Annotated in this window: 44 protein-coding genes (2 of these 44 running past the window's edge); 32 read left to right on the top strand and 12 right to left on the bottom strand. The window is 57.1% G+C overall.

Annotated elements, in window-relative coordinates; genetic code table 11:
* A protein-coding gene (locus GVO84_RS16575; protein WP_159514692.1) for a PTS transporter subunit EIIC crosses the window boundary here: on the bottom strand, positions 1-1,533 show its 5' portion. Its footprint begins 12 nt before the window's first position; the window shows 1,533 of its 1,545 coding nt (coding positions 1-1,533); it begins with the start codon at positions 1,531-1,533; its stop codon lies beyond the left edge, outside the window.
* A gap of 286 nt (positions 1,534-1,819) precedes the next feature.
* Between GVO84_RS16575 and GVO84_RS16570 the strand changes: the two genes are divergently transcribed.
* The 13 genes from GVO84_RS16570 (at position 1,820) to GVO84_RS16510 (ending at position 21,447) form a co-directional block, all read left to right on the top strand.
* A complete protein-coding gene (locus GVO84_RS16570; RefSeq protein ID WP_159514691.1) occupies positions 1,820-6,772 on the top strand; it encodes an alpha-2-macroglobulin family protein in 4,953 nt (1,650 codons plus the stop codon).
* 1 nt (position 6,773) lies between these two features.
* Positions 6,774-9,098: a peptidoglycan glycosyltransferase PbpC gene (gene pbpC / locus GVO84_RS16565; RefSeq protein WP_159514690.1), complete on the top strand. Its 2,325-nt coding sequence runs from the start codon at positions 6,774-6,776 to the stop codon at positions 9,096-9,098.
* Between the two features lie 156 nt (positions 9,099-9,254).
* Positions 9,255-9,686: a nucleoside-diphosphate kinase gene (ndk, locus tag GVO84_RS16560; RefSeq protein WP_003860625.1), complete on the top strand. Its 432-nt coding sequence runs from the start codon at positions 9,255-9,257 to the stop codon at positions 9,684-9,686.
* A gap of 169 nt (positions 9,687-9,855) precedes the next feature.
* Complete coding sequence (locus tag GVO84_RS16555) at positions 9,856-11,022, top strand: bifunctional tRNA (adenosine(37)-C2)-methyltransferase TrmG/ribosomal RNA large subunit methyltransferase RlmN (RefSeq protein WP_014171168.1); 1,167 nt, start codon at positions 9,856-9,858, stop codon at positions 11,020-11,022.
* Between the two features lie 293 nt (positions 11,023-11,315).
* On the top strand, positions 11,316-12,329 hold the full coding sequence (rodZ, locus tag GVO84_RS16550) for a cytoskeleton protein RodZ (RefSeq protein ID WP_159514689.1): 1,014 nt from the start codon (positions 11,316-11,318) through the stop codon (positions 12,327-12,329).
* Between the two features lie 26 nt (positions 12,330-12,355).
* Positions 12,356-13,474 (top strand): flavodoxin-dependent (E)-4-hydroxy-3-methylbut-2-enyl-diphosphate synthase, encoded by a 1,119-nt coding sequence (gene ispG, locus GVO84_RS16545; RefSeq protein ID WP_023308814.1) that lies wholly within the window; start codon positions 12,356-12,358, stop codon positions 13,472-13,474.
* 80 nt (positions 13,475-13,554) lie between these two features.
* Entirely contained in the window at positions 13,555-14,829 is a 1,275-nt protein-coding gene (hisS, locus tag GVO84_RS16540) for a histidine--tRNA ligase (protein ID WP_032622984.1), read from the top strand.
* Positions 14,830-14,842: 13 nt separating this feature from the next.
* Positions 14,843-15,463: a YfgM family protein gene (locus GVO84_RS16535; protein ID WP_121425149.1), complete on the top strand. Its 621-nt coding sequence runs from the start codon at positions 14,843-14,845 to the stop codon at positions 15,461-15,463.
* Between the two features lie 10 nt (positions 15,464-15,473).
* Complete coding sequence (gene bamB / locus GVO84_RS16530; protein ID WP_032659420.1) at positions 15,474-16,652, top strand: outer membrane protein assembly factor BamB; 1,179 nt, start codon at positions 15,474-15,476, stop codon at positions 16,650-16,652.
* A 112-nt stretch (positions 16,653-16,764) separates the two neighbouring features.
* The gene (gene der, locus GVO84_RS16525; protein ID WP_023308811.1) at positions 16,765-18,237 is read left to right on the top strand and encodes a ribosome biogenesis GTPase Der; all 1,473 of its coding nucleotides are present in this window, start codon (positions 16,765-16,767) and stop codon (positions 18,235-18,237) included.
* 300 nt (positions 18,238-18,537) lie between these two features.
* A complete protein-coding gene (locus GVO84_RS16520; RefSeq protein ID WP_032659418.1) occupies positions 18,538-20,082 on the top strand; it encodes a peptide MFS transporter in 1,545 nt (514 codons plus the stop codon).
* Positions 20,083-20,140: 58 nt separating this feature from the next.
* Entirely contained in the window at positions 20,141-21,175 is a 1,035-nt protein-coding gene (locus tag GVO84_RS16515) for a Gfo/Idh/MocA family oxidoreductase (RefSeq protein ID WP_159514688.1), read from the top strand.
* A gap of 50 nt (positions 21,176-21,225) precedes the next feature.
* The gene (locus GVO84_RS16510) at positions 21,226-21,447 is read left to right on the top strand and encodes a zinc ribbon domain-containing protein (protein ID WP_023294288.1); all 222 of its coding nucleotides are present in this window, start codon (positions 21,226-21,228) and stop codon (positions 21,445-21,447) included.
* Here GVO84_RS16510 and GVO84_RS16505 read toward each other — a convergent pair.
* From GVO84_RS16505 to xseA, 3 genes are read right to left on the bottom strand one after another with little or no spacing between them, the layout of a single operon-like run.
* Complete coding sequence (locus tag GVO84_RS16505) at positions 21,444-21,794, bottom strand: protealysin inhibitor emfourin (RefSeq protein ID WP_006811517.1); 351 nt, start codon at positions 21,792-21,794, stop codon at positions 21,444-21,446. The two genes, GVO84_RS16510 and GVO84_RS16505, sit on opposite strands and share 4 nt — an antisense overlap.
* Positions 21,795-22,814 carry a M4 family metallopeptidase gene (locus GVO84_RS16500; protein WP_159514687.1) on the bottom strand — a complete coding sequence of 340 codons (1,020 nt, stop codon included), beginning with the start codon at positions 22,812-22,814 and terminating at the stop codon, positions 21,795-21,797.
* Between the two features lie 58 nt (positions 22,815-22,872).
* Positions 22,873-24,246, bottom strand: a complete 1,374-nt coding sequence (xseA, locus tag GVO84_RS16495; protein ID WP_159514686.1) for an exodeoxyribonuclease VII large subunit — start codon at positions 24,244-24,246, stop codon at positions 22,873-22,875.
* 159 nt (positions 24,247-24,405) lie between these two features.
* On the opposite strand from xseA, the gene guaB reads away from it, so the two are divergent.
* Both guaB and guaA read left to right on the top strand, forming a co-directional pair.
* Positions 24,406-25,872, top strand: a complete 1,467-nt coding sequence (gene guaB, locus GVO84_RS16490; RefSeq protein ID WP_029741666.1) for an IMP dehydrogenase — start codon at positions 24,406-24,408, stop codon at positions 25,870-25,872.
* 67 nt (positions 25,873-25,939) lie between these two features.
* On the top strand, positions 25,940-27,517 hold the full coding sequence (gene guaA, locus GVO84_RS16485) for a glutamine-hydrolyzing GMP synthase (protein WP_063427885.1): 1,578 nt from the start codon (positions 25,940-25,942) through the stop codon (positions 27,515-27,517).
* Positions 27,518-27,663: 146 nt separating this feature from the next.
* Here guaA and GVO84_RS16480 read toward each other — a convergent pair whose 3' ends face one another.
* Complete coding sequence (locus GVO84_RS16480; RefSeq protein WP_032648750.1) at positions 27,664-27,882, bottom strand: DUF7661 family protein; 219 nt, start codon at positions 27,880-27,882, stop codon at positions 27,664-27,666.
* Between the two features lie 380 nt (positions 27,883-28,262).
* On the opposite strand from GVO84_RS16480, the gene GVO84_RS16475 reads away from it, so the two are divergent.
* From GVO84_RS16475 to GVO84_RS16455, 5 genes are all read left to right on the top strand, one after another.
* On the top strand, positions 28,263-29,471 hold the full coding sequence (locus GVO84_RS16475) for a hypothetical protein (RefSeq protein WP_159514685.1): 1,209 nt from the start codon (positions 28,263-28,265) through the stop codon (positions 29,469-29,471).
* Between the two features lies 1 nt (position 29,472).
* On the top strand, positions 29,473-31,632 hold the full coding sequence (locus tag GVO84_RS16470) for a hypothetical protein (RefSeq protein WP_159514684.1): 2,160 nt from the start codon (positions 29,473-29,475) through the stop codon (positions 31,630-31,632).
* Positions 31,633-32,418: 786 nt separating this feature from the next.
* Complete coding sequence (locus GVO84_RS16465; protein WP_236545868.1) at positions 32,419-32,754, top strand: YcgJ family protein; 336 nt, start codon at positions 32,419-32,421, stop codon at positions 32,752-32,754.
* A 217-nt stretch (positions 32,755-32,971) separates the two neighbouring features.
* On the top strand, positions 32,972-34,168 hold the full coding sequence (locus GVO84_RS16460; protein ID WP_159514683.1) for an NAD(P)/FAD-dependent oxidoreductase: 1,197 nt from the start codon (positions 32,972-32,974) through the stop codon (positions 34,166-34,168).
* Positions 34,168-34,548, top strand: coding sequence for a DUF1641 domain-containing protein (locus GVO84_RS16455; protein WP_159514682.1), 381 nt, complete (start codon positions 34,168-34,170; stop codon positions 34,546-34,548). The genes GVO84_RS16460 and GVO84_RS16455 overlap by 1 nt, the downstream gene beginning before the upstream one ends.
* 72 nt (positions 34,549-34,620) lie before the next feature.
* On the opposite strand, the gene GVO84_RS16450 is transcribed toward GVO84_RS16455, so the two are convergent.
* On the bottom strand, positions 34,621-35,454 hold the full coding sequence (locus GVO84_RS16450) for a MurR/RpiR family transcriptional regulator (RefSeq protein ID WP_023338648.1): 834 nt from the start codon (positions 35,452-35,454) through the stop codon (positions 34,621-34,623).
* A gap of 292 nt (positions 35,455-35,746) precedes the next feature.
* Between GVO84_RS16450 and GVO84_RS16445 the strand changes: the two genes are divergently transcribed.
* The 10 genes from GVO84_RS16445 to iolB all read left to right on the top strand — a co-directional run bounded on the left by GVO84_RS16445 (position 35,747) and on the right by iolB (position 48,868).
* Positions 35,747-37,252 carry a CoA-acylating methylmalonate-semialdehyde dehydrogenase gene (locus GVO84_RS16445; RefSeq protein ID WP_159514681.1) on the top strand — a complete coding sequence of 502 codons (1,506 nt, stop codon included), beginning with the start codon at positions 35,747-35,749 and terminating at the stop codon, positions 37,250-37,252.
* Positions 37,253-37,263: 11 nt separating this feature from the next.
* Complete coding sequence (iolD, locus tag GVO84_RS16440; protein WP_159514680.1) at positions 37,264-39,189, top strand: 3D-(3,5/4)-trihydroxycyclohexane-1,2-dione acylhydrolase (decyclizing); 1,926 nt, start codon at positions 37,264-37,266, stop codon at positions 39,187-39,189.
* A gap of 300 nt (positions 39,190-39,489) precedes the next feature.
* Complete coding sequence (gene iolG, locus GVO84_RS16435) at positions 39,490-40,476, top strand: inositol 2-dehydrogenase (RefSeq protein WP_159514679.1); 987 nt, start codon at positions 39,490-39,492, stop codon at positions 40,474-40,476.
* Between the two features lie 31 nt (positions 40,477-40,507).
* Positions 40,508-41,437, top strand: coding sequence for a substrate-binding domain-containing protein (locus GVO84_RS16430; RefSeq protein ID WP_159514678.1), 930 nt, complete (start codon positions 40,508-40,510; stop codon positions 41,435-41,437).
* A 48-nt stretch (positions 41,438-41,485) separates the two neighbouring features.
* Entirely contained in the window at positions 41,486-43,033 is a 1,548-nt protein-coding gene (locus tag GVO84_RS16425; RefSeq protein ID WP_159514677.1) for a sugar ABC transporter ATP-binding protein, read from the top strand.
* Positions 43,034-43,044: 11 nt separating this feature from the next.
* Complete coding sequence (locus tag GVO84_RS16420; RefSeq protein ID WP_028014045.1) at positions 43,045-44,073, top strand: ABC transporter permease; 1,029 nt, start codon at positions 43,045-43,047, stop codon at positions 44,071-44,073.
* An 8-nt stretch (positions 44,074-44,081) separates the two neighbouring features.
* Positions 44,082-45,215, top strand: coding sequence for a Gfo/Idh/MocA family protein (locus tag GVO84_RS16415; RefSeq protein ID WP_159514676.1), 1,134 nt, complete (start codon positions 44,082-44,084; stop codon positions 45,213-45,215).
* Positions 45,216-45,227: 12 nt separating this feature from the next.
* On the top strand, positions 45,228-47,132 hold the full coding sequence (locus GVO84_RS16410; protein WP_159514675.1) for a bifunctional 5-dehydro-2-deoxygluconokinase/5-dehydro-2-deoxyphosphogluconate aldolase: 1,905 nt from the start codon (positions 45,228-45,230) through the stop codon (positions 47,130-47,132).
* An 11-nt stretch (positions 47,133-47,143) separates the two neighbouring features.
* Positions 47,144-48,034 (top strand): myo-inosose-2 dehydratase, encoded by an 891-nt coding sequence (iolE, locus tag GVO84_RS16405; RefSeq protein WP_121425164.1) that lies wholly within the window; start codon positions 47,144-47,146, stop codon positions 48,032-48,034.
* Between the two features lie 9 nt (positions 48,035-48,043).
* A complete protein-coding gene (gene iolB / locus GVO84_RS16400; RefSeq protein WP_159514674.1) occupies positions 48,044-48,868 on the top strand; it encodes a 5-deoxy-glucuronate isomerase in 825 nt (274 codons plus the stop codon).
* 89 nt (positions 48,869-48,957) lie between these two features.
* Here the strand turns inward: iolB and GVO84_RS16395 are convergent, their stop codons facing one another.
* Genes GVO84_RS16395 through GVO84_RS16385 form a run of 3 tightly spaced genes read right to left on the bottom strand, consistent with a single transcriptional unit; the run spans position 48,958 to position 51,461 of the window.
* Positions 48,958-49,701, bottom strand: coding sequence for an alpha/beta fold hydrolase (locus tag GVO84_RS16395; RefSeq protein WP_159514673.1), 744 nt, complete (start codon positions 49,699-49,701; stop codon positions 48,958-48,960).
* A gap of 11 nt (positions 49,702-49,712) precedes the next feature.
* On the bottom strand, positions 49,713-50,180 hold the full coding sequence (locus tag GVO84_RS16390; RefSeq protein ID WP_159514672.1) for a DUF6130 family protein: 468 nt from the start codon (positions 50,178-50,180) through the stop codon (positions 49,713-49,715).
* A gap of 51 nt (positions 50,181-50,231) precedes the next feature.
* Complete coding sequence (locus GVO84_RS16385) at positions 50,232-51,461, bottom strand: MFS transporter (protein WP_159514671.1); 1,230 nt, start codon at positions 51,459-51,461, stop codon at positions 50,232-50,234.
* Between the two features lie 97 nt (positions 51,462-51,558).
* Here GVO84_RS16385 and GVO84_RS16380 point away from each other — a divergent pair, with 97 nt between their 5' ends.
* The gene (locus GVO84_RS16380) at positions 51,559-52,449 is read left to right on the top strand and encodes a LysR family transcriptional regulator (RefSeq protein ID WP_159514670.1); all 891 of its coding nucleotides are present in this window, start codon (positions 51,559-51,561) and stop codon (positions 52,447-52,449) included.
* Here GVO84_RS16380 and GVO84_RS16375 read toward each other — a convergent pair.
* Positions 52,446-52,634 (bottom strand): YfgG family protein, encoded by a 189-nt coding sequence (locus GVO84_RS16375; RefSeq protein ID WP_029739958.1) that lies wholly within the window; start codon positions 52,632-52,634, stop codon positions 52,446-52,448. The genes GVO84_RS16380 and GVO84_RS16375 overlap by 4 nt on opposite strands.
* A 352-nt stretch (positions 52,635-52,986) precedes the next feature.
* Here GVO84_RS16375 and GVO84_RS16370 point away from each other — a divergent pair, with 352 nt between their 5' ends.
* Positions 52,987-55,227 carry an EAL domain-containing protein gene (locus GVO84_RS16370; protein ID WP_159514669.1) on the top strand — a complete coding sequence of 747 codons (2,241 nt, stop codon included), beginning with the start codon at positions 52,987-52,989 and terminating at the stop codon, positions 55,225-55,227.
* 4 nt (positions 55,228-55,231) lie between these two features.
* Here GVO84_RS16370 and ppx read toward each other — a convergent pair whose 3' ends face one another.
* Positions 55,232-56,770, bottom strand: coding sequence for an exopolyphosphatase (gene ppx, locus GVO84_RS16365; RefSeq protein ID WP_121425173.1), 1,539 nt, complete (start codon positions 56,768-56,770; stop codon positions 55,232-55,234).
* A 3-nt stretch (positions 56,771-56,773) separates the two neighbouring features.
* On the bottom strand, positions 56,774-57,671 hold the final stretch of the coding sequence (gene ppk1, locus GVO84_RS16360; RefSeq protein ID WP_121425174.1) for a polyphosphate kinase 1. 1,163 nt of this gene lie beyond the right edge of the window; the window shows 898 of its 2,061 coding nt (coding positions 1,164-2,061); its start codon lies off the right edge, out of view — the gene reads right to left on this strand; it ends in the stop codon at positions 56,774-56,776.

Genomic DNA, 57,671 nt, shown 5'->3' with positions numbered 1-57,671 from the left:
CTCAACGGCTTCTCGCATTTTTTTGACGTGCAGCCCGTAGACCACCTGAACGTTGTTACCTTGTTTGATAATCCCTTTCGCGCCGGTCGCCTTCAGGCGCGGCTCGTCGATGATGTCGACGTCCTTCACCGTGACGCGTAAGCGGGTGTAGCAGTTATCCACCACTTCAATGTTTTCCCGGCCGCCCAGCCCCACCACGATGGATTCGCCCAGCCCGTCGTTATTGCCTTTGGCCTGGTACTCCTGCTTGCTGTAGAGGCGCGTCTCCTTATCGTCATCCTCACGGCCTGGCGTCTTCATGTTGAAGCGCAGGATCAGGAAGCGGAACACCACGAAGTAGAGGGCAAACATGATCAGCCCGACCACGATGTACATCGGCCAGTTGGACTTCTCCGTGCCGAGCGGCAGGTTGTAGAGGATGAAGTCGATAATCCCGTTGGCGCCGATGGCGTGAACGCCCAGCAGCGAGAACAGCATCATGCCGATGCCGGTCAGCACCGCGTGCACCACGAAGAGCAACGGGGCGACGAACAGGAAGGAGAACTCAATCGGCTCGGTCACGCCGACCAGCAGCGAGGTCAGCGCCGCCGGGATCAGAATGGCTTTCGCAATGGCTTTACGCTCCGGCTTTGCGGTCATATACATCGCCAGCGCGGCGGCAGGCAGGCCGAACATCTTGCTGATGCCGCGCGCGTCCCACACTACAGTGCTGCTGAGCTGCTTCACGTCCGGGCAGGCCATCTCGGCGAAGTAGATATTGCGCGCGCCCTGATAGGTTGCCCCGCACACCTCCTGCGTGCCGCCCAGCTCGGTATAAAGGAACGGCGTATAAACCAGATGGTGCAGGCCGGTGGGGACCAGAATGCGTTCCAGGAAACCGTAGATTGCCACGCCAAACGGCCCGGAGCCTTTGATGGCCAGCGCCAGGGCGCTAATGCCGTGCTGGGCAAACGGCCACAGTTCACTCATCACCACGCCGAGCAGCATGGAGACGGGGAGCATGACGATGGCGACAAAACAGTGGCCGGAGTAAATCGCCATCGCGCCGTTAAACTGTACGCCGGAGTATTTGTTGTACAGATAGCCGGAAAGCGCCCCGGTGAGGATCCCGGCGAAAACGCCCATCTCCAGCACCTGCACGCCCAGCACCATGGTTTGTCCGGCCGCTTTCATCTGGGCAGCTGGCGCCAGCGCGCCCTGCAGCTGCAGCGTGACGTTCATGGCGTTGATAAACACCACGAAGGTCACCAGACCAATCAACGCGGCATAGCCTTTATCACGCGTCGCCAGACCAATCGGGATCCCGACGGCAAACACCAGCGCCAGGTTTACCAGCACCGATACGGCAGATTTCGCGATAAGCTGACCAGTATGCTGAATCAGGGGATGGCCAAGAAACGGCAGGTATTCAGCGAGATTACCGTTACCCAGCACGTTACCAAAGGCGATAAACAGACCGACGATCGGTAAGATAAGTACCGGTCCGTACAATGATTTTCCGAAATTTTGTAGGGCGTTCACGGCTCGTTTCATGGCTTTCTCTCTTTTTGAACCGCGCACTCGGGGTGCGTCATGGTCATAAAACTAGCAGTCTTCAGGCGTGCTTATCCAGCTATCTTCTTGTTTTAAAAACAAATGACGTGAAAGGTAACATGTGACGTTATGTGCTGTGATCGCGGTTCCATCACGGCGTAGCGGCGTGATGTCATTCTGCGAGGCGCTTTCCAGATTCTAAAATTGGACTTTTTGAATTAATCAAACTTGCGGATAATACTTATCCGGACGACGACCAACAGGCTCCATGGGCCAGGGACAAAGGATGAAACCGTTTCGCTTAGCCGCGCTCTCTCTTGCGCTGCTTACCACGTTTACGCTTGTCGGCTGTGATAACAGCGACGACAAATCTCAGGCTGCGGCTCCCGCGGCATCCACCGCATCAACACCGAAAGCCGCGGAAAAGCCCAATGCTGAAACGCTGGCTAAGCTGGCCGCTCAAAGTCAGGGAAAAGCGCTGACGCTGCTGGATACCTCAGAAGTTCAGCTCGACGGTGCCGCCACGCTGGTGCTGACCTTTTCTGTTCCGCTGAATCCCGAACAGGATTTCGCGAAAACAGTGCACGTCGTGGATAAGAAAAGCGGCAAGGTTGACGGGGCGTGGGAACTTGCGCCTAACCTGAAAGAGCTTCGCCTGCGCCATCTGGAGCCTAACCGCAATCTGGTCGTCACCGTTGAACGTGACCTGCAGGCGCTGAACAAGGCGACGTTTGGCATTGATTATGAAAAGGCCCTGACCACCCGGGATATTGAACCCACCGTTGGTTTTGCCAGCCGCGGCTCGCTGCTGCCGGGCAAAGTGGTGGAAGGTCTGCCGGTGATGGCGCTCAACGTCAACAATGTTGATGTCAACTTTTACCGCGTGAAGCCTGAATCGCTGGCTTCCCTTGTCAGCCAGTGGGAGTACCGTAACTCGCTGACCAACTGGGAGTCCGATAACCTGCTGAAGATGGCGGAGCTGGTTTACACCGGTCGATTCGATCTTAATCCGGCGCGCAATACGCGCGAAAAATTGCTGTTGCCCCTGAAGGATATTAAACCGCTCCAGCAGTCTGGCGTTTATATCGCGGTCATGAACCAGGCAGGGCACTACAACTACAGCAACGCCGCGACGCTCTTTACCTTAAGCGATATTGGACTGTCCGCTCACCGTTATCACAATCGCCTGGACATCTTCACCCAGAGCCTGGAAAACGGTGCCGCGCAGTCCGGCGTGACCGTGACGCTGCTGAATGACAAAGGCCAGACTCTCGCCGAGGCAAATAGCGACGCCGACGGTCATGCGAAGCTTGAAACGGACAAAGAAGCCGCGCTGATTCTGGCGAGCAAAGACGGCCAGACCACGCTGCTTGATCTTAAGCTTCCGGCGCTGGATCTGGCGGAGTTCGATATTGCCGGTAGCCCCGGCTACAGCAAGCAGTTCTTTATGTTTGGCCCACGCGATCTCTATCGTCCGGGTGAAACGGTGATCCTCAACGGCTTACTGCGCGACAGTGACGGTAAGCCGCTTCCGGATCAGCCCGTGAAGCTTGACGTGCTGCGCCCGGATGGACAGGTCGCGCGTACGATTGTCGTCAAGCCAGAGAACGGGCTCTATCGCTTTAACTATCCGCTGGACAGCGGGGCGCAGACCGGTATGTGGCATATCCGCGCCAACACGGGCGATAACCTACAGCGCCTGTGGGACTTCCACGTCGAAGACTTCATGCCAGAGCGTATGGCGCTCAACCTGAGCGGACAAAAAACGCCGGTTTCACCGCAGGATAACGTGGACTTTAACGTGGTGGGCTATTACCTGTATGGCGCCCCGGCCAACGGTAATTCTCTGCAGGGCCAGCTTTTCCTGCGTCCGCTGCGTGACGCGGTGGCTGCGCTGCCGGGCTTCCAGTTTGGCGATATCGCCGAGGAGAACCTGAGCCGCAGTCTGGATGAAGTTCAGCTTACGCTTGATGAGCAGGGGCGTGGACAGGTTTCTACCGAAAGCCAGTGGAAAGAGGTGCATTCTCCGCTGCAGCTGATCCTGCAGGCCAGCCTGCTGGAGTCCGGCGGCCGTCCGGTGACGCGTCGCGCTGAGCAGGCCATCTGGCCAGCGGCTGAGCTGCCGGGTATTCGCCCGCAGTTCGCCAGCAAGGCCGTTTACGACTACCGCACCGATACCACCGTCAACCAGCCGATTGTTGACGAGAACGGCAACGCCAGCTTCGATATCGTTTACGCCGATGCCAGCGGTGCGAAAAAAGCGGTGTCCGGTTTACAGGTTCGCCTGATCCGCGAGCGCCGCGACTACTTCTGGAACTGGTCTGAGAGCGAAGGCTGGCAGTCTCAGTTCGATCAGAAAGACCTGATTGAAGGCGAGCAGGAGCTGACCCTCAAGGCCGACGAGACGGGTAAAGTCACCTTCCCGGTGGAGTGGGGCTCATATCGTCTGGAGGTTAAAGCGCCTGATGAGATGGTCAGCAGCGTGCGCTTCTGGGCGGGCTATAGCTGGCAGGATAACAGCGACGGCACCGGGGCCGCGCGCCCAGACCGCGTGACGTTGAAGCTGGATAAGCCAGCCTATCAGCCTGGCGATACCATCAACCTGCACATTGCGGCGCCGGCAGCAGGTAAGGGCTATGCGATGATCGAGTCCAGCGAAGGGCCGCTGTGGTGGAAAGAGATCGACGTACCGGCAAACGGGCTCGATCTCGCTATTCCGGTCGACAAGGCCTGGAAACGTCACGATCTCTACCTGAGCACGCTGGTAGTACGTCCTGGGGATAAATCCAAATCAGCCACGCCGAAGCGCGCGGTCGGCCTGCTGCATCTGCCGATGGGCGACGAAAATCGCCGCCTGAATATTGCGCTCGATAATCCGCAGAAGATGCGTCCAAACCAGACGCTCTCGGTGAAGGTGAAAGCCAGCGTGAAAGAGGGGGCCGTGCCGCAGAAAGTGAACGTCCTGGTCTCGGCGGTGGACAGCGGCGTGCTGAACATCACCGATTACGTTACGCCCGATCCGTGGCAGGCTTTCTTCGGCCAGAAGCGCTACGGTGCGGATATCTACGATATCTACGGCCAGGTCATTGAAGGGCAGGGCCGCCTGGCCGCGCTGCGCTTTGGTGGTGACGGCGATGAGCTAAAGCGCGGCGGCAAACCGCCGGTGAACCACGTCACCATTATTGCCCAGCAGGCACAGCCGGTGACGCTGGATGCCAACGGAGAAGGCACGATTACGCTGCCGATTGGTGATTTCAACGGCGAGCTGCGTCTGATGGCGCAGGCCTGGACAGAGGACGATTTTGGCAGCAGTGAAAGCAAGGTTGTGGTGGCCGCGCCGGTCATTACCGAGCTTAATACGCCGCGCTTCCTGGCAAGCGGAGATACCTCGCGGCTGACGCTGGATATCACCAACCTGACCGACAAGCCGCAAACGCTGAACGTCGCCCTGACCGCGACAGGCAAACTGTCGCTGGAAGGCGGGCAGCCGCAGCCGGTTCAACTGTCTCCTGGCGCGCGCAGCACCCTGTTTATTCCGGTGCGTGCGCTGGAAGGTTATGGTGACGGTGAGGTGACCGCGCAGGTGACCGGTCTGCAGCTTCCGGGCGAAACTTTCGCACCGCAGCAGAAGAGCTGGAAAATCGGCGTGCGTCCGGCGTTCCCGGCGCAGACGGTGAATACCGGTGCCATGCTGAACCCCGGCGAGTCCTGGACCGCACCGGCGCAGCACAGCAACGGTTTCTCTCCTGCCACCTTGCAGGGGCAGCTGCTGCTGAGCGGTAAACCACCGCTCAACCTGGCGCGCTATATTCGCGAGCTGCAGGCGTATCCTTATGGCTGCCTGGAGCAGACCACCAGTGGCCTGTTCCCGTCGCTCTACACCAACGCGGCGCAGCTTGCTGCACTTGGCATCAAGGGCGACACGGATGATAAACGCCGCGCAGCGATTGATATTGGCATCTCCCGTCTGCTGCAGATGCAGCGTGAAGACGGTGGTTTTGCGCTGTGGGATAAAAACGGTCCGGAAGAGTACTGGCTGACGGCCTACGTGACCGACTTCCTGGTGCGCGCGGGCGAGCAGGGTTACAGCGTACCTGCCGATGCAGTGAATAACGCCAATAGCCGTCTGCTGCGCTATCTGCAGGATCCGGGCATGATGTCCATTCGCTACAGTGACGATACTCAGGCCAGCAAGTTCGCCGTGCAGGCCTATGCCGCGCTGGTGCTGGCGCGTCAGCAGAAAGCGCCGCTGGGCGCGCTGCGTGAAATCTGGGATCGCCACGGGCAGGCGGCTTCCGGGCTGCCGCTGATGCAGCTGGGCATGGCGCTCAAACTGATGGGCGATGCGCCGCGCAGCCAGCAGGCGCTGGATCTGGCGCTCAAAACCCCGCGCAACGACAGCAAAACCTGGATGGCCGATTACGGCAGCACGCTTCGCGATAACGCGCTGATGCTCTCTCTTCTTGAGGAGTACAAGCTGCTGCCGGATGCGCAAAATACGCTGCTGAATGCCCTGTCTGAAGAGGCCTTCAGCCAGCGCTGGCTGTCAACGCAGGAGAGCAATGCGCTGTTCCTGGCAGGACGTTCGCTGCAAACCTTGTCCGGTACATGGCAGGCGAAAACGTCTCTGTCTGAGACCGCATCAGGCGGCGATAAGTCACAGGTACAAAACGTGAGCGGCGACCAGCTTGGCGCGCTGCAGGTCACCAATACCGGGACGACGCCGCTGTGGTTACGCCTGGACAGCACCGGCTATCCGGAATATGCCCCTCAGCCGAGCTCGAACGTGCTGCAGGTTGAACGTCATATTCTGGCAACCGACGGCAGCAGTAAATCGCTCTCTTCCCTGAAGAGCGGTGAACTGGTGCTGGTGTGGCTGGACGTTAAAGCCAGCCAGAACGTGCCGGATGCGCTGGTGGTGGATCTCCTCCCTGCGGGTCTGGAGCTGGAAAACCAGAATCTGGCCAGCAGCAGCGCCAGTCTGCAGGACAGCAGCAGTGAGGTACAGAACCTGCTCAGCCAGATGCAGCAGGCGGATATTCAGCACATGGAGTTCCGCGACGACCGCTTTGTGGCTGCCGTGCCGGTAAACGAAGGTCAGCCGGTCACGCTGGTTTATCTGGCCCGCGCCGTGACGCCGGGAACCTACCAGGTGCCGGTGCCGATGGTGGAGTCTATGTACGTTCCGCAGTGGCGGGCAACGGGTGCGGCCAGCGGCCCGCTGATTGTTGTTCCGTAATATGCAAATGGCACGTCTGACACGCTCCCGCTGGCTATGGCTGGCGGGAGCGCTTCTCATTTTATGGGGGCTGATCGTTGCCGCCGACCGCCTGTGGCCGTTGCCTCTGAGAGAGGTTAACCCCGCCCGGGTGGTGGTGGACGAGAAGGGCACGCCGCTGTGGCGCTTTGCGGACAGCGACGGTATCTGGCGCTACCCGGTTACCATTGAAGAGGTCTCTCCCCGCTATCTTGAGGCGCTGATCCAGTACGAAGATCGCTGGTTCTGGGACCATCCTGGCGTAAACCCGCTCTCTGTTCTGCGCGCCGCCTGGCAGGATCTCAGCTCTGGCAAAGTCGTCTCTGGCGGTAGTACGCTCACCATGCAGGTGGCACGCCTGCTGGACCCGCATCCGCGCACCTTTGGCGGCAAAGTTCGTCAGCTCTGGCGGGCGATGCAGCTGGAGTGGCACCTCTCTAAACGCGACATCCTGACGCTCTATCTCAACCGTGCCCCCTTTGGCGGCACGCTGCAGGGCGTCGGAGCTGCAAGCTGGACCTATCTCGGCAAACCGCCGTCGCAGCTCAGCTATTCCGAAGCGGCGCTGTTGGCGGTACTGCCGCAGGCACCCAGCCGCTTACGTCCGGACCGCTGGCCTGAACGGGCCGAAGCGGCGCGCAATAAAGTGCTCGACCGCATGGTCACGCAGGGCGTCTGGTCCGCGAAGCAGGTCAAAGAATCGCGGGAAGAATCGGTATGGCTGGCGCCCCGACAGATGCCGCAGCTGGCACCGCTCTTTGCGCGCATGATGCTCGGCAAAAGTCGCGACACTAAAATAGTCACCACGCTGGATGCCGGGCTACAGCGGCAGCTGGAAGAGCTGGCGATGAACTGGAAGTCCCGACTTCCTGCACGCAGTTCGCTGGCGATGATCGTCGTGGATCACACCGATATGAAAGTGCGCGGCTGGGTCGGATCGGTGGATATTAACGATGACAGTCGTTTCAGCCATGTGGACATGGTCAACGCGATCCGATCCCCGGGATCGGTGTTAAAGCCCTTTATCTACGGTATGGCGCTGGACGATGGCCTGATCCATCCCGCCTCGCTGCTCCAGGACGTTCCCAGAAAAACCGGTGATTATCGCCCGGGGAATTTTGACAGCGGGTTCCACGGACCGGTCAGCATGAGTGAAGCCCTGGTGCGCTCCCTCAACCTGCCCGCGGTACAGGTACTGGAAGCCTACGGGCCTAAACGGTTTGCCGGGATGCTGAGTAACGCGGGCTTGCCGCTGATCCTGCCCGCGGGGGCGCAGCCGAATCTTTCTCTGATCCTCGGCGGGGCAGGCGCGCGGCTGGCCGATATCGCCGCGGCCTACAGCGCCTTTGCCCGACACGGTAAGGCGGGGAGGCTGCGGTTACAGCCGGGCGATCCGCTGACTGAACGTCCGCTGTTATCGTCAGGCTCGGCGTGGATTATTCGCCGTATTCTGGCGAACGAGGCGCAGCCGCTCCCGGATAATGCGCTGCCGCAAATCGCGCCTCTGGCGTGGAAAACCGGCACCAGCTACGGCTACCGCGATGCCTGGGCCATCGGTCTGAATGCCCGTTACGTGATTGGCATCTGGACCGGACGACCGGACGGCACGCCGGTGGCGGGGCAGTTTGGCTTCGCCAGCGCGGTTCCGCTATTAAACCAGGTGAATAACCTGCTTCAGTCACGCTCAACGGTAGACGAAGCCCGCCTGCCGCGCGACCCGCGTCCGGAGAGCGTCGGGCGGGGCGTGATCTGCTGGCCGGGCGGCCAGTCTCTGCCGGAAGGGAGTGAAAACTGTCGGCGTCGCCTGTCGACCTGGCTGCTGGAAGGGAGTGAACCGCCCACGCTGCTCTTGCCCGAACAGGAAGGCATACGCGGCATTCGCTTCCCGGTCTGGGTGGATAAAACGGGTAAGCGTGTGGCGGCTGATTGCCCTGATGCAACGGAAAAAGTTCTGGATGTCTGGCCGCTGCCGCTGGAGCCGTGGCTGCCTGCGACCGAGCGTCGCGCGGTACGGGTCCCGCCTTCATCAACAACCTGTCCTCCGCTGTCGCAGGACGCACCTGCGCCACTCATCCTGACAGGCGTGCGCGAAGGGGCCGTTATCAAACGTCTCCCGGGTGAATCCCGCGTTTCGCTGCCGCTTCAGGCGACAGGCAACAGCGGTGAGCGCTGGTGGTTTTTGAACGGTGAACCGCTGAGTGTGAAAGGAAGAGTTTACACATTACAGCTTGATAAGTCGGGCGATTATCAGTTACTCGTTATGGATGAGACCGGGCAGGTCGCGACGGTGAATTTTACGCTGCAGTGATCTGAAAACAGCTTTCAGATGTGAGCTGTTGCTAAAACTCGTCTTATTTTAAAAAAATGTTACCTGAATCCATAGGCAATGGCGCTATTGCTCATTATAATCCGCGCCACACCATACTCAGGTATGCAAAACAACAGAACATTGACAGAGGTTATCATGGCTATTGAACGTACTTTTTCCATCATCAAACCAAACGCGGTGGCAAAAAACGTTATTGGCAGTATCTTCGCTCGCTTTGAATCTGCAGGGTTCAAAATTGTTGGCACCAAAATGCTGCACCTGACCGTTGAGCAGGCTCGCGGCTTCTACGCTGAGCATGAAGGTCGCCCATTCTTTGACGGCCTGGTTGAGTTCATGACCTCCGGTCCAATCGTGGTATCCGTGCTGGAAGGCGAAAACGCAGTACAGCGTCACCGCGATCTGCTGGGCGCAACCAACCCGGACAACGCGCTGGCAGGTACTCTGCGCGCTGACTATGCAGACAGCTTCACCGAGAACGGCACCCACGGTTCTGACTCTGTTGAATCTGCTGCACGCGAAATCGCTTTCTTCTTCGCAGAAGGCGAAGTGTGTCCACGTACCCGTTAATTTAACGGTTTCGTTTACACATTATTTTCGTAAATGCCGCGTCCAGACGTGGCATCCCTGCGCCAGACTTTGTACAATGCAACGCCCCGGACGAGCAGACTGCTTTCCGGGGCGTTTCTATTCAACCCTCCATGGGCCATAACGTGTAACAACGAGGCCGGAAAATATTATGTCTGAACTAGTGAATACCTCCGAAGTCGCCATTCCTGCGGTTCCCAATAAAAATGGAAAAATCAACCTGCTGGATCTGAACCGTCAGCAGATGCGCGAGTTCTTTAAAGAGATGGGCGAAAAGCCGTTTCGTGCCGATCAGGTCATGAAGTGGATGTACCATTACTGCAGCGACAACTTTGATGACATGACCGACATCAACAAGGTCCTGCGCAACAAGCTCAAAGAAGTGGCTGAAATCCGCGCACCAGAAGTGGTGGAAGAGCAGCGCTCTGCGGATGGCACCATCAAATGGGCGATTGCGGTCGGCGATCAGCGTGTTGAAACCGTCTACATCCCGGAAGAAGACCGCGCCACGCTGTGCGTCTCCTCTCAGGTAGGCTGTGCGCTGGAGTGCAAATTCTGCTCAACCGCGCAGCAAGGCTTTAACCGTAACCTGCGCGTGTCAGAAATTATCGGCCAGGTCTGGCGTGCCGCGAAAATCGTTGGCGCGGCAAAAGTGACCGGTACGCGTCCTATCACCAACGTGGTGATGATGGGGATGGGTGAGCCGCTGCTGAACCTGACCAACGTCGTTCCGGCGATGGAAATCATGCTGGATGACTTCGGTTTTGGCCTGTCCAAGCGTCGCGTTACGCTGTCTACCTCAGGCGTCGTGCCTGCGCTGGACAAGCTTGGCGACATGATTGACGTTGCGCTGGCGATCTCCCTGCATGCACCAAACGACGAAATTCGTGACGAAATTGTGCCGATCAACAAAAAGTACAATATCGAAACCTTCCTCGCTGCGGTGCGTCGCTATCTGGAGAAATCCAACGCCAACCAGGGCCGCGTGACCATCGAGTACGTGATGCTTGACCACGTCAACGACGGTACTGAACATGCGCATCAGCTGGCTGAACTGCTGAAAGATACGCCATGCAAAATCAACCTCATCCCATGGAACCCGTTCCCGGGCGCGCCGTATGGCCGTAGCTCGAACAGCCGTATCGACCGTTTCTCCAAGGTGCTGATGGAATATGGTTTCACCACCATCGTGCGTAAAACCCGTGGTGATGACATTGATGCAGCATGCGGACAGCTGGCAGGTGATGTCATTGACCGTACCAAACGTACCCTGCGTAAACGCATGCAGGGCGAGACGATCGCAGTTAAAGCTGTTTGATTATTATGCACTCGCGGCGCATTATCTGCGCCGTGAAGCATAACCTTACTGAATAATCAGTCAGATTCGTGATGACTGATCAATAATTACGGTGCGTTTCATTCGACTTTCGGGCAGTATGTAACGACGTAACAACAGTTTAGCCGTACGGGCAGGGCTGTACTGTCATCTCCGGGCTGACAGTCTTATACTCTCTGTTCAAGGTTAACTGACCAGAAGTTTCGCGGTGCGGGTGGCATTGTGACTCGCCGGCACCTGAACCCTTATTTTTCACGTACCAGTAGTTGTAGCGAATGAATACTGAAGCCACTCACGACCAACATGAAGCACTCTCCACTGGCGTTCGTCTTCGCAACGCCCGTGAACAACTCGGACTCAGCCAGCAAGCCGTTGCGGAACGCTTGTGCCTGAAGGTTTCCACGGTTCGCGATATTGAAGAAGATAAGGCACCCGCCGATCTGGCTTCAACGTTCCTGCGCGGTTATATCCGCTCTTACGCAAAACTGGTGCATATCCCCGAAAACGAATTACTGCCAATGATGGAGAAGCAGGCCCCGGTCCGTGCAGCAAAAGTTGCGCCGATGCAGACCTTCTCCCTGGGGAAACGTCGTAAAAAACGTGATGGCTGGCTGATGAGCTTTACCTGGCTGGTGCTGTTTGTCGTGATCGGCCTGACCGGTGCATGGTGGTGGCAAAACCACAAGGCGCAGCAGGAAGAGATCACCACCATGGCCGATCAATCCTCCGCCGAACTCAACCAGGCCGGAAGTGAGAATGGCCAGAACGTGCCGCTGAATACCGACGGTGCAGCTTCCTCCAGCGAGCCACAGACCGCAGCGCCAGACGCGTCGGCGACCGGTGCAGCACAGGCCCCGGCAGCAACGGCTAACACCGCTGCGCCGCAGGCTCAGGATCCAAACGCGGTTGTTGCCCCTTCTCAGGCGAATGTTGATACTGCGGCGAACGCGCCTGCGGCTACTCAGCCTGCAGACAATAGCGCAGCGACTCTGCCAACCAGCCCGGCGGGTACGGCGACAGCAGCCGATCCCAACGCGCTGGTGATGAACTTCAGCGCCGACTGCTGGCTGGAAGTGACTGACGCGACAGGTAAAAAACTGTTCAGCGGCCTGCAGCGTAAAGATGGCACGTTAAACCTAACCGGCCAGGCCCCCTATAAACTTAAAATCGGCGCTCCGGCAGCGGTACAGATCCAGTATCAAGGAAAACCTGTCGACCTGAGCCGCTTTATCAGAACTAACCAGGTTGCGCGTCTTACCGTTAATGCCGAACAATCAGCAGCACAGTAACAGACGGGCAACGCGGGAGATTTTTCATGCATAACCAGGCTCCGATTCAACGTAGAAAATCGAAACGGATTTACGTTGGGAATGTGCCAATCGGCGATGGGGCACCTATCGCCGTTCAGTCGATGACCAACACGCGCACCACCGATGTGGAAGCAACGGTCAATCAAATCAAAGCATTAGAGCGTGTAGGCGCGGACATTGTTCGCGTCTCCGTCCCGACCATGGATGCCGCTGAGGCGTTCAAGCTGATCAAACAGCAGGTCAGCGTTCCGCTGGTGGCTGATATCCACTTCGACTACCGCATCGCACTGAAAGTGGCCGAGTACGGCGTCGATTGCCTGCGTATTAACCCGGGCAACATCGGTAACGAAGAGCGTATCCGCATGGTAGTGGACTGCGCCCGCGATAAAAATATTCCTATCCGTATCGGCGTTAACGCCGGTTCTCTGGAAAAAGATCTGCAGGAAAAATACGGTGAGCCGACGCCGCAGGCGCTGCTCGAATCCGCGATGCGCCACGTCGATCATCTCGATCGTCTTAACTTCGATCAGTTTAAAGTCAGCGTAAAAGCCTCCGACGTGTTCCTGGCGGTGGAGTCTTACCGTCTGCTGGCAAAGCAGATCGACCAGCCTCTGCACCTCGGGATCACCGAAGCGGGCGGCCTGCGCAGCGGCTCTGTAAAATCTGCGATCGGTCTGGGGCTGCTGCTCTCTGAAGGGATCGGTGACACCCTGCGCGTCTCGCTGGCGGCCGATCCGGTCGAAGAGATCAAGGTCGGTTTCGATATTCTGAAATCACTGCGTATTCGCGCGCGTGGGATCAACTTCATTGCCTGCCCAACCTGCTCACGTCAGGAGTTTGATGTGATCGGGACGGTGAATGCCCTGGAGCAACGTCTGGAAGACATTATCACCCCGATGGACGTCTCCATCATCGGCTGCGTGGTAAACGGTCCGGGTGAAGCACTGGTGTCAACCCTGGGCGTAACCGGCGGTAACAAGAAAAGTGGTCTCTATGAAGATGGCGTTCGTAAAGATCGTCTGGATAATAGCGACATGATCGACCAGCTTGAAGCCCGCATCCGCGCCAAAGCCGCCATGATGGACGAAACACAGCGTATCAGCGTTCAGCAGGTTGAAAAATAACGTGATGGGAAGCGTGCCGCTTCCCATGTATGATTGAACCCATTCTTTGGGTTTTTTTTGTATATAGAAAGAGAATAAACGTGGCAAAAAACATTCAAGCCATCCGCGGCATGAACGATTATCTGCCTGGCGAAACCGCCATCTGGCAGCGCATTGAAGGCACGCTGAAGCAGGTGCTCGGCAGCTACGGTTACAGCGAAATCCGTTTGCCGATTGTAGAGCAGACCCCGTTATTCAAACGCGCGATTGGTGAAGTCACCGACGTGGTTGAAAAAGAGATGTACACCTTTGAGGACCGCAACGGCGACAGCCTGACCCTGCGTCCGGAAGGTACGGCGGGCTGCGTACGCGCCGGCATCGAACATGGTCTTCTGTACAATCAGGAGCAGCGCCTGTGGTATATCGGCCCGATGTTCCGCCACGAACGTCCTCAGAAAGGTCGTTATCGCCAGTTCAATCAGCTGGGTGTGGAAGTCTTTGGCCTGCAGGGCCCGGACATCGACGCTGAGCTGATTATGCTGACCGCCCGCTGGTGGCGCGCCCTCGGTATCGCCGATCACGTTTCCCTTGAGCTGAACTCTATCGGTTCTCTGGAAGCACGCGCTAACTACCGCGATGCGCTGGTAGCGTTCCTGGAACAGCATAAAGAGAAGCTGGACGAAGACTGCAAACGTCGTATGTACAGCAACCCGCTGCGCGTTCTGGATTCCAAAAACGCGGACGTTCAGGCACTGCTGAACGATGCGCCTGCGCTGGGTGACTACCTGGATGAAGAATCTCGCGAACACTTCGCGGGCCTCTGCAAGCTGCTTGAAGCGGCAGGTATCGCCTATACCGTGAACCAGCGCCTGGTGCGCGGTCTGGACTACTACAACCGTACCGTGTTTGAGTGGGTGACCACCAGCCTCGGCTCTCAGGGCACCGTGTGCGCGGGCGGCCGTTATGACGGTCTGGTTGAGCAGCTTGGCGGTCGCGCTGCGCCTGCTGTTGGCTTCGCGATGGGCCTTGAGCGACTTGTTTTGCTGGTTCAGGCAGTTAATCCGGAATTTAAAGCAGATTCCGTTGTCGATATATACCTGGTGGCCTCAGGCGCGGAAACGCAGTCTGCGGCGATGCAGCTTGCCGAACGCGTGCGCGATGCGCTGCCGGGCGTTAAGCTGATGACCAACCATGGCGGCGGCAACTTCAAAAAACAGTTTGCTCGTGCCGATAAGTGGGGCGCAAGTATTGCACTGGTGCTGGGCGAGTCCGAAGTGGCTAACGGCGAAGTGGTGGTGAAGGACCTGCGCTCTGGTGAGCAGACAACGGTAACGCAGGACGGCGTTGCGGCGCACTTGCGCACTCTATTGGGCTAAGGAGAAGGACTGCGTGGAAATTTACGAGAACGAACACGATCAGGTCGACGCGATTAAACGCTTCTTTGTTGAAAACGGCAAAGCGCTGGTTGTTGGGGTTATTTTAGGTGTCGGTGCGCTGGTGGGCTGGCGTTACTGGAACAATCATCAGGCGGATTCCGCGCGCGGCGCGTCACTGTCCTATGAAACTACCGTTAGCGCAATTCGTGCCGATCAGCCGCAAACGCTGGCTGCGGCAGAAAAATTTGCGGCTGACAACAAAAACACCTACGGTGCACTGGCTGCGCTGGAAGTGGCTCAGCAGTACGTTGATAAGAACGAACTGGATAAAGCCGCTGCTCAGCTCTCTCAGAGCCTTGCTGCGGCCAGCGATGAGAACCTGAAAGCGGTGATCAATCTGCGCCTGGCACGTATTCAGGTTCAGCAGAAGAAAGTTGACGATGCGCTGAAAACGCTCGACACCATCAAAGGCGAAGGTTTTGCTGCCATCGTTGCCGATCTGCGCGGTGAAGCACTGCTGAGCAAAGGTGACAAAGCGGGCGCGCGTAAAGCGTGGCAAGCTGGCGTAGAGAGCAATGCTTCACCTGCGCTGAGCGAAATGATGCAGATGAAAATAAATAATTTGTCCGTCTGAGAGGGACCCGATGCAATTGCGTAAATTACTTCTGCCAGGACTGCTTTCTGTTACGTTATTGAGTGGTTGTTCACTGTTCAGTGGCGAAGAAGACGTTGTGAAAATGTCCCCACTGCCGACGGTTGAAAACCAGTTTACCCCATCCACCGCGTGGGATGTCTCCGTGGGTAATGGGATTGGTGATTTCTATTCCAACCTTCATCCGGCGTATGCAGACAGCGTTGTCTATGCCGCTGACCGCAAAGGTACCGTGAAAGCGGTGAACGCCGATGACGGGAAAGAAGTCTGGTCCGTTAACCTGGCGGAAAAAGACGGCTGGTTCTCCCGTAAACCTGCACTCCTGTCTGGCGGTCTGACCGTTGCCGGTGGTCATGTCTACGTGGGCAGCGAAAAAGCGCAGGTTTATGCGCTGAACAGCAGCGACGGCTCCATTGCCTGGCAAACAACCGTAGCGGGTGAATCCCTGTCTCGTCCGGTGGTGAGCGACGGCCTGGTGCTGATTCATACCAGCAACGGCCAGCTGCAGGCGCTGAACGAAGCGGACGGTCTGGTGAAATGGACCGTTAACCTGGATATGCCTGCGCTCTCTCTGCGCGGCGAATCTGCCCCGGCTACCGCATTTGGTGCTGCCATTGTGGGCGGTGACAACGGTCGCGTGAGCGCAGTGCTGATGCAGCAGGGCCAGATGATCTGGCAGCAGCGTATCTCTCAGGCCACTGGTTCAACGGAAATTGATCGTCTGAGCGACGTTGACACAACGCCGGTCATCGTTAACGGTGTGGTTTACGCGCTGGCCTATAACGGCAACCTGACCGCGATGGATCTGCGCAGCGGCCAGATCATGTGGAAACGTGAGCTGGGCTCTGTGAACGATTTCATCGTTGAGGGTAACCGCATCTATATGGTCGATCAGAACGACCGTCTGCTGGCGCTGAGCACCGAAGGCGGCGTGACGCTGTGGACGCAAAGCGATCTGCTGCACCGTCTGCTGACCGCGCCTGCGCTGTACAACGGTAGCCTGGTAGTCGGTGACAGCGAAGGGTATATGCACTGGATCGATCCGGATAACGGCCGCTTTGTTGCACAGCAGAAAGTCGACAGCTCTGGTTTCCTGACCGATCCGGTTGTGGCCGACGGCAAACTGCTGATTCAGGCAAAAGACGGCACGCTGTACGCGATCACGCGTTAATTACCCGTCGGTTGTAGTATACTAAACGGCTCCTGTTCACTCAGGAGCCGTTTTGACATTTTTAAAAACGCCGCGAAAGCGACGTTATTTTGAATTTTATGAGGCTTCAAACATGGTACCTGTGGTCGCGCTTGTCGGGCGCCCTAACGTTGGAAAATCCACTCTTTTTAACCGTTTAACACGCACCCGTGATGCGCTGGTTGCGGATTTCCCGGGGCTGACGCGTGACCGTAAGTACGGTCGTGCAGAGGTGGAAGGACGCGAGTTCATCTGTATCGATACCGGCGGTATCGACGGCACAGAAGACGGCGTTGAAACCCGCATGGCGGAACAGTCGCTGCTGGCGATTGAAGAAGCGGATGTGGTGCTGTTTATGGTGGATGCGCGTGCTGGCCTGATGCCGGCGGACTCCGCTATTGCCAAACACCTGCGTTCACGCGAAAAGCCGACCTTCCTGGTGGCGAACAAAACTGACGGCATCGATGCCGATCAGGCCGTCGCGGATTTCTGGTCTCTGGGCCTGGGTGAAATCTACCCGATTGCGGCATCGCATGGCCGTGGCGTGACCAGCCTGCTGGAAACCGTTCTGCTGCCGTGGGTTGATGAAGTAAACCCGCCGGAAGAAGTCGACGAAGACGCTGAATACTGGGCGCAGTTCGAAGACGGAGAAGAGGGCGAAGAAGAGCCTGAAGACGACTTCAACCCGCAGGATCTGCCGATCAAGCTGGCTATCGTAGGTCGTCCAAACGTAGGTAAGTCTACGCTTACTAACCGTATTCTGGGTGAAGAGCGCGTGGTCGTTTACGACATGCCGGGCACTACCCGTGACAGTATCTACATTCCTATGCAGCGCGACGAGCGTGAGTATGTCCTCATCGACACCGCCGGGGTGCGTAAGCGCGGAAAAATCACCGATGTGGTGGAAAAATTCTCCGTTATCAAAACCCTGCAGGCGATCGAAGATGCCAACGTTGTGCTGCTGGTCATCGACGCGCGTGAAGGTATCTCCGATCAGGACCTCTCTCTGCTCGGCTTTATCCTCAATAGTGGGCGCTCACTGGTTATCGTGGTCAACAAGTGGGATGGCCTGAGCAATGAAGTGCGCGAGCAGGTGAAAGAGACCCTCGACTTCCGTCTGGGCTTTATCGACTTCGCCCGCGTGCACTTTATCTCTGCGCTGCACGGCAGCGGCGTGGGTAACCTGTTCGAATCCGTGCGTGAAGCGTATGACAGCTCCACCCGTCGTCAGAGCACCGCGATGCTGACGCGCATTATGAACATGGCTGCAGAAGACCATCAGCCGCCGCTGGTGCGCGGCCGTCGCGTGAAGCTGAAATATGCCCACGCCGGTGGTTATAACCCGCCAATCGTAGTAATTCACGGCAACCAGGTGAAAGACCTGCCGGATTCCTACAAGCGCTATCTGATGAACTACTTCCGTAAATCGCTGGACGTAATGGGCACGCCTATCCGTATCCAGTTTAAGGAAGGGGAAAACCCGTTTGCCAACAAGCGCAACACCCTGACGCCAAACCAGATGCGTAAGCGTAAGCGCTTGATTAAGCACATTAAGAAAAGCAAATAAGCTTTGCCTGCTTCAAAAAGGCCCGCGTATATCGCGGGCTTTTTTTTGCCTGGTCATATCGCCGGTTTTCTCTGTGTGAAGTCAATCACTATTCACTTTTAACCAAGTTTAAATCTAAGAAAGTAGACAATCGTCGAATTTTCATCTTAAAGTCCAGGGTCCGGTACTAGACAAAACTAGCGCCTGGTTATCAAATGGTTAACTAACTTTTCGCCGCATGTAAAAAATCGACCAGATACGTAACTGGCCGGCGTACCTGCTGGTGTTTACAAGCACGACGACATACCTTTCGGGAGAATTATGCAATCCACTGTTAATCAAAAAGAGAGCCGAACGTTCTTCGGCCATCCGTATCCGCTCGGTTCCCTGTTCTTCACCGAGATGTGGGAGCGTTTCTCGTTTTACGGCATCCGTCCGTTACTGATCCTGTTTATGGCCGCCACCGTCTATGACGGCGGGATGGGCCTGGCGCGTGAAAACGCCTCGGCGATTGTCGGTATCTTTGCCGGTACCATGTACCTGGCCGCGCTGCCGGGCGGCTGGCTGGCCGATAACTGGCTCGGTCAGCAGAGAGCCGTCTGGTACGGTTCGATCCTGATTGCGCTCGGACACCTGTCGATTGCGCTCTCAGCGGTGATGGGGAACAACCTGTTCTTTATCGGCCTGATGTTCATCGTGCTTGGCTCCGGGCTGTTTAAGACCTGTATCTCAGTGATGGTCGGCACCCTGTATAAAAAAGGCGACGCGCGTCGTGACGGCGGTTTCTCGCTGTTCTATATGGGTATCAACATGGGCTCGTTCATCGCGCCGTTGATTTCCGGCTGGCTGATCAAAACCCACGGCTGGCACTGGGGCTTTGGTATTGGCGGCATCGGGATGCTGGTGGCGCTGATTATCTTCCGCGTGTTTGCCGTTCCGGCAATGAAGCGCTATGACGGCGAAGTCGGCCTCGACTCTACCTGGAACAGCCCGGTGGTGAAGCGCAACGGCGTGGGCGTTTGGCTGCTGGCGCTGGCGGCAGGCGTGGCAACGATCGTGACGCTGATTGCGCAGGGCGTGATTGTAATTAACCCGGTCGCGGTAGCCAGCGTGCTTGTCTACGTGATTGCGGCGTCTGTAGCCCTCTACTTCATTTATCTGTTTGTTTTTGCTGGGCTGAACCGTAAAGAGCGCGCCAGGCTGCTGGTCTGCTTTATTCTGCTGATCTCCGCGGCGTTCTTCTGGTCCGCGTTCGAACAAAAGCCAACCTCGTTCAACCTGTTTGCCAACGACTACACTAACCGCATGATTGGTGATTTTGAAATCCCGGCGGTGTGGTTCCAGTCGATCAACGCCCTGTTCATCATTCTGCTGGCACCGGTGTTTAGCTGGGCATGGCCGAAGCTTGCGAGCAAAAACATTCGTCCGAGCAGCATTACCAAGTTTGTTATTGGTATTCTGTGCGCGGCGGCGGGCTTTGGCCTGATGATGCTTGCGGCACAGAACGTGCTGAGCAGCGGTGGGGCGGGCGTGTCGCCGTTCTGGCTGGTGGGCAGCATCCTGATGCTGACGCTCGGCGAACTGTGCCTGAGCCCGATTGGCCTGGCGACTATGACGCTGCTTGCGCCGGAAAGAATGCGCGGCCAGATGATGGGGCTGTGGTTCTGCGCCAGCGCGCTGGGCAACCTGGCGGCGGGCCTGATTGGCGGCCACGTGAAGGCCGATCAGCTGGATATGCTGCCGGATCTCTTTGCCCGCTGCTCCGTCGCGCTGCTGATTTGTGCCGCGGTACTGATCGTCCTCATTGTTCCGGTGCGCCGCATGCTGGAAAATGCACAGACTAAACCGGCAGCTAACGCCTCATAAACCTCGATCTTGCCGGGGCGGCGTTATGCCCCGGCAATTTATTCGACGAGGTAAGAACATGCTGTTAGGGTTTGTCGGTCTTGGCGCAGTCGTTGAAACAGCTTACCTGCCCGCAATACGAAAAATCTTTGATACTCCCCCTCACTGTTTAGGCTTTGATATCCAGCCCGTCAAACAGCCGGAGGGCGTAACGCGCTGTGCCACACTGTCTGAACTCCTCTCCCAGCCGCTTGATACCCTGTTTATTACCACGGCGTCTCTGCACCATCTTGAGGTGCTTGAACACGCTCTCGCCTCATCGGTTTCCCGCATCGTGGTTGAAAAACCGATTGTCGCCACGCTTTCCCAAACAGAAAAGCTCAACGCGCTGCTGGCGAACCCCGACGTCGCCTCCCGCGTGCTGGCGCTCGATCACTGGATGGCGCGCATCGAAACGGTGAAGCGGTCGCTTGTAGGCAGCCTCGCTGACATCGTCAAAATCGACGGCTTTTTGCAGGAGCCGAGCGGATATAACGCTGCCGGGGAGCCCATCGCACTTAACTTTGCCACCGGCGAGCCGGACGCGCGTACGCTTCGCCACCCTGATGGCGTGATTCTGGATATCGGTACGCACGTGCTGGCGATGCTGCGCGAAACGGTGCGCTATCTGGGCGGGAATGATGAGATGACGCTGCGGGTCGTCACGGCTAAAGACCGCCTGGGGCGCGATATTGCAAAAGGCGACCTGACCACGGCGGAAGGCGAGGCGCATCTTCAGGGAAGCATCAGCGGCGTGCTGGTGGATATCTGGCTTAACAAATACGCGGGACCCGCGGGCGGGCAAAAAGGCTTACGGCTCTGGTTGCGCGACGGGCGGACCATCAGCTACGACCGGCACGGCGCTGAAGATGTGCTGGAGCTGATGAATGGCGACACGCGTCAACGCTGGAACATTCCCGGCACGATCTACGAGCACTGTCTTGCAGAGCATATTCTGGGCGCCAACAGCCTGTTTGTACGGGATCCGCAAGAGGTGAGCCGCACGACGCGCCGCAGGGTAGAGGAAGTGACGCAGCTGCTGGCGTTACAGCAGCAGCTGCGTGGCCCTCACTGAACGCAACGTGGTAAAATTACCGCAGACCTGAACGCTTTTAAGGAGTCACCATGACGATTACCTGCCCGGATTGCCAGGCACCGCTTGAGCCCCTGAACGGGGTGGCACACTGCGAAAGCTGTAATAAGGACATCGCGCTTGAAGCCCGCTGCCCGGAGTGCCATCAGCCACTCCAGGTATTAAAAGCCTGCGGGGCGGTGGACTATTTCTGCCAGAACGGCCACGGTCTTATCTCTAAAAAACGCGTGGAGTTTGTTCGGGCCGAAGGTTAATCGCACACGCAGCCTTCGCCTTTCTGCCACAGCTCGACCAACGACTCGGGCGCTTCCTGCTCGGGCACCAGCACGATGATATCGGCGTAGTGCGCCTGATTTTGCCCGGTCCAGATAATCTGGATGCGGAAATAGCGCTGGTCGCCGCTGCCGGGTGAAGAGGCTTGACCGGGCGGCTGGCCGCGTGGAAAAGCCTGCTCCAGGATGCTCACCAGCCGCTGGCGCTGGGCCTCATTGAGCGAGGATAGCGCGATGGTGCGCTGTCCGCTCAGCTTGGGAATAAAAGCGACGCCGCCTTCCCGGGCCAGCTCAACCACGGCGTCATCCGTCAGTTCCGGAACCTGCATTTACAACACTCCCACCTGTTCCCAGGCTTGTTTAATGGCCGCCCCAGCGTCGCTGCCGGAGCGTTTCTCGCCGTGCGCGATCGTCAGTTTTGCGAAGGCCTCAAAATCCGCATCCTGCGCCAGATTGCGATCGCAAACCGTGTCGTACCAGGCATAACCCGCTTTTTCCCAGGCGTAGCCGCCGATCGCCGTCGCGGCCAGATAAAATGCCCGGTTGGGGATGCCGGAGTTCAGATGCACGCCGCCGTTATCCTCGCGCGTTTTAATGAAATCTTTCATGTGCGCAGGCTGCGGGTCTTTACCGAGCAGAGGATCGTCATAGGCGGTGCCGGGTTCAGACATTGAGCGCAGCCCTTTGCCGTTAATTCCGGCCGCCAGCAGCCCTTCACCAATGAGCCAGTCAGCTTTATCGGCGGTTTGCTTCAGATGGTACTGTTTAACCAGCGAGCCAAACACGTCCGACAGAGACTCGTTCAGCGCGCCCGACTGTTCAAAATAGATAAGCCCGGCTTCGGTCTCTGTCACACCGTGGCTCAGCTCGTGCGCCACTACGTCGATGGCGATGGTAAAGCGGTTAAATATTTCGCCGTCGCCGTCGCCGAATACCATCTGCTGACCGTTCCAGAAGGCGTTCTGATATTCCCGACCGTAATGCACGGTGCCGGTCAAAATAAGCCCTTTATTATCGAGCGAATCACGCTGATATTCTTTCCAGAAGAAATCATGGGTAATACCCAAATAATCGTAGGCTTCATCCACCGCCACATCGCCGTTCGACGGCTGGCCTTCGTAACGCACCTGCGTACCCGGCAGCTCCTGGGTTTGCTTCGCGTCGTAAATATCGCGCTCCAGCTGTCCGGCTTTATTCACGTGCGGCGCGGCGGGTTTGCCGGGCATGTGGGCCATCAGCGTCTGGACGTGGGTTAAGGTCTGACGGGCACAGCGCTGCTGCGGCTCGGAACCGCTTTCGATAATACGACGAAGAATATAAGGGGGAATAACGCTATGAAGATGGGGCATGCTGCTCTCCTTATTAAAAAAGGGAATAGCAGCAGTATAGTAAGTAACCGGCGAAGAATTATCCGGTTTTACGCTGACGCGTCTTTTTCACCGGTTTAATTGATTTCACTTCGCTTTCTACCCAGCCGTCTGAAAGACGCGTTGTCAGTACATCGCCGGTATTTACCTGTTTGGTCTGCTTGAGCACTTTGCCGTCCGTCGCCGTCGTCACGCTATAGCCGCGCGCCAGCGTGGAGAGGGGGCTGACGGCTTCAAGATGGGTCACCGCATTGCCAAAACGTTCGCGGGTGGTGCTCAGGCGCGAACGGACAGTCTCCGCAAGACGATACTCCAGCTGCTGGATCCGCGTTTGCGCGCGATAAATTTTCGGCTGCGGGTTCTGCTGGTTCAGGCGCTGCGTTACGCGCTGCTGGCGCGATACCGCCCGCTTAAGCTGCGCATCCACCGCAAAATTCATGCGCTGACGCAGGCGCTCCAGCACGGTCTGCTGACGCGCCAGACGCAGCTGCGGGTGCTGCTGCTGAAGTCGATGATGAAGCTGGGTAAAGCGGCGGGTACGGTTGGCAAGGAAGTAGTCCATCGCCATCTCAAGGCGCTGCTGACCGTTCTGAATCTGACGCAGCAGTTCCAGCTGGTTGCGGCTGACCACTTCCGCCGCCGCGGACGGCGTAGGCGCGCGCAGATCCGCCACAAAATCGGCTATCGTTACGTCCGTTTCGTGGCCGACGGCGCTCACCACGGGGATAAGGCTGGCAAAGATTGCCCGCGCCACGCGCTCGTCGTTAAAGCTCCACAGGTCTTCCAGCGAGCCGCCGCCGCGCCCGACGATGAGCACGTCGCACTCCTGACGGGCGTTCGCCAGCTCAATGGCGCGAACTATCTGGCCCGGCGCATCGTCACCCTGAACGGCGGTCGGGTATATGATGACGGGCAGGGAAGGGTCGCGACGCTTCAGCACGTGCAAAATATCGTGCAGTGCCGCACCGGTTTTCGAGGTGATGACTCCAACGCAGTGGGCGGGGGAGGGCAGCGTCTTTTTGTACTGCTGGTCGAAAAGCCCCTCGGCAGAGAGCCTGGCTTTTAACTGTTCATACTTCTGCTGCAGCAGGCCTTCGCCTGCAGGCTGCATGCTCTCGACGATGATTTGATAGTCGCCGCGCGGCTCATACAGGGTGATATTGGCGCGAACCAGAACCTGCTGGCCGTGCTGAGGGCGGAACGTCACGCGACGGTTGCTGTTGCGGAACATCGCGCAGCGCACCTGGGCGGTGTCGTCTTTTAAGGTAAAGTACCAGTGTCCGGAGGACGGCTGCGTGAAGTTAGAGATCTCACCGCTGATCCAGACCTGCCCCATTTCCTGCTCAAGCAGCAAACGCACCGTCTGATTAAGGCGGCTGACAGTATAAATTGAGGGGGATTGAGAGGATAACATGTGAGCGGGATCAAATTCTAAATCAGCAAGTTATTCAGTCGATAGTAACCTGCTGAGAGGTGAGCGCAAGCATTTTTTTAAAAAAAGTGTGGATGCAATCGGTTACGCTCTGTATAATGCCACGGCAATATTTAACCACCCAGGTCAGAGATATTGCCCATGCTACGTATCGCTAAAGAAGCACTGACGTTTGACGACGTCCTCCTCGTTCCCGCTCACTCCACCGTTCTGCCGAATACTGCCGATCTCAGCACGCAGTTGACGAAAACCATTCGCCTGAACATTCCTATGCTCTCTGCGGCAATGGACACCGTGACTGAAGCGCGCCTGGCTATTGCCCTGGCACAGGAAGGTGGCATTGGCTTTATTCACAAAAACATGTCTATCGAACGTCAGGCGGAAGAAGTTCGCCTGGTTAAGAAGCATGAATCCGGCATCGTGTCTGACCCACAGACCGTTCTGCCAACCACTACCCTGCACGAAGTGAAGGCTCTGACCGAACGTAACGGCTTCGCCGGTTACCCGGTTGTGACCGAAGAGAACGAGCTGGTCGGTATCATCACCGGTCGTGACGTGCGTTTCGTGACTGACCTGAACCAGCCTGTCAGCGTGTACATGACGCCAAAAGAGCGTCTGGTTACCGTTCGCGAAGGCGAAACCCGCGACGTGGTGCTGGCAAAAATGCACGAAAAACGCGTTGAAAAAGCGCTGGTTGTTGACAGCAGCTTCCACCTGCGCGGCATGATCACCGTGAAAGATTTCCAGAAAGCAGAACGTAAGCCTAACGCCTGTAAAGACGAGCATGGCCGTCTGCGCGTCGGCGCTGCGGTTGGCGCCGGTGCCGGTAACGAAGAGCGCGTTGACGCGCTGGTTGCTGCGGGCGTTGACGTCCTGCTGATTGACTCCTCTCACGGCCACTCCGAAGGCGTTCTGCAGCGTATTCGCGATACCCGTGCCAAATACCCTGACCTGCAGATCATCGGCGGTAACGTGGCCACTGGCGCAGGCGCTCGCGCGCTGGCTGACGCTGGCTGCAGCGCGGTGAAAGTGGGTATCGGCCCTGGCTCTATCTGTACTACCCGTATCGTGACCGGCGTGGGTGTTCCGCAGATCACCGCCGTGTCTGACGCGGTTGAAGCGCTGGAAGGCACCGGTATTCCGGTTATCGCCGACGGCGGTATCCGCTTCTCTGGCGACATCGCTAAAGCGATCGCCGCTGGCGCAGCTGCCGTGATGGTAGGCTCCATGCTGGCAGGTACCGAAGAATCCCCGGGCGAAATCGAACTCTACCAGGGCCGTTCTTACAAATCCTACCGCGGTATGGGCTCCCTGGGCGCGATGTCCAAAGGTTCCTCCGACCGTTACTTCCAGACCGATAACGCCGCTGACAAACTGGTACCGGAAGGTATCGAAGGTCGCGTTGCCTATAAAGGCCGTCTGAAAGAGATCATTCACCAGCAGATGGGCGGCCTGCGCTCCTGTATGGGTCTCACCGGCTGTGGTACCATTGACCTGCTGCGTACTAAAGCGGAATTCGTACGCATCAGCGGTGCGGGTATCCAGGAGAGCCACGTTCACGACGTGACGATCACCAAAGAGTCCCCGAACTACCGTCTGGGCTCCTGATAAGTTTCCGCGCCCGGCTTCTGCCGGGCGCTCTGTTTTTGTTTCACTTGCCTCGGAATTAGCGTCAATGACGGAAAACATTCATAAACATCGCATTCTCATTCTGGACTTCGGTTCGCAGTACACTCAGCTGGTGGCACGTCGCGTACGTGAACTGGGCGTTTACTGTGAGCTGTGGGCGTGGGATGTCACGGAAGCACAGATTCGCGAATTCAATCCAAGCGGCATCATCCTGTCCGGCGGCCCGGAAAGTACCACCGAAGAGAACAGCCCGCGCGCGCCGCAGTACGTGTTCGAAGCTGGCGTGCCGGTATTCGGCGTTTGCTACGGTATGCAGACCATGGCAATGCAGCTGGGTGGCCACGTTGAAGGCTCTAACGAGCGCGAGTTCGGCTACGCGCAGGTAGAAGTCGTCACCGACAGCGCGCTGGTGCGCGGTATCGAAGACTCCCTGACCGCAGACGGCAAACCGCTGCTGGACGTGTGGATGAGCCACGGTGACAAAGTTACCGCCATCCCGTCTGACTTCGTGACCGTTGCCAGCACCGAAAGCTGCCCGTTCGCCATCATGGCGAACGAAGAAAAACGCTTCTACGGCGTGCAGTTCCACCCGGAAGTGACCCACACCCGTCAGGGTATGCGCATGCTGGAACGCTTCGTGCGTGACATCTGCCAGTGTGAAGCTCTGTGGACCCCGGCAAAAATCATCGACGACGCCGTTGAGCGTATTCGCCAGCAGGTTGGCAATGACAAAGTGATCCTCGGCCTCTCCGGCGGCGTTGACTCCTCCGTGACCGCGATGCTGCTGCACCGCGCCATCGGCAAAAACCTGACCTGCGTGTTCGTGGACAACGGTCTGCTGCGTCTCAACGAAGCCCAGCAGGTTATGGACATGTTCGGCGACCACTTCGGTCTGAACATCGTTCACGTGGAAGGCGAGCAGCGCTTCCTGGACGCGCTGAAAGGCGAGAACGATCCGGAAGCGAAACGTAAGATCATCGGCCGCGTTTTCGTGGAAGTCTTCGACGAAGAAGCGCTGAAGCTGGAAGACGTGAAGTGGCTGGCGCAGGGCACCATCTACCCTGACGTGATCGAGTCTGCGGCTTCCGCAACCGGTAAAGCACACGTCATCAAATCTCACCACAACGTGGGCGGCCTGCCGAAAGAGATGAAGATGGGCCTGGTTGAACCGCTGCGCGAACTGTTCAAAGACGAAGTGCGTAAGATCGGTCTGGAACTGGGTCTGCCGTACGACATGCTCTACCGTCACCCGTTCCCGGGTCCGGGTCTGGGCGTGCGCGTGCTGGGCGAAGTGAAGAAAGAGTACTGCGACCTGCTGCGTCGCGCTGACGCTATCTTCATCGAAGAGCTGCACAAAGCTGACCTGTACAACAAAGTGAGCCAGGCGTTCACCGTGTTCCTGCCGGTTCGCTCCGTTGGGGTAATGGGCGATGGCCGCAAATACGACTGGGTTGTTTCCCTGCGTGCGGTGGAAACCATCGACTTCATGACCGCGCACTGGGCGCACCTGCCGTATGACTTCTTAGGCCGCGTGTCTAACCGCATCATCAACGAAGTGAACGGTATTTCCCGCGTGGTGTATGACATCAGCGGTAAGCCACCGGCTACGATTGAGTGGGAATGATTTCCCAACCGGATACGTCTGGTACTAACAGGTTCTAAATTATCTCTAAGCCCGCGGATTGCGGGCTTTTTTTTGGCCCATGGCTGGCAACACCATGTTAGGTTAGTGCCAGGAGCGGGCGCAATGTAAGGCTTTCCATTAAATTCTTATTCGATGCGTTCCACATTTGGATGACGATCGGTTGCGGCTTCATGGAAAATGTCACCCAGCCAGCCGGCAATCTCGCCTTCAGTCATATCGTCTGGAATAGCGATGTCATAGAGCCGAGAAAACTTTCTCTCCGTCAAGTCAGCACGAAATACCAGCCACCGATCATGCTTACGTTGAACGCCAATATGCCGTCCAAAAACGTTATATATCAGCATATGCAATCTCCGGTCATGCTAGTGAGTTCCTGTATCTATGATACATACGTCAGAGCAGGCCAGAGAGTGAATCGTACAAATATGAAAGGTCAGCGTTCGTACCTCGCTTACAGCGGACATCATGCTTCTGTATCTGCTCTGTGCCAGAAGCGGACGTTGTTAACATCTACCTGTATCAATCGGTGGGGAGCAGGTCATTACATTTCAAGTTTTAGGGTTTAGTATTAAGATTTAGAAAAAATTCCTTTTTTCCAAAGATAACTAGCTTAATCATTGAGTTAGTCAATATATTGAGTGATAATTATGAGAGTATGAATCAAAAAGACATGATTACTTGAAGCTTATCCTTAATAAAAAGTTTGAAATCTGGAGGTGGTACCATGATAGAACTACCTGCATCATTGAGTTTAGATAAGATGGATTCCTTCATCAGAAGGGTAAAGATGGCAGATGATGACCAACCTTTGCTCCTTCCTGTAGGTAAGAGAAACTCTGCTTTTGGAGGGATAGCCATTGCTGTACAATCTATTAATACTTGGGCGAACTTAAGTCTGAACAAGAAGCTGGTTTTAAAAGAGTCATCCATAAAGTATGCTGACTATTTTACAGATTTGATCAACACCCCACACAAATTCACCGCTGCAATGATGTCGAAAGAGATTTCATTTTCTGGTACTCCTAATATAAGTATAAGACGGGATATAAATATACTTGCCAAAGAGGCAATTGAGTCACAATCAGACAACCTTTTTGGTCAACAACATGGAAGGCTCTGCTGGTATTCGTTTGTTGATCACAGCACAAAAGGATTTGATAGCAACTTTTATAACAATTCACCTTCTTTTCATTCTGAGCCAAAATCCTATGAAGAAATAAGAAACATAATAAGCGCAATGGTTTTGAAATCATCAACTGTTGCAGGAGGAGCTATATCTCTTGACGATGATAGTATAGATGATATTGGAAGAATTTTTTATGAATTATTTGTTAACACACACGAGCATGGCAGTCGTGATCTAAATAGGGATAAGTGGATAAAACCTGGAAACAGATTAATATATACGTATGGAATAAACTTATCTGATGAAGCAATAAATAATTACCTCATAAATGATGAAGTTCTTTCTGAGTACATATCAAGCCTTAAACAAACCAACGTTTCTTCGCGAAGGTTCATAGAAATAAGCATTATTGATTCTGGTTTAGGCTATTGTGGCCGATGGTTGGCTGATCACTCTGATGCTGGCTCAACTCTAGACGTTGATGATGAATATACGATAATTAAAAAATGCCTGAAATTTAGAAGTTCATCTACAGATAATGATGTGAAAGGAAATGGTTTGCCTTCAGTTATGGCATCATTAACCAAACTGAATGGTTTTATGAAGATAAGAAGTAACAGAGTCTCAATCTATAGGGATTTTAATACCATCCCATATAGTTTTGAAGAGAGCGATGACTGTAAGTTTTTAGATTGGTCAACAAAACGCTATTGTGATGAGAATATAACTGAACATTCTGAAGTTCGCGGAGTTTCAATAACAATCCTTGTACCCCTTATCGATAAAAATAATTCCAAGGACAACTAAAATGAGTGGTATTTTTCTTTTCAGATTTAATAAACCTAGCGCTAAACTCTCACCAATAATGGCAATCTTCTGCAATTCATCACTAGATTTGCATCAGCTAATAAAAGAGATAAAAGAAGACATAAGCAAAAATTTAGTACCCAATGAAGTATTAATGTTTGGTTTTGGAGTAAATGAAGAACAGAAATTACGCTTGCTAAATGATAAACTTTTTAACCAAGAGTTTGAGTCTTACATCGGCACAGCTTCAAGTAAAATACAATTTTTAAACGTTAACAATGATGGTGACATCACAGATGTAACTTCGAAAGAAAAGTATAATTATCGGCATGAGCTTCTCCAGGCTGGAGCAAATGAAATATTTAAGAAACGTAAAGGTATAATAACCTCTACTTCAACATATCACTTTAGCAAACCTTCAGGTGATCATTGTGATAAATTTATAAGAGCATCAAATTTATTTACCTCAAGCGTTGAGGTGACTTTCTTAGCTATTGGGTTATTAAGCTCTATATTTTCAACTTTAAAAAGAGTTTATGTCGACACTTCATCTATCTCATTTTTGGTTAGTACAGCGCTACACTTGTCGCAAAAATTCCCTTGCAGCACTCCTGTAATTGAGAGTTTTGAATCATATTCTTCATTAAATCAGCAATTTAACTTCATTCGAGATGAAAATCAGTTAGTTATAATTTCTGCCACAACCAGTGGTAGTCTCGCTCGCACACTTGAAAAAAAGAAAAAAATATCACAGAACAATATAAAGACACTTTTCTATTCGTCACTAGGTGAAAATCAGACTGGACTATATAATATCAACGATGCTTTGGGCGGTGAGATATATTCTGAATCACACGAAAATTGCAATCTCTGTGCTAACGGGTCAAAAGTGATCAGACTAGAAGGTGAGCAGTTTTTGCCTGAGACGCCTAAGCATGATTTACTCATGATAAAGAAAATAGATTTCAAAGCAGAAAGACAAAACTTTTTTAGAGAGTTTGCAGCAAAAAAAATTCTAAATATTAATGCCATAACTCAAGAAAGCAATAGCGAGTTTTACGATATCAACATTCCTCTATTAATGACTGATAATCCAGAGCTTCTTATTTCTGATATGCGAAAAAAAATTAATAAATTTTTCTCGCGTGATATTAATTCAATTATTCATTTAGACGACAAAGGTTCAGAACTTTTAGCATTGAAGATCAAAGAAATTGTTAATGATGATAAGATAAAACTCTTAAATTTTGGTAAAATGCATGAATCTGATTATAGCAGCATGTCATCTGTTTTTGTTGTGGCAGGAGCAATAACAACGGGCAGGAAGCTATTATCCGTCTCCAGAAAACTTAGAAGTCTTGATAAGTCATCTTCAATTTCATATTTTGTCGGCTTTTCGAAATTACAAAACGCCCCTAGCCTCGATCAGCTAAGAAAAGACTTATGCATGGGTGGTCATGAACTTATAGTTCTCAGGAACTGCTTCTTACCAAGGACCACTGAAAAGTTAAAAACTTATTGGGATCTTGAGCATGAAAAACTTTCTCGTTTTAAAAATGATGATCCTTTTGATGATTATTACCATCAACAAAAGATCTCTGCCGACTTGCTCTCAAGGCTAACCTTACTTGAATCGCCCATAAGTCCTAATGAACTGTTCTTGAAAGATAGCAATGGGAACTCTCTGAAGATCCGGGAAACATTTGTCTTTTGGGACAAACTGGCCATTGCAATAGAAGACTCTTCCCAAGCAGATGTTTTTTGGACTATTCAAACACTGCTTCATGATTTAAGAATGAATGACGGAAAGGGTTTATCTACAATTTATCACTACACTCTTTTGAGCCCTGTTTGCTTTGACCGATACAATGACGGAGTTATACAAGCATGCTTGTTACGATCAGCGTATTCTTCAGAGCTAAATTATACTATTGATGAAAATTACAGTCAGCAAATGTGCGATATAATATCTTCGATTGTCAGAAATTATGACAATGAACAAGGAGAAGGATGCCTTGAGTTTTTAATGTCGATCTGGATTAAGCATCTAAGAATACTTGACCACCATCTGCAGGAAATTCTATCGTTAGAAAATACAAGCATGCCTGACTCGGTTAAATTCTTATTGCACCAAATTAAACGTGATTTTTTTTTGAAATGAGCCGCTTGCATATTGAAGGTTGGTAATCCAACCTTCAATACTTCCTCCATGTTTACTCCATTGTTCATCTTGCACATGCAAGTCATACTCACGCTTTATGTACTTAAAATGAATCAGAAGCAAATCGGCTGCCTCACAAAGGCTTGTTAATTTAATGCTTCTTTTCATTTATGGGAGGATTGCCCCTATAGAGCTCCATGACGCCTTATCATGTGTACAAGTTAGTAAGACAAACTTTTCGAATGGGTTGCCAAGACGGTTAACTCATCAGACTGGACTCGGTTCCACTATCAAAGTATTAAAGGAAAAGGAAAATCTCATCAATCAGCGCTGGAAAGAAATCAGCAAATTTAATATAAACCTGAATGGTTTCACAAAGCGTGCGGGCACGCTACCAATGCTGTGTTTCAATTAAGAGGGAGTTGGTAAGAATGCCCCAGACCTAGTCCCTACGATTTAGAACACCCAAATATAAGTATGCAATCCGAACTTCCGCTCCTCGCTCAGAGCGGACCCGCCCCACAAGCCCACTCCGTTTAGAGCATAGTCGTTCAGGTTTCTAAAATCGCATGACTCACCTGGATAGGGCCCTTACAATTGCCTCCGAGCCGAACTTGCGACAACTGTTAGGTCAACCAAAAGCTAAACGGGGCATTTCCTGCTGAAACTCAGAACCCTCCAGGCTTTTTCACACTTTATGAATGGTTCCACCGCGCCCGGTGCAAAGCCGTCACTCTTTAACCAACGGAGATTATCATCTTGAATAAGTCAATACTCGTATGCTCTGTGGCCGCGCTGCTGGCCGTGTCCGCCATGTCCGCCCAGGCCAGGACCCCCACCAGGCTCAAGTCGCCAGCATCGGGCGTGCTCTGCGACCGATATGTATGCGCCAATGACAAGGGATTATCCCGCGAGTTGACAGAGACGTATCTCGGTAAGAAGGCTGCTGCAAACGAGGTGTTCACGTCGAGCAATGTCGATCTGACCGAATTCACCTTTGCCAACGGTATTTTCTGCGATGTGAAGGAAAGACTGTGCCGTGAAGATCGCTATTATGGTGCGAACGGACAGCGCTCCGGGGTGCTATCTAAAAAGTACACAAAGCTGCTCTTTGGTGAATAATGGTGATAAAAAGAGACCACAGGAAGAGACTACGTTATTGGGATATAAATTATATTTTGTAGCGTACATTATAAATGATGATGTAATTGTCAAAATTAAATTTCTCGTTAAAAGTTGTATTGCGGAATATTACTCTGTTACTACCCTTTAGCTGAGCGTAACAGTGAAGCGGTCTGGTTACGTGAATTCCCATTCACTACCATGAGCGAATAAAGGAATGAAAAACCGCATAATGATTGTCGGCGGCGGCACGGGAGGAACCATTGTTGCCAACCTGCTGGCCAGAAAATTACGGCGTGAAATTGCTGCCGGTCAGGTAGAGCTGGTACTGATTTCCGAATCACCGGTGCATTACTACAAACCCGCGTTTATGTACGTCGCGTTTAACCTCTTCCATCATCACGAGCTGGCCCGGCCTGAACGGCAGCTACTGAGTCCGGAAATTCGATTTATTACCGATAAGATTGAGTCGTTCGATTTTAAACAGCGTCGACTGTACGGTGCCAGTAAGCAACATTACGACTGGGATCTGCTGGTTATCGCAACCGGCTGCACGCCTTTCCCGCAAAAAATCCCTGGCCTTGCCGAAGCGGGCGACCATTTTTATCAATACGCGGCGGCAAGACAATTAGCGCATAAGCTCTCCACCATTAAAAAGGGGCGAATATTTATTACCGTCTCTTTCCCGGAAACGCCGAATGTTCCCCATCAGTGCGGCATCGCCCCAATTGAAACCACGCTGATGGTTGACGACTATCTTCGCCAGCGCGGCGTACGTAATCAGGTTGAGATTGTTTATACCTATCCGACCGTCGCGCAGCTGCTGCGAAACTGTCTGTTCCTGCAGCGTCCGGTTGGAGAGGCGCTAGGCGATATTTTTGCTGCCAAAGGAATACAGCACCAGCGCGGCTTTACGTTAAGCCATGTCGATCCTGACAGCAAAATTGCCTATTCCGCCGAGGGCGACTCGCAGAACTTCGACATCCTGATGGCAACGCCTCCCATCAGAGCGGTCGAAGCGGTGCGTAATACGGGACTCAGTGAGGTTCAGAACGGAGAAGGCTGGCTGCCGACGGATCACCAAACGCTGGGCGTCTACGGCCTGGAAGGGGTGTATGTGATCGGCGATACCGTTGACCTCCCGATCAGTAAAGCCGGGGGATCGTGCCACAACCAGGCGCCGATCGTTGCCGATAACATTGTGGCGGAGCTGTACGGCAGACCGCCCGGAAGCGGTAACCATTATGATGGACGGGTTCAGGCCGTTGCGCAGATGGGGCTCTGGGCCGGTATGCCGTTGGTGTATGACTATCGCAATGACGTGACGCCCATGCCTGCGACGAAACTCGGCGGCATGCTGCGAAACGGTTTTAACCGTGGACTCTATTGGGGTGTCGTGAGGGGGATGTTCTGATGAGTGAACAGGAACAGTTACTTAAAAGCCTCGCCCCGCTGATGGCAGGCAATCGCCTGAATAATCTGGTTGATCTGCTGGCCTTAGCAGCAGACATGCTGGAAATGACCGACAGCGCGATGGTCGAAAAACTGGCAGGCGTTTTTGAAGATGTGGTCACCGTCGGTTGGGAAGGGGGAACCGCGCTACGCATGGCGTGGGGAGAGCAAATTAACCGGGAAGGGGATATTTCGCTTCGGCAGGTGTTTGCCATGCTCAACGATCCTGATACCCGCCGCGGCATCATGCTTTTAGTGCGGGTGTTACAGATTACGGGGCAACGTCTGAATTCCCTCTCTTCCGTCAGTTATTCTGATTGCCCCGAGATAAGAAGCCGTTAATGTCTGGCTAATGCTCTTCAGGCGGCCGGGTATCGTCTATACCTTACCCGGCCCACCAAACGGCATTGGGGGCTATTTCTCCCCGCCACCCAACCGATACGCCAGCGCCACCACCAGCGACTGCACCAGGCACAGCGTCGCCGACTGAGACCGGAACGCATCCACCTGCGCCTCTTTCACTACAAAGCAGAGATCGCTGAACGTCGCCAGGGGGCTTATCTGGCTGTCCGTAATCACGATCTGCCGCGCGCCGACGCTGGCGGCGGTTTCGCTGACCATCACCGTCTCTTCCGCGTATGGCGAGAAGCTGATAGACACCACGATGTCGCGCGCCTTAATGCGGCTGATCTGCTCGCGCAGCATGCCGCCCATGCCGTCGAGCAGGATAGGGCGACACTCCAGATGGCTCAGGGCGTAGGTCAGATACGCGGCGACGCTAAAGGAGCGGCGCAGCCCGGCGATGTAGATGGTGTCGGCGTCGGCCAGCAACTGTACCGCACGCTCCAGCATCTCCGGTTCGGCGCGGGCGGCCAGCTGCTGCAGCGCCTGAGCGTTCGAGCGGGCGAACTCCTGCAGGATATCGAGCGGCGTTTCCGGCACGGCCTCGCTCTCCATTTCGCGGAACAGCCGGGCGCGGTCGCTGTAGCTGGCGGTCTCCTCCACCAGGTTCATGCGAAACAGCTGTTTCATTTCGTTGAAGCCGGTGAAGTCAAAGGCGTTGGCAAAGCGGATCAGCGTCGAGGGCGGTACGTCGGCGCGCTCGGCAATGACGGCAACCGTATCAAAGGCCACGCTGTTGGTGTTATCCAGCACGTAGCGGGAGACCTGCTGCAGCCTCTTGCTCAGGCTATCGTAGCGATCGCGGATTTGCTGCTGCAGTTCGTTCAGGCTGGTTGCTGTCGTCATCTTATCCCCCAAGTACAGTCTTATGATTCTAAACGCAAAACCGCGTCTTTTAAATGTCGGCCATCCATCTGGCAGCAAAAATGAAACAGAAGCTTCAGTCATTTCCTCGCCCGAAATCCCTTAATAGCGCACGCTGCGTCAGTGTTGTTGGCTGTTAACATAAAAATCCATCCTTGATCACAATAATCATCATTTATTTTATTTCAACTTAAAATGGAATATTTGTTTCATATATAGTGTTCAGTACACAGTGTTCAGGTCACAGTCACGTATCAACAGCGAGAGGTTAAGGATGGAGACGGTAGCGAATTTTATTCACGGCGAATGTGTCACCGGTTCAGGCCAGCGCGTTCAGGCGATCTTCAACCCGGCCACCGGCGAGCAGATCCGCCAGGTGGTGATGAGTACGGCGCAGGAAACCGAACAGGCGATTGCCGCCGCGCAGCAGGCGTTTCCGGCGTGGGCGCGCCATGCTCCGCTTAAGCGCGCGCGCGTGATGTTCCGCTTCAAGGCGCTGCTGGAAGAGAACATGGATCGCCTGGCCCGCATCATCAGCGAAGAGCACGGGAAAGTCTTCTCCGACGCGGTGGGCGAGCTGACCCGCGGTCTGGAGGTGGTGGAGTTTTCCTGCGGCATCCCGCATCTGCAAAAGGGTGAACACTCTGCGAACGTCGGTACCGGCGTCGATAGCCACTCGCTGATGCAGCCGCTCGGGGTCTGCGCCGGGATCACGCCGTTTAACTTCCCGGCGATGGTGCCGATGTGGATGTTCCCGATTGCGCTGGCGACCGGCAACACCTTCGTGCTAAAGCCGTCGGAAAAAGATCCTTCTCTGGCGCTCGCGCTGGCGCAGCTGCTGAAAGAGGCCGGCCTGCCGGACGGCGTGTTCAACGTGGTGCAGGGCGATAAAGAGTCCGTTGACGTGCTCCTGACTGACCCGCGCGTGCAGGCGGTGAGCTTTGTCGGCTCCACGCCGATTGCGGAATACATTTACCAGACCGCGTCCGCCCACGGTAAGCGCTGTCAGGCGCTGGGTGGCGCGAAAAACCACTGCATTTTAATGCCGGACGCCGACATGGAGATGGCGACCAACGCCATCATGGGCGCGGCCTACGGCGCGGCGGGAGAACGCTGTATGGCGCTCTCGGTGGTGCTGGCGGTGGGGGATAAAACTGCCGATGACCTCTGCGCCCGGCTGGAAAAACAGATTGCCGCGCTGCGCGTCGGGCCGGGCCTGGACCAGTCGCCGGAAAACGAAATGGGGCCGCTCATCTCCTCCGTGCACCGCAGCAAGGTGCTGGGCTATATCGACAGCGGGGAAGCGCAGGGGGCAAAACTGCGCGTGGACGGCCGCGGCTTCAGCGTGAAGGGCCACGAGCAGGGCTACTTCGTCGGGCCGACGCTGTTCGATAACGTCACCCCGGAGATGATCATCTATAAAGAAGAGATCTTCGGTCCGGTGCTTTCTGTGGTGCGCGTAGCAGATTACGCCAGCGCGGTGGATCTGATTAACCGCCATGAATATGGTAATGGCTCGGCGATCTTCACCCGCGACGGCGGCTGCGCGCGCCGCTTCTGCGAAGAGGTGCAGGCGGGCATGGTGGGGGTCAACGTGCCGATCCCGGTGCCGATGGCGTTCCACAGCTTCGGCGGCTGGAAGCGTTCCATCTTTGGCGCGCTCAACGTCCACGGCAGCGATGGCGTGCGCTTCTACACCCGAATGAAAACCATCACCGCGCGCTGGCCGGAAATGCAGCAGGAGACAGGCGCTGCGTTCTCCATGCCGACGCTGGGCTGACAGGAGGTTTTATGCAAACCGAACGTATGACCATGGCCCAGGCGCTGGTCCGGTTCCTTAATCAACAGTACGTCAGCGTGGACGGCAACGAAACGCCCTTCGTGGAGGGCGTCGCCACCATCTTTGGGCACGGCAACGTGCTGGGCATCGGCCAGGCGCTGGAGCAGGATCCCGGCCATCTGCAGGTGATGCAGGGATGCAACGAGCAGGGCATTGCCCATATGGCGACGGGATTTGCCAAACAGCACCGTCGTCAGCGTATTTTTGCCGTTACCTCCTCCGTCGGGCCGGGCGCCGCCAATATGGTGACCGCGGCGGCCACCGCCACGGCGAACCGCATCCCGTTGCTATTGCTGCCGGGCGATATCTACGCCAGCCGCCAGCCGGACCCGGTGCTGCAGCAGATCGAGCAGTATCACGATCTCAGCATCAGCACCAACGACTGCTTCCGTCCGGTCTCCCGCTACTGGGACCGCATCAACCGTCCCGAGCAGCTGATGAGCGCCATGCTAAGCGCGATGCGAACGCTTACTGACCCCGCCAATACCGGGGCGGTGACCATCTGCCTGCCGCAGGACGTGCAGGGAGAAGCCTGGGATTACCCGCTCAGCTTCTTCGCGCGTCGCGTGCATCACATCGAGCGTCGTCCTCCTGACCCGCACCGTCTGGCGCAGGCGCGGGGGCTGATCGCCCGCAAGCGTCGTCCGCTGGTGGTGTGCGGCGGCGGCGTGCGCTATTCCGGCGCGCATGAGGCGTTTCGCTACTTTGTCGAGACGCTGCGGCTGCCGTTTGCCGAAACCCAGGCCGGAAAGGGGGCGCTGGTAAGTGACCACCCACTTAATCTCGGTGGGGTGGGCGTGACGGGCGGAATGGCCGCCAACCAACTCGCGCCGCAGGCTGACCTGGTGATTGGCATCGGCACGCGCCTGACCGATTTTACTACCGGCTCCAAGGCGCTCTTTTCCCACCCGGACGTCGAATTCCTGCTGCTGAACGTGGCCGAGTTTGACGCCCTTAAGCTGGACGCGACCGCGCTGATTGCCGATGCCCAAATCGGGCTCCAGGCATTAACCCACGCGCTCAAGGAGTATCGCAGCGGCTGGGGAGAGGCGATCGGCGAGGCGAAGTCCGCCTGGCGCGACGAGTGCCGCCGCCTGTGGGAGCGCCAGTGGCGTCCTGACGACGCGCCCGAAGTGGCGAGGCACCTGGATGCGCAGCTGGCGGAATACGGCGAGACGCTCAACACTCGCCTGACCCAGACGCGGGTGCTGGGGCTGATCAACCAGCATATTGAAGATAACGCCGTTGTGGTAGGCGCGGCCGGTTCGCTGCCGGGCGATTTACAGCGTCTCTGGCAGGTCAAAACGCCGGACAGCTATCACCTGGAGTACGGCTACTCCTGCATGGGCTACGAGATAGCGGCGGCCCTCGGCGCGAAGCTCGCCAGACCCGAACTGCCGGTGTACGCCATGGTGGGGGATGGCTCCTACATGATGCTGCACTCCGAGCTGCAAACCGCCGTTCAGGAGGGCATTAAGATCACCGTTCTGCTATTTGATAACGCCAGCTTCGGCTGCATTAACAACCTGCAGATGGGGCACGGCATGGGCAGCTTTGGCACGGAAAACCGCCATCGCAACCCGGAAACCGGGCGGCTTGACGGGCCGCTGGTGAAGGTCGATTTTGCGCAAAATGCGGAGAGCTACGGCTGCCGCGCGTGGCGGGTGCACGATGAGCAAAGCCTGCTGGCAGCGCTTGAGGCGTCACGGGCGCATCCTGGCCCAACGCTGCTGGACATCAAGGTGCTGCCGAAGACCATGACCCACGATTACGCCTCCTGGTGGCGAACCGGTGATGCGCAGGTGGCGGCGTCGTCTGCCGTGCGTGAGGCCGCGGAGCACACCCGGGCGCAGGTGAAAAAAGCCCGTCAGTATTGAGATTTCTCTTCGTAACGAAATTTTCATTTCATTTCCCCTCACCCTAACCCTCTCCCCAAAGGGGAGAGGGGATAGTTTGGTGCGCGCTTTTCTCCCTCTCCCCATTGGGGAGAGGGCCGGGGTGAGGGGCGTTGCCGCACGTCCTTCCATGTTGTGAGATTGATAACAAAATTTATCTCATTCATCTCAAAAGTGTTAACCCACACTCAAAAACATAATTTTCACTATTTATAAAAATGAAATAAATGTTTTATTTATAGGGTCGTTAGTTCACAGCATTCACCAACACCGGGAGCCGTTATGTTTAACATTGCTTTACTGGGCGCTGGCCGAATTGGCCAGGTACATGCAGCTAACATCGCCAGCCACGCCGCGACCACGCTCTGGTCCGTGGTTGACCCGAATCAGGAATTTGCCACCCGTCTCGCCGCGCAGTATCAGGCCCGCCAGCAGAGCCTGAGTGAGGCGATGACCGACCCTAACGTTCACGCCGTGCTGATTGCCTCCGCCACCGATACCCACGCGGATCTGATTGAAATGGCCGCCCGCCACGGCAAGGCTATCTTCTGCGAAAAGCCGGTACACCTTGACCTCGCACGCGTGCGCGACTGCCTGAAGGTGGTCAAAGAGTACGACGTGCCGCTGTTCATCGGCTTCAACCGCCGCTTTGACCCGCAGTTCCGCCGCGTGAAAACCGACGTGCAGGCCGGGCGCATCGGCAAACCGGAATCGCTGCTGATCATCTCTCGCGACCCGTCTCCGCCGCCTGCGGAATACGTGCGCGTCTCCGGCGGCATGTTCCGCGACATGACCATTCATGACTTTGACATGGCCCGCTTCATCATGGGCGAAGAGCCGGGGTCGGTGTATGCCCAGGGCAGCAACCTGGTGGATCCGGCGATTGGCGAGGCGGGGGATATCGATACCGCGTTTATCGTTCTGAAATATGCCTCCGGCGCGATGGCGACCATCGTCAACAGCCGCCGCTCTTCGTACGGCTACGACCAGCGCCTGGAGCTGCACGGCTCCGAAGGGCTGCTGTGCGCGGGCAACATTCTTGAAAACCAGGTGCAGCACTACGGCAAACAAGGCTGCACCAGCGCGCTGCCGGAACACTTCTTCCTGCAGCGCTACAAATCCGCTTACGCCGCGGAATGGGAACACTTTGTTGCGGTCCTGCGCGGCGAAGCGGTGCCTGACTGCAGCGGCGATGATGGTGAACGTGCGCTGTACCTTGCGGATAAAGCGCTGGAGTCACTGCGCAGCCAGCGCGAGATCGTCCTCTAAACACAACAACCCTACACAGAGAGACATAATAATGAAAAAACTGATCGTAGCCGCCCTCATCGCCATGACGTCCGGGGCCGCCCTCGCCGAAAACGAGCAAATTGTTTTCAGTACGCCAAACCTGGCCATGCCGTTTGAAGTTCACATGCAGCGCACGGCGGTGAAAGCCGCAAAAGAGATGGGCGTGAATCTTCAGGTACTGGACGGACAGGGCAGCTCGCCGAAGCAGGTGGCTGACCTAGAAAACGCCATTACCCGCGGGGCGCAGGGCTTTATCGTCTCCCCGAACGACGTGAACGCGGTCTCCAGCGCGGTGGATGAAATTCAGGATGCGAAGCTGCCGATCGTCACCCTTGACCGCTCCGTCGACAGCCAGAAGAAAGTGCCGCACTTTGGCGCCAACAACTACAAGGGCGGCCAGGCGGTTGGCGACTTCGTTAAAACCAAATTCCCCAACGGCGCGGACATCATTCTCCTCACCGGCCAGCCGGGCTCCTCTTCAAATATTGAACGCACCAAAGGGATCCGCGACAGCCTGAAGGCGGGCGGGGATAAATACAAGATCGTCGCCGATCAGACCGGGAACTGGATGCGTTCTGAAGGGATGCGCATCGTTGAAAGCGTTCTGCCCTCGCTGCCGAAGCGCCCGCAGGTGATCCTCTCTGCCAACGACGATATGGCGCTGGGGGCGATTGAAGCGCTGCAGAGCCAGGGCGTGAAGCCGGGTGAAATCCTCGTGACCGGGTTTGATGCGGTGCCGGAAGCGCTGGCCCGCGTGCGCGACGGCTGGCTGGCGGTAACGGCGGATCAGCGTCCGGGCTTTGCGGTGCAGACGGCGATGAGCCAGCTGGTGGCCAACGTGCGCGAGAAGAAAGCCATCACCGGGGCCGACTATCCGCCGACGCTGATCACCAAAGAGAACCTACAGCAGGCTGAGCGTATCGGTGAGGCCGGTAACTAATATGTCCCGAGCCGCCTCTGGCGGCTCATCATGAGGAGGAGCAGACTGATGTCGCAACCCTTACTGAAAGTGACCGACCTGGCAAAAAGCTTTTCCGGCGTCTGGGCGCTGAGCAGCGCCCAGCTGACCGTCGGCAGCGGAGAAATTCACGCCCTGCTGGGGGAAAACGGGGCGGGGAAATCCACGCTGCTGAAGGCGCTCGCGGGCGCGCAGCCGCAAACGCGCGGGGATATCTGGTTCAACGGCGAAACGCTGCCGGTGGACGACTCCCCGGTGGCGCGCCAGAACAAGGGCATTATCACCATCTATCAGGAATTCAACCTGCTGCCCAACATGACCGTCGCGGAAAACATGTTTCTCGGCCGCGAGCCGCGCAGGCGTAACCTGATCGTCGACGAAAGGGCGGTTAACCAGGAGGCGCAGGTCATTCTCGACTACCTGCAGCTAAACGTTGCGCCGACCACGCCGGTCGCCCGTCTGAGCGTGGCCCAGCAGCAGATGGTGGAGATCGCCCGGGCGCTGACCCTCAACGCCCAGTTAATCATCATGGACGAACCTTCCGCCGCGCTGAGCGACAGCGAGGTGGAAAGCCTGCACCGCGTGGTGCGGGAGCTTAAAAACCGCGGCGTGAGCATTATTTACGTTACCCACCGTCTGCACGAAGTTTTCCAGCTCTGCGATCGCTTCACCGTTTTCCAGGACGGCCGCTTCACCGGCACTGGCGCGGTGGCGGAGACCAACGTCGAACAGCTGATCCGCCTGATGGTCGGACGCGACGTGGCCTTTAACCGTCGCCCCGCCAGCGAAACGCATCATGAAGACAAACCCGTCCGCCTGGCGGTGAAGGGGCTGAGCCGCGAAAAGCCGCCGCTGGATCCGCACGGCATTGCCCTGCACGACATCAGCTTCCACGTCCACGCCGGCGAAGTCTTAGGCATTGCCGGGCTGGTGGGCGCGGGACGTACCGAAGTGGCCCGCTGCCTGTTTGGCGCAGACGCGTTTACCTCGGGGAGCTTTGAGCTGGACGGCGTGCCGTACCAGCCGCGCGACCCGCTGTATGCCCTCGACCAGGGCGTGGCGCTGGTGCCGGAAGACCGCAAAAAAGAGGGGGCGGTGCTGGGGCTGTCGATCCGAGACAACCTGTCGCTCTCCTGCCTCTCCTCGCTGCTGCAGTGGCGCTGGTTCGTGAACACCCGCAAAGAGGACGACCTGATTGAGTCCTACCGCCAGGCGCTGCAGATCAAAATGGTCAACAGCGCGCAGGAGGTGCGCAAGCTCTCCGGCGGCAACCAGCAAAAAGTGATCCTCGCGCGCTGCATGGCGCTCAACCCGCGGGTGCTGATCGTCGATGAGCCGACGCGCGGCATTGACGTGGGGACCAAATCGGAAGTGCACCAGGTGCTGTTTGATATGGCGAAAAAGGGCGTGGCGGTGATCGTGATCTCCTCCGATCTGCCTGAGGTGATGGCGGTGTCTGACCGGATCATCACCCTCAGCGAAGGCCGGGTGACCGGCGAGATCCACGGTGACGACGCTAACGAAGAACGGCTGATGACGATGATGGCCATCAACCACAACGCCCTGAACGCGGCATAACGGAGTTTCTCATGACGCAGATGATTTCTAAAACGCAGGCCCCGGTCAAACGCGCCGGACGCATCGATCCCATCGCCTTCTTCGAGCGCTTCGGGGTGCTGATTTTCATGATCCTGCTGCTGATCTTCTTCCAGTCGCAGAACAGCAACTTTTTCTCTGAACGCAATATTTTCAACATCCTGACCGAAGTCTCCATCTACGGGATCATGGCCGTGGGGATGACCTTCGTCATTCTCACCGCCGGGATCGACCTCTCCGTCGGCTCCATTCTGGCGGTGTGCGCCATGACCGCGGCGTACGTGATCAAAGGCGACAACTTCACCACCGTTGACCCGAACGCCTGGGGCGGCATGAGCTGGCTGATTGGGCTGGGGATTTGTCTGGCCATGGGCACGGCGATTGGCTTCCTGCACGGCCTGGGCGTCACCCGCCTGCGCCTGCCGCCGTTCATCGTTACCCTCGGTGGGATGACCATCTGGCGCGGCCTGACGCTGGTAATTAACGACGGCGCGCCGATTGCCGGTTTCGACCCTGGCTACCGCTGGTGGGGGCGCGGGGAGCTGCTCGGCATCTCTATTCCTATCTGGATCTTCGCCATCGTCGCCGTCGGCGGCTATCTGGCGCTGCATAAAACCCGCTGGGGCCGCTTCGTCTACGCCATCGGCGGCAACCCGGAGGCCGCGCGCCTGGCGGGGGTGAACGTCAAGCGCGTGCTGGTCAGCGTCTACGTGCTGATCGGCTGTCTGGCGGGGCTGGCGGGCTTCATCCTGAGCGCGCGTCTGGGAAGCGCCGAGGCGGTGGCCGGGATCTCCTTTGAGCTGCGCGTCATCGCCTCGGTGGTGATCGGCGGCACCTCGCTGATGGGCGGCTACGGGCGCATCGGCGGCACCATTATCGGCTCCATCATTATGGGCATTCTGATTAACGGCCTGGTGCTGATGAACGTCTCGGCCTACTACCAGCAGATTATCACCGGATTAATTATCGTTCTGGCGGTGGCATTCGATACCTATGCCAAAAGCCGTCGCGGCGCACTGTGAGGATCACGATGAAAGAGGTTCGTATTGGATTAATTGGCACCGGGTATATCGGCAAGGCGCACGCTATCGCCTATGCCCAGGCCCCGACGGTGTTCAACCTGCGCGGCAGGCTGGTGCGCGAGATGGTGGCGGAAGTCACGCCGGAGCTGGCGGCAGCGCGCGCGCAGGCGTTTGGCTTCAACCGCTCCACCGGGGACTGGCGGGCGCTGGTGGCCGACCCGGCCATTGACGTGGTGGATATTTGCTCACCCAACCACCTGCATAAGGAGATGGCGCTGGAGGCGATCCGCCACGGCAAGCACGTCTACTCGGAGAAGCCGCTGGCGCTGAACGCCCACGATGCGCGCGAGATGGTCGACGCCGCGAAGCGGGCCGGGGTGAAAACGCTGGTGGGGTTCAACTACATGAAGAACCCGACCGCGCAGCTGGCGAAGGAGATTATCGCCCGCGGCGAGATTGGCGAGGTGATCCACTTCTACGGCACCCACAACGAAGACTATATGGCCGACCCTCTGTCGCCCATTCACTGGCACTGCTTTAAAGAGACCGCCGGGCTGGGTGCGCTGGGGGACCTCGCGGCGCACATCGTCAATATGGCCCAGTATCTGGTGGGGGATATCGAGCAGGTCTGCGGCGACCTGAAGATCGTGGTCCCTGAACGCCCGGCGAAGGCCGGATCGTCAGAGATGATTGCCGTTGAAAACGAGGATCAGGCCCACGCGATGGTGCGCTTCGCGGGCGGGGCGCAGGGCGTGATTGAAACCTCCCGCGTTGCCTGCGGCCGCAAGATGGGGCTGTCGTACGTCATCACCGGAACGAAGGGCGCCATCAGCTTCACCCAGGAGCGCATGGCCGAGCTGAAGCTCTATCTGCATGACGATCCGGTGAACCGTCAGGGGTTCCGCACGCTGCTCGTCGGCCCGGCGCACCCGGACTACGCCGCGTTCTGCATGGGCGCGGGACACGGAATTGGCTTTAACGATCAAAAAACGGTGGAGGTGCGCGACCTGGTGGATGGGATTGCCGCCAACGCGCCGATGTGGCCGGACTTCGAAGAGGGCTGGAAGGTGTCGCGCGTGCTGGACGCGATTGCGCTCTCGCACCGCGAAGGCCGCTGGCTGAACGTGAACGACATTGTCTGATGAGGTATCAACGTGGAAAAGCAGTTTGATGTGATATGCATGGGCCGCGTGGCGGTAGACCTCTACAGCCAGCAGATTGGTGCCCGTCTGGAAGACGCGTCGAGCTTCGCCAAATATCTCGGCGGGTCATCGGGTAACGTGGCGTACGGCACCGCGCGTCAGGGTTTACGTTCGTCGATGCTGGCGCGCGTCGGCGATGAACATATGGGCCGCTTCCTGCGGGAAGAGCTCAACCAGGTGGGCTGCGATACCAGCCATCTGATTACCGATCAACAACGCCTCACGGCGCTGGTGCTACTCGGCATTAAAGACCGGGACACCTTTCCACTGATTTTTTATCGCGATAACTGCGCGGACATGGCGATTACCGCCAGCGATGTGGACGAAAGCTACATTGCCTCCGCACGTTGTCTTGCCATCACCGGGACCCACCTTTCTCATCCGCAGACCCGCGAGGCGGTGCTGACGGCGCTGGGCTATGCCCGCCGCCACGGCGTGCGCACGGTGCTGGACATTGACTACCGTCCGGTGCTGTGGGGGCTCACCGCCTTAGGCGACGGCGAAACGCGCTTTATCGCCGCCGATAAGGTCACCCGCGAGCTGCAGGAGGTGCTGCACCTCTTCGACGTCATTGTCGGCACCGAAGAGGAGTTTCACATTGCGGGCGGCAGCACGGATACCCTGCAGGCGCTGGGGCAGGTGCGCGCCGTCAGTGAAGCAGCGCTGGTCTGCAAACGCGGCGCGCTCGGCTGCTCGGTCTATACCGACGCCATTCCGCCCCGTCTGGACGACGGCCTGACGGTGACCGGCGTGCGCGTGGAGGTGCTGAACGTCCTCGGGGCGGGGGACGCGTTTATGTCCGGCCTGCTGCGCGGCTACCTGAACGACGAGGGCTGGGAGCAGGCGTGCCGCTACGCCAACGCCTGCGGCGCGCTGGTGGTCTCGCGCCACGGCTGCGCCCCGGCGATGCCGAGCAAAATTGAGCTGGATGACTATCTTTCCCGCGCTGCGGATGTGCCGCGCCCGGATCTCGACCCGCGTCTTAACCATCTCCACCGGGTGACCACCCGCCGCCGCGAATGGCCGGAGCTGTGCGTGATGGCCTTCGACCACCGCAGCCAGCTTGAGGATATGGCGATGCAGTGCGGCGCGTCGCTTAAGCGCATTCCGGCGCTGAAGCAGCTGATCCTGCAGGCCAGCCGCGAGGCGGCGAGCCGCGCCGGGCTGGAGGGCAAGGCCGGTCTGCTGTGCGACGGCACCTTTGGTCAGGATGCGCTGAATGCGATCACCGGGGAAGGGTGGTGGATTGGCCGCCCCATCGAGCTGCCGGGCTCCCGGCCGCTGGAGATGGAGCACGGCAACATCGGCACCCAGCTTATCAGCTGGCCGCAGGAGCACGTGGTGAAGTGCCTGGTCTTCTTCCACCCGGAAGATGCCCACGGCCTGCGCCTGGAGCAGGAGCAGAAAATCGCCGAGGTGTACCACGCCTGCTGCCGGTCCGGGCACGAGCTGCTGCTGGAGGTGATCCTGCCCGCGACCATGCCGCGCAGCGACGAGCTCTACCTGCGCGCCATCTCCCGCTTCTACAACCTGGGCATTTACCCGGACTGGTGGAAGCTGCCGCCGCTCTCGGCCGACGGCTGGACGGCGCTGAGCGAGATTATCGAACGCCGGGACCCGCACTGCCGCGGGGTGGTGATCCTCGGCCTGGACGCTCCGGCGGAACAGCTGCGCGCCGACTTCAAAGCCGCAGCGGGGCAGACGCTGGTGAAAGGCTTCGCCGTGGGGCGCACGCTGTTTGGCGATGCCTCCCGCGCGTGGCTGAAGCACGATATTGACGATGCGCAGCTGGTGGCGCGCATCCGGGACAACTACCTGCAGCTTATCGCCTGGTGGCGCGAGCGCGGACACGCATAATGGAGACGACAATGAGTGTGCAATTAGGCATTAACCCGCTGACGTGGACGAACGACGACCTGCCTTCTCTCGGCGCGGAGACGTCGCTGGAGACCTGTCTGAGCGAAGGGAAAGAGGCCGGTTTTGCCGGCTTCGAGCTGGGCAATAAATTCCCACGCGAAGCGCGCCTGCTAGGCCCCATCCTGCAGCGTCACGACCTGCAGCTGGTCTCCGGCTGGTACTCTGGCCGCCTGCTGGAGCGCAGCGTGGAGGAGGAGATCGCCGCCGTGCAGTCCCACCTGACGCTGCTGCGCGAGCTGGGGGCGAAGGTGCTGGTCTTTGCGGAAGTGAGCGGCTGCATTCACGGCGAGCAGCAGACCCCGGTTCACCTGCGCCCGCGCTTCCCACAGGCGCGCTGGAAAGAATACGGCGAGAAGCTTACCGAATTTGCCCGCTACACCCAGCAGCAGGGCGTGCAGATTGCCTACCATCACCATATGGGCACGGTGATTGAGTCAGCCGACGACGTGGACAACCTGATGATCCACACCGGGGAGGCGGTTGGATTGCTGCTGGATACCGGCCATCTGACCTTTGCCGGGGCCGATCCGCTGGCGGTGGCGCAGCGCTGGGCGTCGCGCATCAACCACGTTCACTGCAAAGACGTGCGCGCCGACGTGCTGGCGGACGTGAAAAACCGCAAAACCAGCTTCCTCGATGCGGTGCTGAGCGGCGTGTTTACGGTGCCGGGCGACGGCTGCGTCGATTACCCGCCGATTATGCGGCTGCTGAAGGCCCAGGATTATCACGGCTGGCTGGTGGTTGAGGCGGAGCAGGATCCGGCGATTGCCCATCCGCTGACCTACGCCCGTCTGGGGTATAACAACCTGAGCCGTCTGGCCCGCGACGCCGGACTGATTTGAGGAGGGGCCATGTCACGTCTGTTATCACGCTGGCAACAGCCGAACGCGGAGGGGCGCACTCAGTCCGTCACGCCAGAAAGCGCAGGGTGGGGCTACGTCGGCTTTGAGGCGTATGAGCTGCAGGAGGGGCAGACGCTGACGCTGCCCGCCGTCCGCGAAGAGCGCTGCCTGGTGCTGGTCGCCGGGCGGGCCTCCATCAGCACGCCTTCCGCGCAGTTTAACGACATCGGCGAGCGGATGAGCCCCTTCGAGCGCATCAAGCCGTGGGCGGTGTACGTCACCCCGCAGGAAACGGTGCAGGTGAAGGCGCTGACGAAGCTGGAGCTGGCGGTCTGCGCCGCGCCGGGCAAAGGCACGTATCCGACGCGGCTGATTGCGCCGCAGGATATCGACGGTGAAGCGCGCGGCAAGGGTCACAATCAGCGCTACGTGCATAATATTTTGCCGGAAGACAGGCCCGCCGACAGCCTGCTGGTGGTGGAGGTGTGGACCAATGAGGGCTGTACCAGCTCGTACCCGAGCCATAAGCACGACACGGATAACCCGCCGCAGGAGACGTATCTGGAGGAGACCTACTACCATCGCCTCAACCCGGAGCAGGGGTTCTGCATGCAGCGCGTCTACACCGACGACAGAACGCTGGATGAGTGTATGGCGGTCTATAACCGTGACGTGGTGATGGTGCCGAAGGGTTACCACCCGGTCGCGACGATGGCCGGGTATGACAGCTACTACCTCAACGTGATGGCGGGGCCGGTGCGCAAATGGATGTTCACCTGGGAGGAGGATCACGCGTGGATTAATCGGGATTATCCCACAGAGAGGGGGGACTGAGACGGCCTTTCTTGTCGGGTGGCGCTGCGCTTACCCGACCTACGAAATCGTAGGCCCGTGAAAGCGTAGCGCCGCCGGGCGAATTTTTCTCAGTGCGTCCGCCTCGCCTGCTCAATCGTCCGGGCGATAGCCTCCGGCTGGCTGACCATCGACACGTGGCTCGCGGAGACCTCGGTGGTTTTCGCATGGATCGTCTTTGCCATCGCCCGTTCCAGGTCGGGGTTGATCATTCGGTCATTCTTGCTGACCACATACCAGCTCGGTTTGTCATGCCACGCCGCGTGGGCAATCTTTTCACCAAACGCCTCGGCCTTAATCGGCCCCTGCGTGGCTGCAATCGTATCTTGAATGGCTGGCTTCACGTCAGGCGCGAAGTCCTTCCTGACGGCTTCCGTCGGCAGGTATAAATAGCCGTCCGCCGTTTTAGCGATGCCCGCGCTGCCCGGCGGGGCAGGGTAGCTTCCTGCCAGGTCCGCCGTCGACTGGCCGGAGTCCGGCGCAAACGCCGCCACATACACCAGCGATTTTACCCGCGCATCGTTGCCCGCCTCGCTAATCACGGTGCCGCCCCACGAGTGGCCCACCAGAACCACGTCACCCTGGGCGCGGGCGATGGCCCGCCGCGTGGCCGCAACGTCATCCTTAAGCGAGGTGAGCGGGAGCTGGACGGCAATGACCTCTGCGTGCTGTTTCTGCAAAAGGGTAATCACCTTATTCCAGCTGCTGCCGTCGGCAAACGCGCCGTGGACCAGCACCACGCTGGTTTTACTCTGCGCAAAGGCGCTGGCGGAAAGCGCCAGCAGGCCTGCCGTCACTACAGACAGTGCTTTCATCTTCAGACTCCTTAAAAGTGATGGACCGCCGCGTGGGGCGGGACGGTGAATTCAACGGTTTTGTGGTCGAGCGGCTTGTGCGTCGGGTCGGCCAGAATAATGGTCACCTTGTGTTTACCGGCGGGCAGCCCCACCAGGATCACCGGCTCTCCGCTGGCGTCAGCCCAGTGCCACGGCGCGTCATCCACCACCACGTGAATGTGACCGATGCGCGGGGTAACCTTGAGCGCTTCGGGGCCGAATACCGGCTCGATGCGCAGGTTTTCGGCACGGTACTGAATAAACACCGCGCCTTTGCTCAGCGGCCCGGCAAGCGGCGGATCGACGATCAGCTTTGCGGGCGGCTGCGGCTGCGCCAGCGGCGCAACGGCGGCGGGGCCGTTAACGTCCGCGGCGCTCAGGTTGTCCAGCGGCGTGGCCCGGGCATGGGCTACAGATGCCAGGAAAAGCAGGGGGATAAGTGCATAACGACGGATCATCGGTTTCTCTCCTCATCGGTTCTGAATGGCGACAGGGGAAGAAAACCATTTTTATGTATCGGAGATATTTGCCGGAGGCGGCGTTTTGTACCCGTTTGTCAGCGCAGGGTTCTGGATACAGTGCGATACACTTTTCCTGCCGGGACGGCGCACAATCGCTATCGCCAGCCCGGCAATCACCAGCGTCAGCCCCGTTGAAACCCACATTGCACCCGCGATCCCCAGCGTTTTATTCAGCCACGCATAGGCAAACGGTGAGGCTGCCGCCATCAGCTGGCCGGGAATCAGAAGCACGCCGGTGCGGCGGGCATAGCTTTCGGTGCTAAACAGCTCCAGCGGCAGGGTGGCTTTCACGATGGTGACCAGCCCGTTGATGGCGCCATAGCCCAGCACAAAACCGGCCGCGCACCAGACAAACAGGGAACTGCTTAGCCCAACCAGAAAGCAGAGCGGCATGGCGAGCGCGGTAAAAAGCGTGAGTTTGAAGGGGGTTAAGCGGGCACCCGCCAGCACTTCCAGCGAGCGAGCCCCCGTCTGGCCGATGCCCCACAGCATGCCGATGGCGACCGGCAGGCCGAAGTGGGCAATAAACTCCGGCAGATGGGTGGACGTACCGTTAGAGACAAAGGTGATGAGGGCAATGAAGGCGGCATAAAGCCAGCCGTTACGCCGCTCGTTGTTCAGCGGCGGCGCGGTGACCTTTGTCGTCACCGTCAGCCGATGCCGGGGAAGCGTTCTTATCAGCGCCGCGCTCAGCAGGCCGAAGAGAGCATAGACGCGCAGCGCCTCCTGCCAGCTCATCACCTGAAGCAGGGCATCGCCCAGCGGCCAGAAGACGGCGGAGGCCAGCCCGCCCGCCAGCGTGACGCGTGAGATTGTTCTTCGCGCCTGCTGCCCGTAGAGGTTCACCAGCGCGGCGAACAGCGCATCGTACAATGACAGGCGCATCCCGACGCCGGTGACCAGCCAGGCGCAGTACCAGCCAAAAAGCGTCTGGGTATACGCCATCCCTGCGCAGCTTGCGGCGATCAGCAACGTTCCGCTCATCACCACCTTTTGACCGCCAAAGCGTGCCAGCAGGCGGGCGACAAACGGGGAAACCGCCGCCATCACCAGCATCGCCAGCGTCAGGCCGAGGTAAATCTGCGGGGATGACCATTCCCGGTCGGCTGCAATGGCCAGCGCAAAGGTGCCGGGCATATAAAACGAGATCCCCCAGTTGATGAGTTGATTACATCCCGCCGTGAGGGCGAGGTGGCGAGGCAGGGCAGGTGTTTCCATTATTTTTCATTCCGCTATGCAGTTGTCCTGAGCATAACTCGCGCGGTATTGTGCTGGCAGGGCAGCAACCTTATGCGCGGTATAAGAGAAACTTTGAATGACGACGCTTAATCTGGGCCATCTCGCCACGTTCCGTCTGGTGATCCAGCGCGGCAGCTTTTCAGCGGCAGCGGATGTGCTGGGCATTTCCCAGCCCGCCGTCAGCCTGCAAATACGCCAGCTGGAGCAGTTTCTGCAAACGCGTCTGGTGGAGCGAACCGGGCGAGGGATTAAGGCTACCGCTGCCGGGCAGGCTTTGCTGGTGCACGGGGAACGTATTCAGCAGGCGGTGGATGACGCTATCCGGTCCGTTAGCGCCTTCAGCCACGATGTGAGCGGCACTATTACGCTGGGTACGGGGGCAACGGCCTGCATCCATCTTCTGCCACCGCTGCTGGAGAAGCTGCGCCGCGACTATCCGCTCCTGAGCGTGGGAGTCACGACGGGCAACACCCTCGACATCGTCAGGGCCATCGAAGAGAACCGTCTCGATATGGGGCTGGTGACGCTGCCGGTGAGCGGCAGAGCGCTGGACGTCATGCCGGTGATGGACGAAGAGTTTGTCTTTATTGCGTCGCGGGAGCAGCAGGATGCTTTTAGGGCCCTTACCCCGGAGGCGCTGCACGCTCAGCCGCTGATTGCCTTTGAATCAGGCAGCGGTACCCGGGCGCTGATCGACGGCTGGTTTGCAGCCAGTGGATTAGCGATCGCGCCGGCGATGCAGCTTGGCAGCATCGAGGCGATCAAACGCATGGTTCGCGCGGGGCTGGGCTACAGTATTGTGCCGCGAATGGCGGTCAAACAGGATGTCGATCGCGAAGGGCTATGTGTGATGTCGCTTACGCCCGTGCTGCAGCGGCAGCTGGCGGTGGTGATGCGGCAGGATAAAATCCTCAGCAAAGGGATAGCAGGCATTATTCGGATAGTGCAAAACCATCCGGCGGCCTAGCGGTCAGCGGTGTCGACGGTCAGGCTGGACTGCTGCGACTGGGTTTTGTCCTGATGGTGATACCAGGCGCCAATCGAAGAGTAAACGAAGCGGCCAAAGAAAAACAGGAAGCTGATGAGCAGTATGATGCGGGTCATTCGGGTGTTAAATTGATGTCGTTTGCGCATACGCGTGACCTGACTCACTCTGTTTATCCTGGATAAGCCCTTTTGGGCGATAGGGACATTAAGGCACAGCGGGAACATGGGGTCAATTCTACAGTGTGTAAATAACCGTCAATGTTTACATTAATTAATGTTATTGAAATTAATTAATGCATTTACCATATTGATAATATGAAGAAAATGATTTCAAAAAAACGCCGCAAAAAGATATTTGCGTAAATTAGTTTGATTTAAGTCAACGGGTTCCCGGCCCTGATATTTAAAATCCTTCCTCCACACTGTTCGCCCCGCACGCCGCCGGGCGGCGCGTACGTCAGGTTGGATGCCTGTCTTTATTTTCCCTCTGGAGCGAAAGGGGTTTAACCGGGCATCTATGAACATTCTCGCTTTCCTGAAAAACAATGAAAACCGCTGGTGGGCACTGCCGCTTATTTTGCCTGTGGTTTTACTTCCCGTACTGAGCATTGCGAATACGTTCACGCAGCTGGGCGACGGCATTGTGGCTCTCTATTATTTACCCCTCTCATTTTTGCTTTCGCTGATGATGTTCTTTGGGCTGGAAGCGCTGCCCGGGATCGTATTGTCGCTGTTTATCCGCTACTACCCCTCGGTCGGGATGTTCGAAACGGTCGCCGGCGTACTCCATTTTATCGTCCCTTTAGTGCTCAGTTGGGGCGGCTACCGGGTGTTTGCGCCCAGACGGAACATGACCGCGTACGGCGACATCCGGCTGATGGCGCAGCGCATCTTCTGGCAGGCCTTCTGCCCCGCGACGCTGTTTCTGGTGCTGTTTCAGTTTGCGGTGTATTTAGGCGTGTATGAGAGCCGGCAGAGCCTGGCGGGATTAAACCCCCTCAATATTCGCACGCTCATCAACTATCAAACGCTGCTGGTGAGCGGGCTGACGGGCGTGCCGCTGAGCTATCTGCTGATCCGCCTGATTCGTCATCCGCGCTATCTCAAAAGCCTTATCTCGCAGATCCGTTCCCAGATAGACAAAAAGGTGACGATCGTTGAGTTTCTGATGTGGGCTATCGCGCTTGGCGGGCTGCTTTCGCTGCTGCTGCTTCCGATGAATGAAAACAGCTCCATTTTTACCACTAACTACACCCTGTCGCTGCTGATGCCGGTGATGCTCTGGGGCGCGATGCGCTTTGGCTATAAGCTGGTGTCGCTGATCTGGATACCGGTACTGCTGGTGTCTATTCACTATTTTTACCGCTATATCCCGGTGAACCAGGGGTACGACATTCAGCTGGCGATCACCTCTTCCAGTTACCTGGTCTTCTCATTCGTGGTGATTTATATGTCGATGCTGGCGACCCGGCAGCGCGCGGTGAACAAACGCTCCCGCAGGCTGGCGCTGCTCGACCCGGTCGTCCATATGCCTAACCTGCGGGCGCTGTCGCGCGAACTGGCGAAAAACCCGTGGTCGGCGCTGTGCCTGCTGCGCATTCCGGAGCTGGAAATTCTGGGCCGAAATTACGGCGTGTTGCTGCGCATTCAGTACAAACAGCAGCTGGCGCAGTGGGTGAATGGCACGCTCCAGCCCAATGAGCAGGTCTATCATCTGACCGGGTACGATATGGCGGTGCGGCTCAACGCGGAATCGCACCAGCAGCGGATTGAGGCCCTGGACGAGCATATCAAACAGTTCCGCTTTGTCTGGGACGGCATGCCGCTGCAGCCGCAGGTGGGCGTGAGCTATTGCTATGTCCGGTCCCCGGTGAACCATCTTTATCTGGTGCTGGGTGAACTGGGTGTGGTGGCCGATCTGTCGCTCTCCTCCAACCATCCGGAAAATCTTCAGCAGCGTGGCGCGGTCCATTTGCAGCGCAGCCTGAAGGATAAAGTCGCGATGATGAGCCGCCTGCAAAAGGCGCTCGATAACGACGAATTCGCTCTGCTGGTTCAACCCGTTCGCGGCCTGCGCGGCGATCGCTATCACGAAGTTCTGCTGCGGATGCCGGATATCAACGGGCTATTAATCTCCCCCGACCAGTTCCTGCCCGTCGCGCAGGAGTTTGGCCTCTCCTCGCGGGTAGATTTGTGGGTGCTGGAGCACACCCTGCGCTTCCTTGCTGCGCATCGCGAACGGCTGCCCGGCCAGCGCTTTGCTATTAATCTCGCCCCGTCGACCGTGTGTCGGGTGCAGTTCCCGCTTGAGGTCAGTCGCCTGCTGGCGAAATACGCCATTGAGCCGTGGCAGCTGATTTTTGAGGTGACGGAGTGCAGCACCTTCGGCAGCGGGGAGCAGGCGCTACATATTCTCCAGCAGCTGCAGAAAATGGGGGTACGCATTGCGATTGATGATTTTGGTACCGGGTATGCGAGCTATGCGCGGCTGAAAAGCGTGGATGCCGACATTCTCAAGATTGACGGCAGCTTTATCCGCAATATCGTCAACAACAGCCTGGACTATCAGATCGTGGCGTCTATCTGTCATCTGGCGCGCATGAAGAAGATGCTGGTGGTGGCTGAGTACGTCGAGACGGAAGAGATACGTAGCGCGGTTCACGCGCTAGGCATTGATTATGTGCAGGGCTATCTGATCGGCAGGCCGGAACCGCTTGAGTCACTGCTGGAAGCTGAGGCGTCCACCGCGGACGCCTGAGCCGTTATGCGGCGACGTCGGCGCTCTCTTCTTCGATTTTGAGCAGCCAGCCGGTAACCGCTTCCCAGTACTGCTGCTCTTTTTCCAGGTCCAGCAGGACCAGCGCGTTCTGGCTGAACCAGTCGTGCGGGAAGCTCAGCGTCCAGTGATGGTCGTCGGTTTTCAGCTTCAGCGTAGGCGGCGTGGTGGTGGCCTGGCGCTGGTTATTGAGCAGCACGCCCAGGCGCAGCAGCTGAATAAGCGGCAGGAACTGCTTCTTCTTGAACAGCGTGAAGCGCGGCAGGTCGTCGAGCTTGATGGCCTTGCGGTGATAGCGCACCAGGGTCGCCATCATGGTTTGCTGCTCCTGGTTGAAGCCGGGCAGATCGCTGTTTTGCAGAATGTAGGCCGAATGGCGATGCATCCCGCTGTGGTTGATGTTCAGCCCCACCTCGTGCAGCATCGCGGCCCATTTCAACAGCGCGGCAAGCTGCGGGTGCGCAAGCTTCGGATTCTGCTCCTCCCACTGTTCGTACATCTGCACCGTGGTTTCCAGCACGCGCTTCGCCTGTTCGCGGTCGATGTTGTACTGGTTGGCCAGACTTTGCGCGGTGCGGCTGCGGATATCCTGATGGCGGAAGCGGCCTTCCATCTCATACAGCACGCCTTCACGCAGCGCGCCGTCGGAGAGACGCAGCTCCTTAATCGCCAGCGCATCAAACACGCCGCACAGGATCGCAAGCCCCGGTACGAAGACTGATTTCCGCTCATCGGACAGGCCCGGCAGGCTCAGGGCGTCGAAGCTTTTATGCTTCAGCACCTCTTCGGTGAGCAGAGCCAGGCGTTCAGGGGTAATAATCCCGTCTTTTTCACCCATCGCCAGCAGCACTTCATGCGCGGCTTTAATCGAGCCGGACGCGCCCAGCGCCACGTTCCAGCCCTGGATACGGTACTGCCACGCCAGGTTTTCCAGCTTCTGAACGGCCGCCATACGCGCACGCTGGAAGTTCTCGCGGGTGATGGTGCCGCCCGGGAAATACATCTGCGCGAAGCTGACGCAGCCCATACGGCGGCTTTCCACCAGGCGCGGCTCAAAGTCTTCGCCGATCACCAGCTCCGTTGAGCCGCCGCCGATATCGATAACCAGCTTGCGCCCTTTTTCCGGTTGGGTGTGCTCAACGCCCATGAAAATCAGACGCGCTTCCTCGTTACCTGAGATGATCTCAATCGGGTAGGGGATTACCTTTTCGGCCCGCTTGAGGAACTCCGGGGCGTTCAGGGCCTGGCGCAGGGTGTGGGTGCCCACGATGCACACGCTGGAGGGCGAGAAGCCCTGCAGACGTTCAGCAAACAGCGACAGGCAGTTTAACCCGCGCTCCATTGCCTCTTCGCTGAGCATGCTGCGTTCATCAAGGCCATCCGCCAGGTGTACGCGCTGCTTCAGACGACCGATGATCTGCAGCGCGCCATCCACCTCACGGGCGATGACCATGTGGAAACTGTTAGAGCCAAGATCGACCGCGGCGAATTCCTGCGGGCGTGGGGTCTTATCATTTATCGGCATAGGTTAATCGGGTTGCTCGAGTGATTTGATATAGTCGTAAATCGCCAGTTGCGACCGCACTTTGCGGCGGTTGCCGCGCGGCACATAGCGGTTACTGAGTTCTTTGTCGATATAGCGTGCTTTCACGGTATCGCTGAACAGAATCTCGATGATGTCGAGGATCTGCTGCTTCAGGCGCGGATCCAGCAGCGGTGCCGCGACTTCAATTCGGTAGTCAATATTGCGCGTCATCCAGTCTGCCGAAGAGAGATAGACCTGTTTATCACCCGCATTATCAAAAATATAGATCCGATCGTGTTCCAGGTAACGGTCAACAATGCTGATCACGCGAATATTGTCGCTGATGCCTTCCAGTTCCGGGATCAGCGAGCACATGCCGCGGATCAGCAGATTAACCGGTACGCCGGAGCTGGACGCCGCGTACAGCCTGTCCACCAGCCCTTTGTCGACAAGGTTGTTGAGCTTCAGCGTGATGCCGGACGACAGCCCTTTCTGGGCATTGGCGATCTCTTTATCGATCATATCGTACAGCAGGCGGCGCGAGTTCTGCGGCGAGACCAGCAGATAGTCAAAGTTCACCGGACGGTACGGGTTTTCGATAAAGTTAAAGACCCGGCGCACTTCGTTAGTGATGCGCGCATCGGCAGTTAAGAGCGAGTAGTCGGTATAAATTCGCGCCGTTTTCTCGTTAAAGTTCCCGGTACCGATGTGGGCATAACGCACCACGTCGTCGCCCTCTTTGCGGGAGATGAGGAACAGCTTGGCGTGAATTTTTAGCCCCGGCGCGGAGAAGATGACGTGTACACCGGCTTCCGTCAGACGGCGCGCCCAGTGAATGTTCGCCTCTTCGTCGAAGCGCGCCTGCAGCTCAACCACCACGGTGACTTTTTTGGCGTTGTGC

Source organism: Enterobacter sp. SM3 (assembly GCF_009811935.2).
GTDB lineage: Bacteria > Pseudomonadota > Gammaproteobacteria > Enterobacterales > Enterobacteriaceae > Enterobacter > Enterobacter asburiae_D.
The sequence above is the reverse complement of the archived record's forward strand: the minus strand, read 5'-3'. Positions and strand labels throughout refer to the sequence as shown.

What these genes read in the sequence shown, in the direction of transcription:
- GVO84_RS16395 (WP_159514673.1), bottom strand. Translation starts at nt 49,701, where the DNA reads ATGAAAGCACTGTCTGTAGTGACGGCAGGCCTGCTGGCGCTTTCCGCC.
- GVO84_RS16555 (WP_014171168.1), top strand. Translation starts at nt 9,856, where the DNA reads ATGTCTGAACTAGTGAATACCTCCGAAGTCGCCATTCCTGCGGTTCCC.
- GVO84_RS16570 (WP_159514691.1), top strand. Translation starts at nt 1,820, where the DNA reads ATGAAACCGTTTCGCTTAGCCGCGCTCTCTCTTGCGCTGCTTACCACG.
- ndk (WP_003860625.1), top strand. Translation starts at nt 9,255, where the DNA reads ATGGCTATTGAACGTACTTTTTCCATCATCAAACCAAACGCGGTGGCA.
- xseA (WP_159514686.1), bottom strand. Translation starts at nt 24,246, where the DNA reads ATGTTATCCTCTCAATCCCCCTCAATTTATACTGTCAGCCGCCTTAAT.
- GVO84_RS16520 (WP_032659418.1), top strand. Translation starts at nt 18,538, where the DNA reads ATGCAATCCACTGTTAATCAAAAAGAGAGCCGAACGTTCTTCGGCCAT.
- GVO84_RS16370 (WP_159514669.1), top strand. Translation starts at nt 52,987, where the DNA reads ATGAACATTCTCGCTTTCCTGAAAAACAATGAAAACCGCTGGTGGGCA.
- GVO84_RS16420 (WP_028014045.1), top strand. Translation starts at nt 43,045, where the DNA reads ATGACGCAGATGATTTCTAAAACGCAGGCCCCGGTCAAACGCGCCGGA.
- GVO84_RS16480 (WP_032648750.1), bottom strand. Translation starts at nt 27,882, where the DNA reads ATGCTGATATATAACGTTTTTGGACGGCATATTGGCGTTCAACGTAAG.
- GVO84_RS16505 (WP_006811517.1), bottom strand. Translation starts at nt 21,794, where the DNA reads ATGCAGGTTCCGGAACTGACGGATGACGCCGTGGTTGAGCTGGCCCGG.
- GVO84_RS16425 (WP_159514677.1), top strand. Translation starts at nt 41,486, where the DNA reads ATGTCGCAACCCTTACTGAAAGTGACCGACCTGGCAAAAAGCTTTTCC.
- guaB (WP_029741666.1), top strand. Translation starts at nt 24,406, where the DNA reads ATGCTACGTATCGCTAAAGAAGCACTGACGTTTGACGACGTCCTCCTC.
- GVO84_RS16475 (WP_159514685.1), top strand. Translation starts at nt 28,263, where the DNA reads ATGATAGAACTACCTGCATCATTGAGTTTAGATAAGATGGATTCCTTC.
- bamB (WP_032659420.1), top strand. Translation starts at nt 15,474, where the DNA reads ATGCAATTGCGTAAATTACTTCTGCCAGGACTGCTTTCTGTTACGTTA.
- rodZ (WP_159514689.1), top strand. Translation starts at nt 11,316, where the DNA reads ATGAATACTGAAGCCACTCACGACCAACATGAAGCACTCTCCACTGGC.
- GVO84_RS16415 (WP_159514676.1), top strand. Translation starts at nt 44,082, where the DNA reads ATGAAAGAGGTTCGTATTGGATTAATTGGCACCGGGTATATCGGCAAG.
- iolE (WP_121425164.1), top strand. Translation starts at nt 47,144, where the DNA reads ATGAGTGTGCAATTAGGCATTAACCCGCTGACGTGGACGAACGACGAC.
- GVO84_RS16430 (WP_159514678.1), top strand. Translation starts at nt 40,508, where the DNA reads ATGAAAAAACTGATCGTAGCCGCCCTCATCGCCATGACGTCCGGGGCC.
- GVO84_RS16500 (WP_159514687.1), bottom strand. Translation starts at nt 22,814, where the DNA reads ATGCCCCATCTTCATAGCGTTATTCCCCCTTATATTCTTCGTCGTATT.
- GVO84_RS16460 (WP_159514683.1), top strand. Translation starts at nt 32,972, where the DNA reads ATGAAAAACCGCATAATGATTGTCGGCGGCGGCACGGGAGGAACCATT.
- GVO84_RS16510 (WP_023294288.1), top strand. Translation starts at nt 21,226, where the DNA reads ATGACGATTACCTGCCCGGATTGCCAGGCACCGCTTGAGCCCCTGAAC.
- GVO84_RS16455 (WP_159514682.1), top strand. Translation starts at nt 34,168, where the DNA reads ATGAGTGAACAGGAACAGTTACTTAAAAGCCTCGCCCCGCTGATGGCA.
- iolB (WP_159514674.1), top strand. Translation starts at nt 48,044, where the DNA reads ATGTCACGTCTGTTATCACGCTGGCAACAGCCGAACGCGGAGGGGCGC.
- GVO84_RS16515 (WP_159514688.1), top strand. Translation starts at nt 20,141, where the DNA reads ATGCTGTTAGGGTTTGTCGGTCTTGGCGCAGTCGTTGAAACAGCTTAC.
- GVO84_RS16390 (WP_159514672.1), bottom strand. Translation starts at nt 50,180, where the DNA reads ATGATCCGTCGTTATGCACTTATCCCCCTGCTTTTCCTGGCATCTGTA.
- ppx (WP_121425173.1), bottom strand. Translation starts at nt 56,770, where the DNA reads ATGCCGATAAATGATAAGACCCCACGCCCGCAGGAATTCGCCGCGGTC.
- iolG (WP_159514679.1), top strand. Translation starts at nt 39,490, where the DNA reads ATGTTTAACATTGCTTTACTGGGCGCTGGCCGAATTGGCCAGGTACAT.
- der (WP_023308811.1), top strand. Translation starts at nt 16,765, where the DNA reads ATGGTACCTGTGGTCGCGCTTGTCGGGCGCCCTAACGTTGGAAAATCC.
- GVO84_RS16445 (WP_159514681.1), top strand. Translation starts at nt 35,747, where the DNA reads ATGGAGACGGTAGCGAATTTTATTCACGGCGAATGTGTCACCGGTTCA.
- GVO84_RS16385 (WP_159514671.1), bottom strand. Translation starts at nt 51,461, where the DNA reads ATGGAAACACCTGCCCTGCCTCGCCACCTCGCCCTCACGGCGGGATGT.
- GVO84_RS16380 (WP_159514670.1), top strand. Translation starts at nt 51,559, where the DNA reads ATGACGACGCTTAATCTGGGCCATCTCGCCACGTTCCGTCTGGTGATC.
- ispG (WP_023308814.1), top strand. Translation starts at nt 12,356, where the DNA reads ATGCATAACCAGGCTCCGATTCAACGTAGAAAATCGAAACGGATTTAC.
- pbpC (WP_159514690.1), top strand. Translation starts at nt 6,774, where the DNA reads ATGCAAATGGCACGTCTGACACGCTCCCGCTGGCTATGGCTGGCGGGA.
- iolD (WP_159514680.1), top strand. Translation starts at nt 37,264, where the DNA reads ATGCAAACCGAACGTATGACCATGGCCCAGGCGCTGGTCCGGTTCCTT.
- GVO84_RS16450 (WP_023338648.1), bottom strand. Translation starts at nt 35,454, where the DNA reads ATGACGACAGCAACCAGCCTGAACGAACTGCAGCAGCAAATCCGCGAT.
- GVO84_RS16470 (WP_159514684.1), top strand. Translation starts at nt 29,473, where the DNA reads ATGAGTGGTATTTTTCTTTTCAGATTTAATAAACCTAGCGCTAAACTC.
- guaA (WP_063427885.1), top strand. Translation starts at nt 25,940, where the DNA reads ATGACGGAAAACATTCATAAACATCGCATTCTCATTCTGGACTTCGGT.